The sequence below is a fragment of the Cupriavidus sp. FW216-B1 genome (genome assembly GCF_058789195.1).
This window is the reverse complement of record NZ_JBYTEL010000001.1, coordinates 802,871-858,793: the sequence shown is the minus strand read 5'-3', so window position 1 is coordinate 858,793 and position 55,923 is coordinate 802,871. Positions and strand designations below refer to the sequence as shown.

General features: G+C 69.2%; 50 protein-coding genes and 1 pseudogene (1 of these 51 running past the window's edge). 32 read left to right on the top strand and 19 right to left on the bottom strand.

The features are described from left to right. Positions 1–44: 44 nt before the first annotated feature. The 7 genes from AC3WXD_RS03675 (at position 45) to AC3WXD_RS03645 (ending at position 9,383) form a co-directional block, all read left to right on the top strand. The gene (locus AC3WXD_RS03675) at positions 45–857 is read left to right on the top strand and encodes a TIGR03084 family metal-binding protein (protein WP_492323054.1); all 813 of its coding nucleotides are present in this window, start codon (positions 45–47) and stop codon (positions 855–857) included. Further along, the gene (locus tag AC3WXD_RS03670) at positions 854–1,756 is read left to right on the top strand and encodes a phosphatidylglycerol lysyltransferase domain-containing protein (protein WP_492323053.1); all 903 of its coding nucleotides are present in this window, start codon (positions 854–856) and stop codon (positions 1,754–1,756) included. The genes AC3WXD_RS03675 and AC3WXD_RS03670 overlap by 4 nt, the downstream gene beginning before the upstream one ends. 154 nt (positions 1,757–1,910) lie before the next feature. Continuing rightward, on the top strand, positions 1,911–3,527 hold the full coding sequence (locus tag AC3WXD_RS03665; RefSeq protein WP_492323052.1) for an acyl-CoA carboxylase subunit beta: 1,617 nt from the start codon (positions 1,911–1,913) through the stop codon (positions 3,525–3,527). A gap of 109 nt (positions 3,528–3,636) precedes the next feature. Next, positions 3,637–4,791 carry an acyl-CoA dehydrogenase family protein gene (locus AC3WXD_RS03660; RefSeq protein WP_059411648.1) on the top strand — a complete coding sequence of 385 codons (1,155 nt, stop codon included), beginning with the start codon at positions 3,637–3,639 and terminating at the stop codon, positions 4,789–4,791. Between the two features lie 76 nt (positions 4,792–4,867). Continuing rightward, positions 4,868–6,844 (top strand): acetyl-CoA carboxylase biotin carboxylase subunit, encoded by a 1,977-nt coding sequence (locus AC3WXD_RS03655; RefSeq protein WP_492323051.1) that lies wholly within the window; start codon positions 4,868–4,870, stop codon positions 6,842–6,844. Between the two features lie 25 nt (positions 6,845–6,869). Continuing rightward, positions 6,870–7,655 (top strand): enoyl-CoA hydratase/isomerase family protein, encoded by a 786-nt coding sequence (locus AC3WXD_RS03650; RefSeq protein WP_059411650.1) that lies wholly within the window; start codon positions 6,870–6,872, stop codon positions 7,653–7,655. Positions 7,656–7,769: 114 nt separating this feature from the next. After that, the gene (locus AC3WXD_RS03645; RefSeq protein ID WP_492323050.1) at positions 7,770–9,383 is read left to right on the top strand and encodes an acyl-CoA synthetase; all 1,614 of its coding nucleotides are present in this window, start codon (positions 7,770–7,772) and stop codon (positions 9,381–9,383) included. 39 nt (positions 9,384–9,422) lie between these two features. Here the strand turns inward: AC3WXD_RS03645 and AC3WXD_RS03640 are convergent, their stop codons facing one another. Beyond that, positions 9,423–9,587, bottom strand: a complete 165-nt coding sequence (locus tag AC3WXD_RS03640; protein ID WP_492323049.1) for a hypothetical protein — start codon at positions 9,585–9,587, stop codon at positions 9,423–9,425. Positions 9,588–9,684: 97 nt separating this feature from the next. Between AC3WXD_RS03640 and AC3WXD_RS03635 the strand changes: the two genes are divergently transcribed. Both AC3WXD_RS03635 and AC3WXD_RS03630 read left to right on the top strand, forming a co-directional pair. Beyond that, positions 9,685–11,010, top strand: coding sequence for an MFS transporter (locus AC3WXD_RS03635; protein ID WP_454733290.1), 1,326 nt, complete (start codon positions 9,685–9,687; stop codon positions 11,008–11,010). Positions 11,011–11,121: 111 nt separating this feature from the next. After that, positions 11,122–12,039, top strand: a complete 918-nt coding sequence (locus AC3WXD_RS03630) for a LysR substrate-binding domain-containing protein (RefSeq protein ID WP_059411653.1) — start codon at positions 11,122–11,124, stop codon at positions 12,037–12,039. Positions 12,040–12,052: 13 nt separating this feature from the next. Here AC3WXD_RS03630 and AC3WXD_RS03625 read toward each other — a convergent pair whose 3' ends face one another. After that, positions 12,053–12,868, bottom strand: coding sequence for a class II aldolase/adducin family protein (locus AC3WXD_RS03625; protein ID WP_492323048.1), 816 nt, complete (start codon positions 12,866–12,868; stop codon positions 12,053–12,055). A 207-nt stretch (positions 12,869–13,075) separates the two neighbouring features. Here AC3WXD_RS03625 and panE point away from each other — a divergent pair, with 207 nt between their 5' ends. Continuing rightward, positions 13,076–13,999: a 2-dehydropantoate 2-reductase gene (gene panE / locus AC3WXD_RS03620; protein WP_492323047.1), complete on the top strand. Its 924-nt coding sequence runs from the start codon at positions 13,076–13,078 to the stop codon at positions 13,997–13,999. Between the two features lie 24 nt (positions 14,000–14,023). On the opposite strand, the gene AC3WXD_RS03615 is transcribed toward panE, so the two are convergent. After that, on the bottom strand, positions 14,024–14,956 hold the full coding sequence (locus AC3WXD_RS03615) for a LysR family transcriptional regulator (RefSeq protein WP_492323046.1): 933 nt from the start codon (positions 14,954–14,956) through the stop codon (positions 14,024–14,026). 163 nt (positions 14,957–15,119) lie between these two features. Between AC3WXD_RS03615 and AC3WXD_RS03610 the strand changes: the two genes are divergently transcribed. The 3 genes from AC3WXD_RS03610 (at position 15,120) to AC3WXD_RS03600 (ending at position 18,115) form a co-directional block, all read left to right on the top strand. Next, positions 15,120–16,052, top strand: coding sequence for a dihydrodipicolinate synthase family protein (locus AC3WXD_RS03610; RefSeq protein ID WP_020205478.1), 933 nt, complete (start codon positions 15,120–15,122; stop codon positions 16,050–16,052). Between the two features lie 121 nt (positions 16,053–16,173). After that, positions 16,174–16,815, top strand: coding sequence for a DsbA family oxidoreductase (locus tag AC3WXD_RS03605; protein WP_492323045.1), 642 nt, complete (start codon positions 16,174–16,176; stop codon positions 16,813–16,815). 178 nt (positions 16,816–16,993) lie between these two features. After that, positions 16,994–18,115, top strand: a complete 1,122-nt coding sequence (locus tag AC3WXD_RS03600) for a mechanosensitive ion channel family protein (RefSeq protein ID WP_492323044.1) — start codon at positions 16,994–16,996, stop codon at positions 18,113–18,115. 326 nt (positions 18,116–18,441) lie between these two features. On the opposite strand, the gene AC3WXD_RS03595 is transcribed toward AC3WXD_RS03600, so the two are convergent. From AC3WXD_RS03595 to AC3WXD_RS03580, 4 genes and pseudogenes are all read right to left on the bottom strand, one after another. After that, positions 18,442–19,506 (bottom strand): carbon-nitrogen hydrolase family protein, encoded by a 1,065-nt coding sequence (locus tag AC3WXD_RS03595; protein WP_020205475.1) that lies wholly within the window; start codon positions 19,504–19,506, stop codon positions 18,442–18,444. Between the two features lie 97 nt (positions 19,507–19,603). Next, positions 19,604–20,617 (bottom strand): Bug family tripartite tricarboxylate transporter substrate binding protein, encoded by a 1,014-nt coding sequence (locus tag AC3WXD_RS03590; protein WP_492323043.1) that lies wholly within the window; start codon positions 20,615–20,617, stop codon positions 19,604–19,606. A gap of 69 nt (positions 20,618–20,686) precedes the next feature. Further along, positions 20,687–20,851, bottom strand: a pseudogene (locus AC3WXD_RS03585) (SDR family oxidoreductase); the annotation flags it as partial. Positions 20,852–21,336: 485 nt separating this feature from the next. Then, complete coding sequence (locus AC3WXD_RS03580) at positions 21,337–22,707, bottom strand: MmgE/PrpD family protein (protein WP_492323042.1); 1,371 nt, start codon at positions 22,705–22,707, stop codon at positions 21,337–21,339. Between the two features lie 367 nt (positions 22,708–23,074). On the opposite strand from AC3WXD_RS03580, the gene AC3WXD_RS03575 reads away from it, so the two are divergent. After that, the gene (locus AC3WXD_RS03575; RefSeq protein WP_492323041.1) at positions 23,075–23,983 is read left to right on the top strand and encodes a LysR family transcriptional regulator; all 909 of its coding nucleotides are present in this window, start codon (positions 23,075–23,077) and stop codon (positions 23,981–23,983) included. 13 nt (positions 23,984–23,996) lie between these two features. Here the strand turns inward: AC3WXD_RS03575 and AC3WXD_RS03570 are convergent, their stop codons facing one another. The 4 genes from AC3WXD_RS03570 to AC3WXD_RS03555 are packed head-to-tail and all read right to left on the bottom strand — an operon-like array spanning position 23,997 to position 28,104. Continuing rightward, complete coding sequence (locus AC3WXD_RS03570) at positions 23,997–25,094, bottom strand: VWA domain-containing protein (RefSeq protein WP_492323040.1); 1,098 nt, start codon at positions 25,092–25,094, stop codon at positions 23,997–23,999. Next, complete coding sequence (locus AC3WXD_RS03565; protein WP_492323039.1) at positions 25,091–26,119, bottom strand: DUF58 domain-containing protein; 1,029 nt, start codon at positions 26,117–26,119, stop codon at positions 25,091–25,093. Before AC3WXD_RS03565 ends, AC3WXD_RS03570 begins: the two co-directional genes overlap by 4 nt. Further along, positions 26,097–27,110 (bottom strand): AAA family ATPase, encoded by a 1,014-nt coding sequence (locus tag AC3WXD_RS03560; RefSeq protein WP_454733265.1) that lies wholly within the window; start codon positions 27,108–27,110, stop codon positions 26,097–26,099. Before AC3WXD_RS03560 ends, AC3WXD_RS03565 begins: the two co-directional genes overlap by 23 nt. A 16-nt stretch (positions 27,111–27,126) precedes the next feature. Then, positions 27,127–28,104 carry a S1C family serine protease gene (locus AC3WXD_RS03555; protein WP_492323038.1) on the bottom strand — a complete coding sequence of 326 codons (978 nt, stop codon included), beginning with the start codon at positions 28,102–28,104 and terminating at the stop codon, positions 27,127–27,129. Positions 28,105–28,173: 69 nt separating this feature from the next. On the opposite strand from AC3WXD_RS03555, the gene AC3WXD_RS03550 reads away from it, so the two are divergent. Beyond that, positions 28,174–29,235 (top strand): VWA domain-containing protein, encoded by a 1,062-nt coding sequence (locus AC3WXD_RS03550; protein ID WP_020205467.1) that lies wholly within the window; start codon positions 28,174–28,176, stop codon positions 29,233–29,235. A gap of 55 nt (positions 29,236–29,290) precedes the next feature. Here the strand turns inward: AC3WXD_RS03550 and AC3WXD_RS03545 are convergent, their stop codons facing one another. The 3 genes from AC3WXD_RS03545 to AC3WXD_RS03535 all read right to left on the bottom strand — a co-directional run bounded on the left by AC3WXD_RS03545 (position 29,291) and on the right by AC3WXD_RS03535 (position 31,696). Then, positions 29,291–29,770, bottom strand: a complete 480-nt coding sequence (locus tag AC3WXD_RS03545) for a VOC family protein (RefSeq protein ID WP_020205466.1) — start codon at positions 29,768–29,770, stop codon at positions 29,291–29,293. 82 nt (positions 29,771–29,852) lie between these two features. Continuing rightward, positions 29,853–30,626, bottom strand: coding sequence for a glucose 1-dehydrogenase (locus AC3WXD_RS03540; protein ID WP_492323037.1), 774 nt, complete (start codon positions 30,624–30,626; stop codon positions 29,853–29,855). A 176-nt stretch (positions 30,627–30,802) separates the two neighbouring features. Continuing rightward, the gene (locus AC3WXD_RS03535) at positions 30,803–31,696 is read right to left on the bottom strand and encodes an alpha/beta fold hydrolase (RefSeq protein WP_492323036.1); all 894 of its coding nucleotides are present in this window, start codon (positions 31,694–31,696) and stop codon (positions 30,803–30,805) included. 273 nt (positions 31,697–31,969) lie between these two features. Between AC3WXD_RS03535 and gcvA the strand changes: the two genes are divergently transcribed. Beyond that, on the top strand, positions 31,970–32,905 hold the full coding sequence (gcvA, locus tag AC3WXD_RS03530) for a transcriptional regulator GcvA (RefSeq protein WP_492323035.1): 936 nt from the start codon (positions 31,970–31,972) through the stop codon (positions 32,903–32,905). Between the two features lie 41 nt (positions 32,906–32,946). Here gcvA and AC3WXD_RS03525 read toward each other — a convergent pair whose 3' ends face one another. Together AC3WXD_RS03525 and AC3WXD_RS03520 are read right to left on the bottom strand one after the other, a co-directional pair. Next, positions 32,947–33,357 carry an NINE protein gene (locus tag AC3WXD_RS03525; RefSeq protein WP_492323034.1) on the bottom strand — a complete coding sequence of 137 codons (411 nt, stop codon included), beginning with the start codon at positions 33,355–33,357 and terminating at the stop codon, positions 32,947–32,949. Positions 33,358–33,469: 112 nt separating this feature from the next. Continuing rightward, a complete protein-coding gene (locus AC3WXD_RS03520; RefSeq protein WP_082079497.1) occupies positions 33,470–34,516 on the bottom strand; it encodes a GGDEF domain-containing protein in 1,047 nt (348 codons plus the stop codon). Positions 34,517–34,849: 333 nt separating this feature from the next. Between AC3WXD_RS03520 and AC3WXD_RS03515 the strand changes: the two genes are divergently transcribed. From AC3WXD_RS03515 to AC3WXD_RS03480, 8 genes are all read left to right on the top strand, one after another. Then, a complete protein-coding gene (locus tag AC3WXD_RS03515) occupies positions 34,850–35,722 on the top strand; it encodes a branched-chain amino acid ABC transporter permease (protein ID WP_454733259.1) in 873 nt (290 codons plus the stop codon). 7 nt (positions 35,723–35,729) lie between these two features. Next, positions 35,730–36,806: a branched-chain amino acid ABC transporter permease gene (locus AC3WXD_RS03510; RefSeq protein ID WP_492323033.1), complete on the top strand. Its 1,077-nt coding sequence runs from the start codon at positions 35,730–35,732 to the stop codon at positions 36,804–36,806. An 11-nt stretch (positions 36,807–36,817) separates the two neighbouring features. Next, a complete protein-coding gene (locus tag AC3WXD_RS03505; protein WP_492323032.1) occupies positions 36,818–37,627 on the top strand; it encodes an ABC transporter ATP-binding protein in 810 nt (269 codons plus the stop codon). Next, the gene (locus AC3WXD_RS03500; protein ID WP_020205457.1) at positions 37,624–38,442 is read left to right on the top strand and encodes an ABC transporter ATP-binding protein; all 819 of its coding nucleotides are present in this window, start codon (positions 37,624–37,626) and stop codon (positions 38,440–38,442) included. Before AC3WXD_RS03505 ends, AC3WXD_RS03500 begins: the two co-directional genes overlap by 4 nt. Before the next feature lie 49 nt (positions 38,443–38,491). Further along, positions 38,492–40,345: an AMP-dependent synthetase/ligase gene (locus tag AC3WXD_RS03495; protein WP_492323031.1), complete on the top strand. Its 1,854-nt coding sequence runs from the start codon at positions 38,492–38,494 to the stop codon at positions 40,343–40,345. 33 nt (positions 40,346–40,378) lie between these two features. Beyond that, positions 40,379–41,923 (top strand): 3-hydroxyacyl-CoA dehydrogenase, encoded by a 1,545-nt coding sequence (locus AC3WXD_RS03490; RefSeq protein WP_492323030.1) that lies wholly within the window; start codon positions 40,379–40,381, stop codon positions 41,921–41,923. Positions 41,924–41,978: 55 nt separating this feature from the next. Continuing rightward, on the top strand, positions 41,979–43,148 hold the full coding sequence (locus tag AC3WXD_RS03485; RefSeq protein WP_492323029.1) for an ABC transporter substrate-binding protein: 1,170 nt from the start codon (positions 41,979–41,981) through the stop codon (positions 43,146–43,148). 304 nt (positions 43,149–43,452) lie between these two features. After that, the gene (locus tag AC3WXD_RS03480) at positions 43,453–44,298 is read left to right on the top strand and encodes an AraC family transcriptional regulator (RefSeq protein WP_231586425.1); all 846 of its coding nucleotides are present in this window, start codon (positions 43,453–43,455) and stop codon (positions 44,296–44,298) included. Between the two features lie 42 nt (positions 44,299–44,340). Here the strand turns inward: AC3WXD_RS03480 and AC3WXD_RS03475 are convergent, their stop codons facing one another. Further along, positions 44,341–45,930: a class I adenylate-forming enzyme family protein gene (locus tag AC3WXD_RS03475; RefSeq protein WP_492323028.1), complete on the bottom strand. Its 1,590-nt coding sequence runs from the start codon at positions 45,928–45,930 to the stop codon at positions 44,341–44,343. 236 nt (positions 45,931–46,166) lie between these two features. Between AC3WXD_RS03475 and AC3WXD_RS03470 the strand changes: the two genes are divergently transcribed. From AC3WXD_RS03470 to AC3WXD_RS03445, 6 genes are all read left to right on the top strand, one after another. Next, positions 46,167–46,418, top strand: coding sequence for a helix-turn-helix domain-containing protein (locus tag AC3WXD_RS03470; protein WP_492323027.1), 252 nt, complete (start codon positions 46,167–46,169; stop codon positions 46,416–46,418). A 2-nt stretch (positions 46,419–46,420) separates the two neighbouring features. Then, on the top strand, positions 46,421–47,758 hold the full coding sequence (locus AC3WXD_RS03465) for a type II toxin-antitoxin system HipA family toxin (RefSeq protein ID WP_492323026.1): 1,338 nt from the start codon (positions 46,421–46,423) through the stop codon (positions 47,756–47,758). 100 nt (positions 47,759–47,858) lie between these two features. Then, positions 47,859–49,034 (top strand): acyl-CoA dehydrogenase family protein, encoded by a 1,176-nt coding sequence (locus tag AC3WXD_RS03460; RefSeq protein WP_492323025.1) that lies wholly within the window; start codon positions 47,859–47,861, stop codon positions 49,032–49,034. A 170-nt stretch (positions 49,035–49,204) separates the two neighbouring features. Beyond that, positions 49,205–49,477 (top strand): helix-turn-helix domain-containing protein, encoded by a 273-nt coding sequence (locus AC3WXD_RS03455; RefSeq protein ID WP_020202539.1) that lies wholly within the window; start codon positions 49,205–49,207, stop codon positions 49,475–49,477. Continuing rightward, complete coding sequence (locus tag AC3WXD_RS03450) at positions 49,474–50,778, top strand: HipA domain-containing protein (RefSeq protein WP_492323024.1); 1,305 nt, start codon at positions 49,474–49,476, stop codon at positions 50,776–50,778. The genes AC3WXD_RS03455 and AC3WXD_RS03450 overlap by 4 nt, the downstream gene beginning before the upstream one ends. Positions 50,779–50,853: 75 nt before the next feature. Continuing rightward, the gene (locus AC3WXD_RS03445; protein ID WP_059411678.1) at positions 50,854–52,491 is read left to right on the top strand and encodes a histidine kinase N-terminal 7TM domain-containing protein; all 1,638 of its coding nucleotides are present in this window, start codon (positions 50,854–50,856) and stop codon (positions 52,489–52,491) included. A 15-nt stretch (positions 52,492–52,506) separates the two neighbouring features. Here the strand turns inward: AC3WXD_RS03445 and AC3WXD_RS03440 are convergent, their stop codons facing one another. After that, complete coding sequence (locus AC3WXD_RS03440) at positions 52,507–53,808, bottom strand: UDP-N-acetylglucosamine 1-carboxyvinyltransferase (RefSeq protein ID WP_020202536.1); 1,302 nt, start codon at positions 53,806–53,808, stop codon at positions 52,507–52,509. A 255-nt stretch (positions 53,809–54,063) separates the two neighbouring features. Continuing rightward, positions 54,064–54,477 (bottom strand): hypothetical protein, encoded by a 414-nt coding sequence (locus AC3WXD_RS03435; RefSeq protein ID WP_492323023.1) that lies wholly within the window; start codon positions 54,475–54,477, stop codon positions 54,064–54,066. A 171-nt stretch (positions 54,478–54,648) separates the two neighbouring features. Between AC3WXD_RS03435 and AC3WXD_RS03430 the strand changes: the two genes are divergently transcribed. Both AC3WXD_RS03430 and AC3WXD_RS03425 read left to right on the top strand, forming a co-directional pair. Further along, complete coding sequence (locus tag AC3WXD_RS03430) at positions 54,649–55,449, top strand: IclR family transcriptional regulator (protein ID WP_492323022.1); 801 nt, start codon at positions 54,649–54,651, stop codon at positions 55,447–55,449. Positions 55,450–55,653: 204 nt separating this feature from the next. Further along, positions 55,654–55,923, top strand: the 5' end (the start) of a protein-coding gene (locus AC3WXD_RS03425) for an iron-containing alcohol dehydrogenase (RefSeq protein WP_059411679.1). Its footprint extends 873 nt past the window's final position; 270 of the gene's 1,143 nt are visible here — the first part of the coding sequence; its start codon is at positions 55,654–55,656; the stop codon falls past the right edge of the window.

Sequence of the window (55,923 nt, the reverse complement as noted above, 5' to 3'; positions counted from 1 at the left end):
CGGCCCGCCCGGCCGCCCGCCAAGACCGTCCACCAAGACCGCCCATGAAAGACACCTGCCAGGACCTGCTGGCCGAATACCGCGAGCTCGACGCGCTTGCCGCGTCCCTGAACGCCGCCCAGTGGCGCCAGCCCGGCGCCTTCTACGGCTGGAGCGCGTGGGACGAGATCGCCCACCTGTGCTACTTCGACCAGACCGCGCTGCAGTCCGCCACCGAGCCCGAAGCTTTCCTGCGCGGCGCGCAGGCGCTGGGCGCGCTGATGGCGGCCGGCGGCCATATCAGCGCGGTGGCGCGCGAACAATACGGCCACCTCGACGGCCCCGCGCTGCTGGCGTACTGGCGGCCTGTCCACGAACGGCTGGCGGGTACGCTGGCGGCGCTGGACCCCAAGGCCCGGCTGCCCTGGTACGGTCCGCCGATGAGCGCGCGCAGCTTTGCCACGGCGCGCCTGATGGAAACCTGGGCGCACGGACAGGATGTATGGGATACCGTCGGCCGCATACGCCAGCCCACGGCGCGGCTGCGCCATATCGCCCATATCGGCGCCACCACCTATGGCTGGACCTTCGTCAACCGCGGCGAGGCGGTGCCGGGGCCGGCGCCCCATGTCGCGCTGACCGCGCCGGACGGCCAGACGTGGACCTGGAATGACCCGCAGCCGGACAACTTCGTGCGCGGCAGCGCCGAGGATTTCTGCCTGCTGGTGACGCAGCGCCGCCACCTCGACGACACCGCGCTCGCATACAGCGCGGGCCCCGCGCAGATGTGGCTGGCGCAGGCGCAGTGCTTCGCCGGCCCGCCCGCCACCGGCCCGGCGGCCGGCACGCGCGTGGTGCGCGCGGCGCGGGCCGGGTGAACGGCCCCGCCCTGGCGCTGGCCGCGCAGGCGGGGGCGCCGCTGGCCATCGCGCAGGCAGCCGGCATCGACGCCGCCCTGCGCGCGTGCAGCGCGGACCCCGGCGAGACCTGCCTGTCCGAGCACGCCTTCGCCAACCTCTATCTGTTCCGGCAGGCGCACGACTACCGTTTCGTCGCCGGCAGCCATCCGCGCGTCACCGGCCTGACCTACGACGGCGCGCGCCACGTGCTGCCGCTGTTCGCGCTCGACACCGCGCCGCGCGCGCTCCTGCAGGCGCTGCTGCGCGGGCACGACTGCTTCTACCCGCTCTCCGCCGCGCAGGTGGCGCGGCTCGATCCCGCCGTGTTCAACTGGAGCGCGGTGCGCGCCGATGCCGACTATCTCTATCCAGCCGCCAACTTCGCGGCCTACCGCGGCACTACGCTGTCCAGGAAGCGCAACCTGATGAAGCAGCTGCTGGCCGCGCATGCCGTCACCGCGCGGCCTTATCACGCCGGGCTGGCGCGGCAGGCCATGACTGTCCATGCGCAGTGGATGGCGGCCAAGCGCAAGGCGCAAGGGGAGGCCGACGACGCGCCGTGCGCCGAGGCATTGCGCGAGGCGGAGCGGCTCGGCCTGGAAGGCTTTCTCTACGAAGCAGGCGGCCAGCCGGTCGGTTTCGTGCTCGCGCAGGAGATCCGCCCGGCCGTGTTCGCCATGCGCTTCGCCAAGGGACTGGATGCGTACAAGGGCATCTACCAGTACATGTTCCACCACTTCTGCACCGCCTTTGCGCGGCCGGTGGCGTGGCTGAACTTCGAGCAGGACCTCGGGCTGGACAACTTCCGCCAGACCAAGCAGTCGTATGCGCCCAGCGCGCTGCTGTCCAAGTACCGGGTCACGCTGCGCACGGACTGACTCGCGCGCACGCTCCAGCCGCTGCCGCCACAGCCACAGCCGCAGCCGCAGCCCGCGCAGCAACAGCCAGTTCTCGCAAGACCCGCGCCAGGGCCGCCCCTACCATGCTTTCAAGCCGGCGCGCACCCGCGGCGGATCGTCAAGCACATTGCTCATGGCCCATATCGAATCCAGAATTTCACCGACCAGCGAAGCCGCCCAGGCCAACCGCGCCGGCATGCTGGCGCTGCTCGACCGCATCCGCGCGTTCGAGCAGCGCGCCGCCGACACCTCCGCCGCGTCGCGCGAGCGCTTCGAGAAGCGCGGCCAGCTGCTGCCGCGCGAGCGGCTGGCGCTGCTGCTGGACCCGGGCGCGCCGTTCATCGAGCTGTGCTCGCTGGCCGGCCTCGGGCTGGACAACCCGGACCTCGACAAGAGCGTGCCCGGCGGCGGGCTGATCGCGGGCATCGGCGTGGTGTCGGGCATCCGCTGCATGATCAGCGCGTCGGACTCGGGCATCAACGCCGGCGCGTTGCAGCCCAAGGGGCTGGACAAGCAGTTGCGCGTGCAGGAGATCGCGCTGGAGAACAAGCTGCCCTACGTGCAACTGGTGGAAAGCGCCGGCGCCAACCTGATGACCTACAAGGTGGAGGACTTCATCCGCGGCGGCAACCTGTTCCGCAATCTCGCGCGGCTGTCCGCCGCGGGGCTGCCGGTGGTCACGGTGACGCACGGCTCGTCCACGGCCGGCGGCGCGTACCAGACCGGTTTGTCCGACTACATCATCATGGTGCGCGGCCGCTCCCGCGCGTTCCTGGCCGGCCCGCCGCTGCTGATGGCCGCCACCGGCGAGGTGGCCACCGAGGAAGAACTCGGCGGCGCGGTGATGCACACCAGCGTCTCCGGCCTGGGCGACTACCTCGCCGAGGACGACCGCGACGCGCTGCGCATCGCCCGCGAGATCCTCGGCAAGATCGACTGGCCGCGCGAGCAACCGGCGCCGCGCGCGTTCAAGCCGCCGCGCTACGACGCCGAGGAACTGCTCGCCATCATGCCGATGGACCACAAGCGGCCGGTGGACATGAAGGAGGTCATCGCCCGCATCGCCGACGATTCGGACTTCCTGGAATTCGGCGAGAACTATGGCGGCGCCACCGTCTGCGGCCATGTGCGCATCGAAGGCTGGCCGCTCGGCATCATCACCAACAACGGCCCGATCGATCCGGCCGGCGCCACCAAGGCCACGCACTTCATCCAGGCCTGCTGCCAGTCGCGCACGCCCATCCTGTACCTGAACAACACCACCGGCTTCATGGTGGGCCGCAGCTACGAGGAAGGCGGCATCATCAAGCACGGCTCCAAGATGATCCAGGCCGTGAGCAACGCCACCGTGCCGCAGATCACCATCTACTGCGGCGCGTCGTTCGGCGCCGGCAACTACGGCATGTGCGGGCGCGGCTTCCATCCGCGCTTCTGCTTCTCGTGGCCCAACGCCAAGACCGCCGTGATGGGCGGCGAGCAGGCCGCGCGCACGATGGCCATCGTCTCCGAGGCGGCCATGAAGCGCAAGGGCGGGGAGGTGGATGCGGCGCAGCTCGAAGCGTTGCAGAAAGGCATCGTCGAACGCTTCGACCGCCAGATGAGCGTGTTCGTCACCAGTGCCCACGTGCTGGACGACGGCGTGATCGACCCGCGCCACACGCGCGCCGTGCTGGCCGGCGTGCTGGCCGTCTGCCGCGAGGGCGACGCGCGCGCGCCGCAGGCCATGCAGTTCGGCGTGGCCCGGCCCTGAACCGCGCAGCCGTCGCACCGTCACCGCACATCCACCGCGCACATCCACCGCGCACATCCACCGCACGCCATCCATCCGATACCAGATACCGCATACCAGGAACCGGAACATGCAACTCACCCCCGAACACGAGGCGCTGCGCGCCACCATCAAGCGCTTCATCGCCGAGCAGGTCAACCCGCACGTGGATGCCTGGGAAGAGGCCGAGATCTTCCCCGCGCACGAGGTCTTCCGCAAGATGGGCGCGCTCGGGCTGCTGGGCCTGTCCAAGCCGGAAGCCGACGGCGGCGCCGGGCTCGACTATTCCTACAGCGCCGTGCTGGCCGAGACGCTGGCCGACGTCAACTGCGGCGGCGTGCCGATGGCCATCGGCGTGCAGACCGACATGGCCACGCCCGCGCTGGCCCACCACGGCAGCGACGAAGTCCGGCGCGAGTTCCTGGCGCCGGCCATCAGCGGCGAGTACGTGGCCTGCCTGGGCGTGTCCGAGGTCGGCAGCGGCTCGGACGTGGCCTCGATCAAGACCACCGCCCGCCGCGACGGCGGCGACTACGTCATCAACGGCGGCAAGATGTGGACCACCAACGGCACCCAGGCCGATTTCTGCTGCGTGCTGGCCAACACCTCCGAAGGCGCGCCCCATCGCAACAAGACCCTGATCGTGGTGCCGATGAACACGCGCGGCGTGTCGGTTGCCAAGAAGATCCGCAAGATCGGCATGGACTCGTCGGACACCGCGCAGCTGTATTTCGACGACGTGCGCGTGCCGCAGCGCTGGCGCATCGGCGAGGAAGGCATGGGCTTCACCTACCAGATGGAGCAGTTCCAGGTGGAGCGGCTGTGGGGCGCGCTGAACACCTGCGGCGTGTGCCAGAAGGCCATCAACCTGACCATCGACTACACGCGCGAGCGCAAGGCGTTCGGCCACTCGATCCTGGACAACCAGTGGGTCCACTACACGCTGGCCGAGCTGCAGACCGAGGTGGAAGCGCTGCACGCGCTGTGCTGGCGCGCCGTGGAGACGATGGTGCGCGGCGAGGATGCCACGCGCCTGGCCACGATGGCCAAGCTCAAGGCCGGGCGGCTGGTGCGCGAGGTATCTGACCGCAGCCTGCAGTTCTGGGGCGGCATGGGCTACGTGATGGAAAGCCCGGTCTCGCGGATCTTCCGCGACGGGCGGCTGACTTCCATCGGCGGCGGCGCGGACGAGGTGATGCTGCAGATCCTGTGCAAGTTCATGGGCACGTTCCCGCAGGGCAGGTAAGCGCGGCGCGCACGCCGGCCACGCGCCCGCCGGGCGCGGCGCCGGATCGAGAGAACACCATCCACACCGGGGCACCATGAAGTCCACGCCATTCCACAAGATCCTGATCGCCAACCGCGGCGAGATCGCGCTGCGCGTGATGCGCAGCGCCGCCGCGCTCGGCTACCGCACGGTGGCGGTCTATTCCAGCGCCGACGCCGGCGCCCGCCACGTGGCCGAAGCCGGGCAGGCGGTGCACATCGGCGAGGCCGCGCCGGCGCAGTCCTACCTGCGCATCGACGCCATCCTCGACGCCGCGCGCCGCACCGGCGCCGACGCCATCCACCCCGGCTACGGCTTCCTGGCCGAGAACGCCGCGTTCGCGCGCGCGTGCCGCGAGGCCGGGCTGGTGTTCATCGGCCCGTCGCCCGAATCCATCCTGGCGATGGGCAACAAGGCCGGCGCCAAGCGCCTGATGATGGCGGCGGACGTGCCGTGCATTCCCGGCTACCAGGGCGAGGACCAGAGCGACGCGCGGCTGGCGGCGGAGGCCGCGCGCATCGGCTTCCCGGTCATGATCAAGGCCACCGCCGGCGGCGGCGGACGCGGCATGCGGCTGGTGCCGGACGCGCGCGCGTTCGCCGAACTGCTGCGCAGCGCGCGCTCCGAGGCGCTGGGCGCCTTCGGCGACCCCGAGGTGATCCTCGAACGCGCCGTGGTGGAGCCGCGCCACATCGAGATCCAGGTCCTGGCCGACCGCCACGGCAACGCCATCCACCTGGGCGAGCGCGACTGCTCGGTGCAGCGCCGCCACCAGAAGCTGATCGAGGAAGCGCCGTCGCCGGCGGTGAGCGCCGAGCTGCGCGCGCGCATGGGCGCCACCGCCGTGGCCGCAGTCAAGGCCATCGGTTACGAAGGCGCGGGCACGCTGGAATTCCTGCTCGACCGCGACGGCAACTATTACTTCATGGAGATGAACACGCGGCTGCAGGTGGAGCATCCCGTGACCGAGGCCATCACCGGGCTGGACCTGGTGGCGCTGCAACTGCGCATCGCCGCCGGCGAGCCGCTGCCGCTGGCGCAGGAAGACGTGCGTCTTGCCGGCCACGCCATCGAGGTGCGCCTGTGCGCGGAGGACGCGCAGCAGGGCTTCATGCCGCAGAGCGGCACCTTGGCGCTGTGGCAGGCGCCGTCCGCGCTGCGCACGGAGCACGCGCTGTGCAGCGGCGCGGCCATCCCGCCGTACTACGACTCGATGATCGCCAAGGTGGTCAGCCACGGCGCCGACCGCGACGAAGCGCGCCGCCGGCTGGCGCGCGGGCTGGAAGACCTGGTGGCGCTCGGCGTGACCACCAACCAGGCCTTCCTGGGCCGCTGCCTCGCGCATCCCGCGTTCGTGGCGGGCGAGGCCACCACCGCCTTCATCGGCCAGCACCAGGACGCGCTGCTGCGCGAAGACCCGGCGCGCCGCGCGCGCACCGCGGCGCTGGCGGCGCTGCTGCTGTACGAGACCGCGCCGGGCCGCGTGGCGGGTGCCCCGGCCGCCAGCCTGGCGCCGGCGCTGCCGATCGGCCTGCGCTACCGCGTCGGCGGGGCGGAGCATCAGGCGCGGCTGGCGTTCATGGGCGCCAGCCGCTTCGAGGTCACGCTGGGCGAGGCCCGCCACGCCTTCGAAACCATCGCGCTGGGCGAGCATTCGGTGCGCTTCGCCTGCGACGGCGTGACCGAGACCGCCATCTTCCACCGCGACGGCGACACGCTGCTGCTGCAATACGGCGGCGAGCCGGTGCGGGTGCGGGACCACACCCGCGCCGCCGCCGAGCGCGCCGATGCCGGCGCCGGCGACGGCAAGCTGCGCGCCTCCATGAACGGCCGCGTGGTCAACGTGATGGTGGCCGCCGGCGACCGCGTGGAAGCCGGCCAGCCGATGGTCACGCTGGAGGCCATGAAGATGGAGCACATCCACGTGGCTCCGGCCGCCGGCCGCGTGGGCGCGGTGCACGTGCAGGTCGGCGACCAGGCCGCCGCCATGCGCGTGATCGCCGAGATCGAATTCGAAGCGCGCGCCGCCTGAGCGCCGCCATCCCGGGAGACCACCCATGAGCGAAGCCGACACCCCGGCCGTCCTCCACGACAGGCGCGGCGCCGCGTTCTGGATCACCATCAATCGGCCCGACAAGCGCAACGCGCTCAACCAGGACGTGATCGCCGGCATCCGCGCCGGCTACCGCGCCGCGCACGCAGACCCGTCCGTGCGCGCCATCGTGCTGACCGGCGCCGGCGACAAGGCCTTCTGCGCCGGCGCCGACCTCCAGCCCGGCAAGGGCTTCGCGTTCGACCTGTCCCGGCCCAACCTGGACTACGCCGACATGCTGCGCGAGTCGCAGCAGGCCACGCTGCCGACCATCGCCCGCGTCAACGGCACCTGCATGGCCGGCGGCATGGGCCTGCTGTGCATGACCGACATGGCCGTGGCCGCGGACACCGCGCTGTTCGGCCTGCCCGAGGTCAAGGTCGGCGTGTTCCCCATGCAGGTGCTGAGCCTGCTGCAGGCGCTGGCGCCGCCGCGGCTGGTGCGCGAATGGTGCATCGGCGGCGAGCCGTTCACCGCTGCCGAGGCCCGGGCCGCCGGCCTGCTCAACTACCTCGCCGCACCCGGCGAGCTCGATGCGCGCACCGACTGGCTCGTGGCCCGCGTGGCCGACAAATCGCCCACCGCCATCCGGCGCGGCAAATATGCCATGCAGGCGATGGCCTCGATGAGCTTCGGCGAGGGCATTGCCTACACGGAAAGCCAGATCGCGCTGCTGGCCATGACCGAGGACGCGCGCGAAGGGCTGGCCGCCTTCAACGAGAAGCGCAAGCCGGTGTGGACCGGCAAGTGACGGCATGGCGGCATAGCGATCTGGCGACATGGCGGTATGGCAGCGTGACGACATGACCATGCCGGCGGCGACCGGCAGCTTGCGAGACAGGGGACATCGCGTATGGGAGACACCATGACCGCCTCATCATCCTCACCAGACGGCGACAGCGCCGGCATGCTGGCCCTCGGCATGGCCGACTGGCTGTGCCGCCGCGCCGCGCGCGGCCCGCAGCGCCCGGCGCTGACCAGCGGCGGGCAGACCTGGAGCTACGGCGAGCTTGTCGCCCGCGCCGGCCGCATGGCCGCCGTGCTCGCCGCCGGCGGCGTGCGGCCCGGCCAGCGCGTGGGCTATCTCGGCCTGAACGACCCGCTGTTCCTGGTCACGCAGTTCGCGTGCGGCTGGCTCGGCGCCATCTTCGTGCCGCTCAATTTCCGCCTGACCGGGCCCGAGCTGGCCTTCATCCTCAACGACGCCGGCGTGCATACCCTGTTCGCCGACGACGGCTACACCGCCGTGATCGACGAAGTGCGCGGCCGGCTGGAGTGCCGGCGCTACCTGGCCCGCGCCGCCGCGCCCGGCTGGGAAGGGCTGGACGCGCTGCTGGCCGATGCCGGCGGCGGCAACGCACACGGCATCGCACACGGCAATGCGCACCACAACGCCGCGCCGCCGCTGGCCGCCACCCGCCCCGACGACGTGGCCGCCATCATGTACACCTCCGGCACCACCGGCAACCCCAAGGGCGCCATGCTCACGCACGGCAACTTCTGGATCAACAACCTCAACGTCACCATGATGAGCGACATCGCCAGCACCGATGTCGGGCTCAACTTCGCGCCGCTGTTCCACGTCGGCGGCATGTGCTGCATCACGCTGCCGATCCTGATGGCCGGCGGCCACCTCGTCCTGCAGCGCAGCTTCGACCCTGCCGCCGTGATGCGCGACATCGCCACCTACCGCGTGACGCTCAGCTTCGCCGTGCCCGCCATGCTGCTGTTCATCAGCCAGCATCCGGACTTCGCGCGCGCCGACCTCTCCAGCGTGCGCGGCATCTCCGTGGGCGGCGCGCCCATGCCCGAGCCGCTGCTGCGCCTGTTCTCCGCGCGCGGCATCCCCGTCAACCAGGGCTACGGCCTGACCGAGACCGCCGCCGCCACCACCTTCCTCGCGCCCGAGCGCGGCGCGGACAAGCTCGGCTCGTGCGGCACGCCGGCCATGCTCACCGAAGTCTGCATCCGCGCGTTCAACGGCGCTCCCGTTGCCACCGCGCGGGAGCGCGGCGAGATCTGCGTGCGCGGCGGCAACGTCATGAAAGGCTACTGGAACCGCCCCGACGCCACCGCCGGCGCGTTCTACCCCGGCGGCTGGTTCCGCACCGGCGACGTCGGCTACACCGACGAGGAGGGCTTCTACTTCATCTGCGACCGCCTCAAGGACATGGTCATCACCGGCGGCGAGAATGTTTACCCGGCCGAGGTGGAAAGCGTGCTGTACGACCACCCGGCCATCGCCGAAGTCGCCGTGATCGGCGCGCCCGATGCGCAATGGGGCGAGCACGTGGTGGCCGTGGTGGCGCTCAAGCCCGGCGCCAGCCTGACGCTGGAAGCATTGCAGGCGTTCGCCGAGCCGCGGCTGGCGCGCTACAAGCTGCCGCGCGAACTGCGGATGGTGGCGGCGCTGCCGCGCAATCCGACGGGCAAGGTGCTGAAGATCCGGCTGCGGGAGCAGGGCGGGCAGGCCGGCTAGCCGCCGTGAGGCTCGCGGCTCGTTGATTTGCCGCGCCGGTCAGACGATATCCGGGTAAATACCGAAGCGCGTTTCCCCGGCCAGAACCGCCCCATTTCCGGGATTTTCCGCGGCAGATGGCGTCTTTATCGCTTCGTGTGCACCAATGCAGATCCGGTTGCCGGCTTTTCCTAACCAAGCTGGCGCATTGTGAAAGTCCGTCATAAGCCGTTCATCTTTTGTCCGTAGCGGGTCCCGGCCGCACCACGTAGATTCTGGTGCAACTCGTGGTCCGAGATACAGAAAAAAAGGATGGATTGACATGACTGCCCCCATTGCGATGCCGCCCGAGATTGCAAGAAAGATCGCCTGGCGGCTGGCGCCGCTGATGATCCTGATGTACATGGCGAACCAGCTCGACCGTGCCAACATCGGCTACGCCGCGCTGACCATGAACCATGAGCTTGGCATGACGGCGGCCCAGTTCGGCCTCGCGGCAAGCCTGTTCTTTCTCGGTTATGTCCTGTTCGAGGTGCCCAGCAACCTGTGCATGTACCGCTTCGGCGCGCGCCTGTGGATGACGCGGATCATGCTGACCTGGGGCGTGGCGTCGTCGCTGACCAGCCTCGTGCCCAATGCCCAGTGGCTTTACGTGGCGCGCTTCTGCCTGGGCGTGTTCGAGGCCGGGCTGTTCCCCGGCATGGTCTATTACCTGACGCTCTGGCTGCCCACGCGCGACCGCGTCTGGATGATGTCCCTGTTCGTGACCGCGATCCCGCTGACCGGCGTGCTGGGCGCCCCGGTTTCCACCTGGCTGATGGAGAACGTGACGGTGTTCGGGCTGTCGGGCTGGCGCGCCATGATCTTCCTCGAAGGCCTGCCGTCCGTGGTCCTCGGCATCGTGGTGTATTTCTACCTGCCGGACAGCCCGGCCAAGGCACGCTGGTTCTCCGCGTCCGAGCAATCGACCATCGCCGCGGTGCTGGCGCAGGAACAGGCCTCGGCAAGCACGCGGGCCGGCCACGGCCTGGCCGCCGTCATCGCCAACGGGCGGGTCTGGGCGCTGGGCGTGGTGTACTTCGGCATCAACGCCGGCATCGTGTCCCTGCTGTACTTCCTGCCGCAGGTGGTCGCCTCGTTCGAGAAGACGCTCGGCGTCAAGTACACGATTCCCCAGATCGGCATGATCACCGCCATCCCCTTCGCGTTCGCGGTGGCCAGCATGCTGGTGTGGGGCCGCATCGTGAAACGGCACCGCATCACCAGCCTGCACATCGCCGGGCCGCTGCTGGTGTGCGCCGCCGCGCTGACGGTCGCCATGTGGATGCGCTCGCCCTACGGCACCATCGCCGCCTTCGCGGTGGGAACGGCGGCTTGCTTCTGTACAATGACGACCTTCTGGCAACTGCCCAGCCGCTTCCTGGCCGAGCGCGCCGCCGCGGCGGGTATCGCGCTCATCACCAGCCTGGGAGTCTGCGCCGGTTTCGTGCTGCCCTATTTCATCGGCTGGTCCAAGGACGTCTCGGGCCACTTCGCCATCGCGTTCTATGGCGTCTCCGCCCTGATGCTGGTGTCGGCCTGCGTGGTCGTGGCGCTGGAGAGCAGCCGGGCGCCGGGGGCGGCGGCAAGGCCACAAGCGGTAAGCTGACCACAAGCGGTAAGCTGACCTTGTCGGCAGCCTAAGGGTGCGGTCCGGCGGACCGCGCCCTTTTTGCCTTTGATCTGCCCGTACCGGACAAGCTGAAGGAAGGAGTAAACAATGCGTCGTGGCGTACCAAGCCTGGGATCGTTGCAGGCGTTCGAGGCGTCCGCCAGGCACGAGAGCTTTTCGAAGGCCGCTGCGGAACTGGCCCAGACCCACGGGGCCGTCTGCAAGAAGGTCAACGAGCTGGAAGAAGACCTGGGCGTGGCCCTGTTTCACCGCGTGCGCCAGCGCCTCGTGCTGACGCCGGCCGGCGCCGAATACGCGCGCCGCATCCGCGTGCACCTGGACCAGATCCGCCGCGACACGATCGAGCTGATCCGCTCGGAGAGCGAGCTGCATCTGGACGTGGCCGTCGGCGTCTCGTTCGCCGCGCAGTGGCTGGTGCCGCGCCTGCAGAGCTTCTATGACCTGAACCCGGACATCCGCCTGCACATCATCGGGCGGGACCAGCCGAACTTCTTCGACGACTCCAATTTCGACGCGACCATCTATTTCGGCCAGCATCTGTGGGCGGGCATGACCGGCGCCGCGCTGGTCAGCGACGACCGCCTGGTGCTGGTGTGCGCGCCGGTCTGGTGCGACGGGCAGCGCGAACTGCCGCTCGAGCGCATCGCCGCGGCGCCGTGGATCTACACGCGCGACATCCCGGCGGCCTGGACCGACTGGGGCGAATCGCTGGTCGGGCGGCCGCTGGAGCACGACGCGCCGACGCCGCACTACGACATGTTCGTCATGTCCATCAACGCCACGGTGGCGGGGCAGGGCCTGGCGCTGCTGCCGCGCAGCCTGGTCGACCGCGAGCTGGCCAGCGGGCAGCTGGTCATCGCGCACCCGCACTTCGTGCCGAGCCCGAGCAACATCTATTTCGCGTTTCCCGAGCAGCGGCGCCACTGGGAGCCCGTGCGCCGGTTCGAGGCATGGCTGATCGACGCGGCGGCCAGCTACGTCCGGCGCGTGCAGGGCGCCGGTTGAAGCGGATCCGCGGCTACCGGATGGCCGCCTGGTAGGCGCGCAGGTCCGGGCTCTCGCGCAGCAACTGTTCGAACAGGCCCTGGAAACCCAGCCACGCCACATAGTCGGAGCCGATCTGGCGGCGCACGGAACGCGCCTCCTCATCGGACAGCACGCTGAACTCGCCGGCCGCCTCGGCCAGCAACTGGATCTGGCAGCAGCGCTCCATCGCCACGAAGCGGAAGGCCGCCGCGTCGACCGAGGTGCCGACCGTCAGCAGGCCGTGATTGACCAGCACCGCCGCCCGCCGGTCGCCCATCGACTGCGCGATGCGCCGCCCTTCGTCCGCCGCCAGCACCAGCACGTCGCCCTGGAACGCCACCTGGTCCTCGAAGAACAGGCAGGCCTCCTGGTTGATCGGCAGCAGCGTCCGGTGCCGCGCCGAGAACGCGCGGCCATAGACGGAATGCGTGTGCGCGGCGGCAACCACGTCGGGGTTGCTGCCATGAATGCCGCAATGGATCGCCGCCGCCGCCGCGTTCACCGGGCCGGTGCCCGCGTGGACCTTGCCGTGCTCGTCGATGCAGATCAGGTCGTCGGGGTGGATGGCGGAGAAATGCTGCGCATAGGCATTGACCCAGAAGCGGTCCGCATGCTCCGGGTCGCGCACCGTGATGTGGCCGGCGATGCCTTCGGCCAGCCCGAAGCGGGCGAAGATGCGGAACGCGGCGGCCAGCCGCAGCTTGCGGTCCCGGCGCGTGGCGTCGTGGGAATCGAATGCCTTCGGTGCGGGCAGGGCGCCGCCGATGGGCGTCGGGATCTGCAGGGCGCTATTCGCGATGTCGTTCACAAAGGTTCCAGATGGCTTGAGCAGATCCCATTCTGGGCGAGACCGGCAGGCGCCGCTATCGATGAATACTCACAGGCTGTTGATGGATTGGCAGCAGCGCGCCGCGGGCCCCGCCGCGCGGCCGCTGGCGTGCCGGCAGCCTCGCCCGCCAGCCACTACAATGGCGCATCGCCCGGCCTCCCGCCGGGCCGGATTCTGGAGTCGAAGATGCGTATTCTGGTTGTCGGAGCGGGCGCCACTGGCGGCTATTTCGGCGCGCGGCTGTTGCAGGCCGGGCGCGACGTGACGTTCCTGGTGCGCCCGCGGCGCGCCGCCCAACTGGCCGAGCATGGCCTGAAGGTCAAGAGCCAGCACGGCGACCTGCATTTCCCCAACCCGCCGCTGGTGCAGGTCGGGCAGATCGCGCAACCGTATGACGTGGTGCTGCTCAGTTGCAAGGCCTACGACCTCGACAGCGCGATGGACGGTTTCGCGCCCGCCGTGGGCCCGGGCACGGTCATCATCCCGCTGCTCAACGGCATGCAGCATCTGGACAAGCTCGATGCCCGCTTCGGCGCCGAACGGGTCATGGGCGGCCGCTGCCTGATCTCCAGCACGCTGGACGAGCAGGGCACCATCCTCCATCTCTCGGCCTTCCACGTGCTGTCCTTCGGCGAGCGTCCGTCCGGCAGCAGCGACCGCGCGCAGGCCCTGGCCGCCGTGTTCGGGGGCGCCGGCTTCGACGTGCAGCGCAGCGAGGCCATGCTGCAGGACATGTGGGAGAAATGGCTGTTCCTGGCCACGCTGGCGTCGTCCACCTGCCTGATGCGGGCCGCCGTGGGCGACATCCTGGCCGCCCCGCACGGGCGCGACGTGATCGCGGCCCTGCTCGACGAATGCACCGCCATTGCCGCGGCCAACGGCTATCCCGCGCGCGCGCCGGCGCTGGAACAGGCCGCGGCCTCGCTGTTCAAGGAAGGCTCGCCGATGACGGCGTCGATGCTGCGCGACCTCGAGCGCGGCGGCGCCATCGAATCCGACCAGATCGTGGGCGACCTGCTGGCGCGCCGCGGCCCGGTGCCGGCGCCGACGCTGCAGATGGCGCTGGCCAGCCTGAAGGCCTACGAGGCGCGCCGCGCGCGCGGCGGCTGACCGGCCATCCCGCCGGGCGGCACCTCAATCCGGCTTGCCGGCCCGCAGCGCCGCGATCAGCCGCCGGGCCGCCGCCGAGAGCGTGCCGCCGCGCCGCGTGACGATGCCGAAGGTGTCGTTGCGCGACTGCATCTTCACCGGCAGGATGCGCAGCATCTTCTGGCGCGCGTAGGGCTCGGCCACGCTGGTCGGCAGCAGCGACACGAGGTTGGCACCGCCTTGCAGCAAGGCCACCGTGACCAGCGTGGAGGCCGTGGTGATGGCGTTGGCCGGCATGCTCATGCCGGCCAGGTCCAGTTCGCGCAGCAGCAGCGCGTGCATCGGCATCTGGGCGGGATAGATGACCCAGCGGTATCTCGCCAGGTCGGCAAAGGCGAGCTCGCGCGCGCGCGGCGCCGCGTGGGCGTGGCCGACCACCACCGAGATCGGCTCGTTGCCCAGCGCCTCGTAGCGGTAGCGGGCGGGCTGGTCGCTCACCAGCGTGCGGCCGATGACGAGGTCCAGCCGGCCGTCGTCGAGCAGGCCCAGCATGCGCAGGCTGGTGTCTTCCACGATCTCGATCGACAGGTTGGGCTGCTCCGCCTGGAGGCTGGCCAGCGCGGGCGCCAGCACGCCGGTGACGGCGCCCATGATGACCCCCACGGCAAGCCGCCCGGCCGTGCCCGAGCGGATTTCGGCCATGTCCTGGCACAGCGCGGTAAGGTCCGTGGCCAGCAGCCGCGCATAGCGGATCACGCAATGGCCGAACGGGTTGGGCCGCATGCCGGTCCGGGTCCGCTCGAACAGCGGCGCGTCCAGCATGCTCTCCAGTTCCTGCAGGGCCTTGCTGGCGGCCGATTGCGTCATGGCCATGACGGATGCCGCCTGGTGCAGCGATTTGTGGTCGTCCAGCGCGATCAGCAACTGCAGTTGCTTCATGCGCAGGCGCGACATCAGTACGTCGAGGGTGGCTCTCATGGGCGTGCGGCGTCCAGGGTCAGGTCTTGTCCGGCGAGCCAGTGAGTCGTAAAAGCGATCGCCAGATGGAAAGGTTTCAATATACATCGGACGCCGGACGCTCTTATATTGCGCAAGCACCCGAGACAAGAACACGGCCCCTGCGCACGACAAGGAGACAGACATGACCCAGCCAGCCCGCCAAACCGCCTACCGGGGCGTATTCCCGGTCGCGCCGACCATCTTCGACGAGCAGGGCGGCCTCGACCTCGATGGCCAGCGCCGCTGCATCGACTTCATGATCGACGCCGGCTCCAACGGCATCTGCATCCTGGCCAACTTCTCGGAGCAGTTCGTGCTGACCGACGCCGAGCGCAGCACGCTGATGGCCACGGTGCTCGACCACGTGGCGGGGCGCGTGCCGGTGATCGTCACCACCACGCACTTCAGCTCGCGCATCTGCGCCGAGCGCAGCCGCGCCGCGCAGGACGCCGGCGCCGCGATGGTGATGGTGATGCCGCCGTACCACGGCGCCACCATCCGCGTGCCCGAGCACGCCATCCATGCGTTCTACGCCACGGTGTCCGACGCCATCGACATCCCCATCATGATCCAGGACGCGCCGGTCAGCGGCACCACGCTGTCCGCGCCGTTCCTCGCGCGCATGGCGAAGGAAATCGCCAACGTGTCGTATTTCAAGATCGAGGTGCCGCAATCGGCGGCCAAGCTGCGCGAGTTGATCGCGCTCGGCGGCGACGCCATCGTCGGCCCGTGGGATGGCGAGGAAGCCATCACGCTGATGGCCGACCTCGACGCCGGCGCCACCGGCGCCATGACCGGCGCGGGCTTCCCGGACGGCATCCGCCGCATCGTCGATGCCTACCAGGCCGGCGACGCCGAGGGCGCCGCCGACCACTACCAACAATGGCTGCCGCTCATCAACTACGAGAACCGCCAGGGCTGGCTGGCCACCAGCAAGGTGCTGATGAAGGAGGGCGGCGTGATCGCCTCCGACGCGGTGCGCCATCCGCTCCAGCCGATGCACCCGGCCACGCGCGCGGGGCTGCTCCAGATCGCGCGCCGGCTGGACCCGCTGGTGCTGCGCTGGGGGCGTTGAGCGGGCGGCGGACATGCCCGAATCGCCATCCTGCAAGGATCGGCGATTCGGGCTACCCTGTCGGGCCATCCTGACCTTCTATCGGGCCGGCCGCACCGCGGGCCGCGCCACCAGATCCGCCATGACACAGCCGCTCAGAATCGATTTTGTCTCCGACATCGCCTGCCCGTGGTGCGCCGTCGGCCTGTCCTCGCTCCAGCTTGCGCTGTCGCGGCTTGGCGACGCCGTGGACGCCGAGATCGTGCTCCATCCGTTCGAGCTGAACCCGCAGATGGGACCGGACGGCGAAGCCATCGTCGACTATCTCGGCAAGAAATACGGGCGCACGCCCGCGCAGATCGCCGAGACCCAGGCCATGATCCGCGAGCGCGGCGCCGCCGTCGGCTTTGCCTTCGGCCCGCGCGAACAGGTCTACAACACCTTTGACGCGCACCGCCTGCTGCACTGGGCCGGCCTGCACGGCAAGCAACTGCCGCTCAAGCTCGCGCTGCTGCGTGCCTACCATAGCGACGGCAAGGACCCCAGCAACCACGACGTGCTGGTCGAGGCCGCGCAGGCGGCGGGGCTCGACCCCGCGCAGGCGCGCCAGGTGCTGCAACACGGCGACTACGCCGACGAAGTGCGCGCCGAAGAGCAGGAATACCAGGGCATGGGCATCCAGTCCGTGCCGTCGATCATCTTCAACAAGCGCTATCTGCTGACCGGCGCGCAGCCGGTGGAAGCCTTCGAGCAGGCCATCCGCCAGATCCTGGCCGAAGGCTGAACGCGGCGCGGCGCGCGGCTGCCACGGCGCCCGCGCCGGCCTGCCCCGGTATTGCCGCGCGCACGGACCCACGTGACTGCGGCGGCCCGCCCCGAGGGGGCGGGCGAAACTTCCGTGCCATCCCCGTGTCCTTCCCTGCATAATCGCCGCAGTCGCGACGACACAGGACGACCGACCGATGAACATGGCAATCCTCCTCGCCCATCCCTGGTTCGGCACATGGACCGCGGCCGTGGTCGCCGTGGCCATCGCGCTGCTGGCGCACCGCCTCGGCGGCCTGCTGCTGTTGCGCATCACCCGCCACGCGCCGCTGCTGCATGCCGTCGTCAGGAAAGCGCGCGCGCCGTCGACGGTGGTCCTGCCCCTGCTGGCGCTGCAAACGGTCTGGCAGGCCGCGCCGGACGAACTGCGCTGGATCGACAGCGTGCGCCATCTCAACGGCCTGCTGATGATCGCCGCCACCACCTGGCTGGTGGCGCGCATCATCGCCGGCTGCGCGCAAGGCATCATGGACCGCCACCCCGTGGACGTGGCCGACAACATGAACGCGCGCCGCATCCACACGCAGACCCGCGTGCTCGCGCGCACCGCCATGACGCTGGTGGTGGTCATGGGCGCCGCCATGCTGCTCATGACCTTCCCCGGCGCCCGCCAGGTCGGCGCCAGCCTGCTGGCCTCCGCCGGCGTGCTCGGCCTGATCGCCGGCTTCGCCGCCAAGCCCGTGTTCAGCAACCTCATCGCCGGCCTGCAACTCGCGCTGACCCAGCCGATCCGGCTCGACGACGTGCTCATCATCGAAGGCGAGTGGGGCCGCGTGGAAGAAATCACCGGCACCTACGTCGTGCTGCGCATCTGGGACGAGCGCCGCCTCATCATCCCGCTGCAGTACTTCATCGAAAAGCCGTTCCAGAACTGGACCCGCAACAACGCCCAGATCATGGGGTCCGTGTTCTTCTATGTCGACTACGGCATGCCGCTGGCGCCGCTGCGCGCGGAACTGGAGCGCATCGTGCGCGCCGCGCCGCAATGGGACCAGCGCTTTTTCAACCTCGTGGTGGCCGATGCCACGGAGCGGACGATGCAGTTGCGGGTGCTGTGCACCGCGGCTTCTTCGGGGCTGGCGTGGGATTTGCGCTGCGTGGTGCGGGAAGGGCTGATTGATTTCATGCAGCGGGAGTATCCGCAGTTTTTGCCGAGGCTGCGGGTCGAGGGGGAGGAGAGCAGGCCCGAACGGTTTGAAAGTGCGTCAAGCCACGAAATCGGAGAGCCAGGACGTCTTCAAGAAGGTGCGGCCAAATGACTTTCCAGCGCGCCACTCGACTGAACAAAATCCCGCAACCAAGCGTGCGGGCGTCGCCAGCGGTACGGTTGCATCACCCACAAGAGATATTGCTCGAAGCGGTTGGCCGCGAAGTGACACTCAGGCCGCATGCCTCTGGTCAGGCTACGCCCTTCATTGTCGGGCTTGGAGCAAGCCCATCCCGCATCGCGCATCCTTCGCCCCTGGCAACGCGCCTACGGGACTCATAACAAGCTTGACTGAGATAACGTCTTCAACCCGATTCCGGCTTGCGAGGGTTCGCGCCTTGGACCAGCTCCAGCCACGAACCCCCTGTTTCTCAAGGCTTACAGCGCCTCTGTCGGCACCAGATGGATGGGCAGTTCCGGCTCGGCGGCTGCAAGCGTGCCGGCGCCCGGTTCCCGAAGCTGGGTGCCATTCCGCCAGGAGATCGGAAGATTGCGAGACGTGTTGACCTGGAGATCGAAGATGTCGAAGCGGTTGTAATAGCCGACCACGTCGTGGATCCGCTTCACGGGAAGCGCACGGCTGAGGTCAATCTCGGCGATGCAGAGACCTTCGTCCGTCGACAGGACATCCGAGACCGGCTTCCCGGTCGGATCGAGAATCATCGAGACAGTCTGAGAGCCGTTCTCGAGCAAGGCGAGCACGTCCTTGCCCAGCGGCTCCAGGAAGCGCCTGGCGGTTTCGTCGAATGGCGTGGACGCCACGATGTTGAACACCTTCGCTTCGAACGAGTGGCTGGCGGCCCGGATGCGAATGCCGTCCTGGATGTCATAGCCACCGCTGCCATCCGGCTTGCGTGCCGGGGCCACGGACGGGTAGCTCGATATGTGCACTTGCTCGCCTTGCGCCATCAGCGTGTACCGGGCCAGGGGATTGGCGTTCTCTCCGCAGATGAGCATGCCGATCCGGCCGATGTCGGTCTCCGACACGCGCAGGCCGGAGCCATCGCCGTTGGCCCAGATCAGCTTCTCCACGTAGGTCGGAACGAGCTTCCGATGGTGATTCAGAATCGTGCCGTCGCTGCCGATCAGCACATTGGAGTTCCAGAGGCAACCTACGCTGGCATTGGTGCCTTCGTTGAATCCGATCGACACGACCATCTCGTGCCGGGCTGCGGCAGCGCGCAGCCGGGCGATCTCGGGGCCATCGATGCGAATGGCGCGCGCGGCCATTGCGGCGAAGAGTTCGTCGGTCTCGATGGGGGCGACAATGCGTCCCCAGTGCGGATAGCCGGGGATGAAGCTTTCCGGGAACGCCAGCAGGCGTACATCGCTGCGTGCCGCTTCGGCGATAAGATCGCAGGCCTTGTCCACCGTGCGATCGATGTCGAAATAGACAGGGGAAACGTGCGCTGCTGCGGCTTTGTAGCGCGGATACTGAATCATTTTGAGATCCTTGTTCGTTGGTCTTGCTGGATGAGGCGGCGCCTTCGCGCCGCGATCTTATGAAGGCCATGAGCGTCGGCCACGCCCTGGCCCGGGGCTATTCGCTGCCCTTCGTGATGCCTGCTTGCTTGACCAGTTCTCCGAATCGACGGACATCGCGCTGGACCCTTTCCGCGAATTCCGCGCTTCCCTGGTTTTCGGGCGGGACGAGGGCGTCGCCATCGCGCATGGCCTTGTTGAACTGGGCGTCGGCGCGGGCCTTTCGCGCGGCGTCGCTGAGCGTCTTGAGGACGTCACCCGGCAATCCTGCGGGCGCCAGCAGTCCGTACCAGATGAGAAGTTCGGTATTCGGGTAGCCGCTTTCCGCGAGCGTGGGAACATCCGGCAGACTCGGAAGACGGGAAGGGGACGTTGTGGCAAGCGCTCGGACACGCCCTCCCTTGATCTGCGGGACGGCCTGCACGGTGGTGTCGAACAGCGAGTCGATCTGACCTCCCATGAGGTCGACAAAGGCGGGGGCGGTTCCTTTGTATGAAACCGGAGTGATTTTCGCCTTGACGCTAGCCAGGAACGTCAGCGCCGCGAGATTCGAGACGGAACCCGGGCCGGCATTGCCCATCGTCACGGACCCGGGATTCTTCGTGATGAAGGACACGAACTGCTGGATCGTCTTGTGAGGAGAGCCGGTGGGCACCGACAGGACAGACGGGATGCTCGCAACCTCTGCAATTGGCTGGAAGTCTTCCGGTGAGCGATATGGCACCTTCGCATAGACATTGGGATTCAACGCCTGCGTCCCCGCGGTGCCGAGAAGCAGCGTGTAGCCATCAGGCTGTGAGCGTGCGACCTTCGCCGCGCCTATCATCCCGGAAGCGCCCCCGACGTTCTCCACAACGACGGGCTTGCCAAGTTGCACGCCCAGCGGTTGGGCAATCGCCCGCGCAACGATGTCGACGGGGCCTCCTGCCGCAAAGGGGACCACCAGGGTAATCGGCTTGGTCGGGTAAGGCGCGGCCCGGACAGGCGCGACGGCGCAACAGGCGCCGATCACCAGCAGCGCTGCTAGTGCACTGCGCCGGCTGTTGCCGGTCGAGTAGGACTTGTGGTTCATTCCCTTCTCCAGTTCGTAGGTAGTGGTGTGGCTAAAGCCTTGTCGAACAACGTCGTCCGTGGCGCCGTCATCGACGGTCAGGCACGTTGCGTTGATGTGGGACGCTCGCGAGGAACAAAGAAAAAAGACCGCATCGGCAATTTCATCCGGCGCCGCGAGGCGCCCGCATGGATGGGAAGCAGAAGGGCCGGGCCATGCGTCGGCATCGTCAGACCGGCTACAGCCCCGCGCCAGCGTGTACTGCTAATTTGGCGCGGATGAGGTTAAGACGGTAGCGAGAACTTGGAAAGCCATCCTTTCCCGCAGTTCAAGAGGCACCAAATCGCGGCTTGTAGTGCGCCCCGATGCGCCACTCATGCGAAAAATGCCCTTGGCTTGGGCAAGCTGATTCATCGCGCCGGGGCGCTGATGGCAACATGCATGGCCGCTGTTTTCGATGCACCAGGACGGTGGTCGCCTGCACCAGGATGAACGTGGTGCCAGGGAAGATGGGGCGACAGATTTACGTATCGCGCTGGATGGACAACGCTGTCTGCTGTCGCTGACACGATGGAACGGGCAAGTCGACGCGCCTGAGCGAAGTGCTCAATGCGGTCGCCAGCATTGGGTGAGAGGGGGACAGCCTGATCGCATCATGGCTGATGGCGTGCGTCACCTCGACCGAGGCGACGCACCTTGATGACGCGCACCTCACGGTGCGGGCGGCTCGAACTCCTGGCTCAAGGGCGAGCGAGGGCCGTGATGGCGGAGACGTCGGCAGTTTCAGCCAAGGCCCAACATGCCTGGATGAGTTCCCCCGTCTTTGCAGCGCCCAACACGGGGTCCGCCAGATCGTGGAATTTCTGGTCGAGGTCGGCGTCCGTCATGGGGCGCTGCAGTGAGCCGATCGCGTGTTCAACACACAATGTCGTCTCGCTGCCGTTCTTGAGAACCACCTTCAATCGGACTGCCGCTTCGTCGATTTCGCTATCGGCGTGGGCAACCACCTTCCTGCGAAGCGCGACCACGTCATCGCGCAGAACGATTTCATCCGAGAACTCTTCTTCCCCTGCGCGCCCGAAAATCAGGCCGGCGGCGCAGCCGTGATAGACGCTGAACTTTGCCTGAAGACCGTCCGCGGGTTCCTTTTTCCCGGTGAGTTCCAGCACCAGCGGATGGACATGGAGATCGATCCGCTCGATATCGCCGGAATGGATGCCCTGCTGGCGCAGTTGGACGCACGCGTCGATGCTCGGATGGATGACGATGCCGCACGCGAACGGCTTGTAGGTGTTGAAGCCGATCTCGAAACGGCTGCCGAGATCGTCGGTGATTTCGCGCCAATCTTGCTTCGAGGAAATGACCTGCAGGAAACCGCGAGGCGCTTCCAGCGCCCGCGCACTGGCCGTAAAACCGTGGCTCGCCATCAGGGCCGACATCAGGCCCGCCCGCGCGGCACCGCCGGGATGGAACGGCTTGGTCATCGTCCCGAACTGTTCGCGCAGTCCCACAGGTTGTGACGCGGCAATACCCAGCGCCATGATCGTGCGGGATTCGTCGAGGCCCAGAAGCCGTGCGCACGCTGCCGCCGCCCCCAGCGTGCCGGTCGAGCCGGTGATGTGCCATCCGCGGTCATAGTGGTCCGGGTACATTGCATTGCCTACGCGGCAGGAGACGTCGATGCCGAGAACCAGGGCATCGATGACTTTTCGGCCGCTGGCGCGAGTGAACTCCGCGAGCGCCAGCACTGCCGACGCAACGGGACCTGCCGGGTGGATGATCGTTTTCAGGTGGGTATCGTCGAAGTCGAAGGTGTGCGAGGTGATGCCGTTGAGCAATGCCGCGCTTGCCATGTCGACTTTCTCGCTGCGGCCAAGAACCGTCGCCTGGGCCGCAGGTTCCAGCATTGCCACGGCGGCCAGCGCGGCGTCGGCTGTCTCGTGCCGTGCGGCACCGACAGCGCAGCCCAGCCAGTTCATGAACGTCCGATGCGCCTCGTGTTCAATCGAACGATCCCATCCCGCCGAGGGGTGGTTCGCGACATAGCGGCCAAGAATGCTGGTGACTGCCGGCGCATTCTGGTCTGCGACGATGTGAGTATTGCGGGCCATCTGTTCGTCCTGTTTCGTGAGGTCGGCGTGAGCCAACCGGATTGCCAACGCATCCTCGTCTTCTCTCGTGCCGTACGCTACTTCATCGAGGGAGCCGAAGTGCCATCAAGCTGCCAGCAATGATGAGGCCGTGAAGACCACGGGGCCGGCACAATGTGCGGTGAGCCCCGCCATGCGCGCCGGCAGCGGTACCCTCGAATTTGGCGCGGTCGAGGTGGATTGGAAAGCGAGAAGTTGGAAAGCGGGCGTTTCCCGATCAGCAAGGTCCGCTCCCCAATCTAGTGCATCTTTTCCCCGGCTTGTAGGCGATAGTGGAGCGGCGTATGCTCAAGCACTTTCGACCAGCTCCTGGCTCCACTTCGCAGCAATGTCTCGCATCAACCTCCACAGCATGCAGATACTGGCTTCCGTCGCTGCCACGAAGAGCCTCACGCGCTCGGCTGCGGAGTTGAACATGACTACCTCGGCCGTCAGCAAGCGGGTCGCGGAACTGGAGGCCCGCTTCGGCACGCCATTGCTGGTCAGGCATGCAACCGGTGTACGACTGACCGCAGCCGGCGAGGTCGTTGCGCGCTGTGCCGACGATCTGATGGGCCGGGTAGCGGAGATGACCCAGGAGATTGCGGACCTTCTGGCCAGGCAATCGGGCGAAGTGCGAATCATGTCCAACGTGGCCGCCATCTTGCTGGGGCTTCTGGACGATATCAGGCAGTTCCGCGAATCTCACCCCGGCATCCGCGTCCTGGTTTCCGAGGGCAGCAGTCCCGAGACAGCGGAGGCCGTCAAGAAGAATCAGGTGGACATCGGGGTCTGCGTGCGGACCGATTTCGTGAAGGGGTTGGCATGCCGCCCTTACCGGCAGACCGAACTCGTTGTCGTCATGCCGGCCAACCATCCGTTGGCGGCGCGCGCGATCATGTCGCCCGTTGAACTCGAGGGCTATCCCCTGGTGTGGAAGCCGCCGGTTGACCTTGGGACGCAAGGCGGACGAAAGACCGCCGGGTTCAACCACGACGACCCGGAAGTCGGCTTGACAATCCGCAGCTTCGAGGTCGTCTGGCACTCGGTCAGGGAGGGGGCCGGCATCGCAGTCGTGCCCAACGTGGCCGTTCCCCGGAATCGCCCCGAAGGCCTCGCCATCGCGCAGTTATCGGCGGATGCGAGCCAATTCGAGATCACTGTCTGCCATGATCCGTCGATGCACAAGGATCCTGCCGCACAGCAAATGCTGGCATGGCTTTGCTCAAGGGCCGACAGAACCGACGAGGTCGCGTGATTCCGACCTCCGCCTAAACCACCCGCCCAAACCACCAAAGCGACAGCATCCCCGCGCAAGCCGCCAGCAACGCCCCCAGCGCAGCAAAGAACGCAGTGATCTCGACCTGATCCCGCTTGTCGAAGGCCAGCCGGGCATTGAGCGCGCGGTACACCTGCTTGAGCCTGTTGGCATCTTCCAGGCGGAAGTACTCGCCCCCGGTCGCGTCGGCGACTTGCTTGAGCACCTGCTCGTCCAGCTTGACGCGGGCGGACCAGCCGTCGACCGTGAGCACCACACCGTCGGTGGTGCCCACGCCCACGGTGTACACGCGCACGCCATTCGCGGCGGCCAGTTGCGCGGCCTGCATGGCGGCGGGGCCGGCGTTGCTTTCGCCGTCGGAGAACAGGACGATCGCGCCGGCGGCGTAGGAGCCGGGCTTGGCGGCGTCGGCGCCGCCGGTGCTGCCGGGCGAGGCTTGCTGTCCCTTGGCTGCCTTGCGCGATGCGGCGGCTTTGGCGGGCGAGTCGTCGTCGTCCAGCAACTGCGCGGCGTCGCTGCCCAGTTGCGGCAGCAGCGTGGTGAGGGCGATGAGCAGGCCGTTGCCGATGGCGGTGCCGCCCTGGGGCTTCAGGTTGTCGATGACCGTGGCCACGTCTTCCTTGCGGCGGATGGGGGCTTGCGCCAGGGCGGCGGTGCCGGCCATCGCGACCACGCCCACGCTGACGCCGGCGGGCTGGGCGTCGAGCAGGGTCTTGGCGGCGCGCTGGGCGGCGCGGATGCGGCTGGGCTGCACGTCCTGCGCGCGCATGCTGCCGGACAGGTCGATGACCAGGACCACGGTTTCGATGCGGGAGGGCAGCATCATCACGGCCTGGGGCCGGGCGATGGCGACGATGAGCGCGGTCAGGGCCAGCAGCATGAGCGCGGGCGCCACGTGGCGGCGCCAGCGCGCGCCGCCCCGGATGGCGAGGCCGACGGTCTTGAGCGTGGGGTAGGGCACTGATGCGCGGCGGCGGCGGGCATCGAGCCAGACGTAGGCGCCGGTCAGCAGCAAAACCAGCGCGAGCAGCCACAGCATGCTGGGCCACTGGAAGCTGAAGGCGGGCAGGCCGGTCAGGGCGTCGGTCATGCGGCCCCCTTGGCGTTGCTCTGGACACCTTGGGCGCTTTGCAGGTGATGGCGCTGGCGGGCGAAGTGGAGCAGGGCGAGGTCGAGGCGGGCGTAGGTGGACAGCGTCAGGCATTCCACGCCGGCGTGCTCGAAGCCGAGGCGCAGCTCGGTCTCGCGCGCTTCGGCGGCGGCGGCGAAGCGTTTGCGGAAGGCGGGGTCGTGGGTGTCGACGAACATCTGCTCTCCGGTTTCGGCGTCCTGCAGCACGACCAGGCCAAGGTCGGGCAGGGCCATTTCCAGGGGATCGACCAGCCGCACGGCGATGACTTCGTGGCGCCGCGCCAGCAGGCTGAGCGAGGCTTGCCAGCCGGGGGCGCTGATGAAGTCGGAGACCACGAACAGCACCGAGCGCCGCTTGGCGACGGCGCGCGCGCGCTCGAGCAGGTCGCGCAGGCGGGTGTCGCCGGGGGAGGCGGCGGGCGTGGCGCGGATGCGGTCGAGCAGATGCAGCAGGTGGCGGCGCCCGGAGCGCGCGGGCACCACGGCGGCGGCGGTGTCCGCCGCCCCGCCGTAGAGCACGGCGCCGACGCGGTTGCCGTAGCGCGTGAGCAGGCTGGCCATGACGGCGGTGAAGTCGCTGAGCAGGTCGCGCTTGCGCACCTCGCCGGAGCCGAAGTCGATCGAGCCGCTCAGGTCGAGCAGGAACCACGCGCAGACCTCGCGGTCTTCCTGGAATTCGCGCACGTGGGGCGTTTGCAGGCGCGCGGTGACGTTCCAGTCGATGTGCCGCACGTCGTCGCCCGGGTGGTATTCGCGCAGGTCGGCGAGATCGAGCCCGAAGCCGCGGAACAGGGTGCGGTAGTCGCCTTGCAGCAGGCCGTCGAGGCGGCGCACCACGGTCCATTCGAGGCGGCGCAGCAGGGCCTCGGTCTGGCTGGCGCCGACGCGGACGGGCGGCCCGTCGACAGGCGCGTTGCCGACGGGGGATTCTGCGGGCGCGGCGTCCGGGCCGCCCCGGCGCCTAGCGCGCAGCCGCCCGAACATGGGATTCCAGCGGCCGCTCGGGCACGGGCAGCGCTTGCAGGATGCGCGTGATGAGCTGGTCGGCCGTCATGCCGTCGGACATGGCTTCGTAGGAGAGCGTCACGCGGTGGCGCAGCACGTCGGGCACGAGGTCGATCACGTCGTCGGGCAGCGCGTAGTGGCGCCCGCGCAGGAAGGCCAGCGCGCGCGCGCCTTCGATCAGGCCGATGGTGGCGCGCGGGCTGGCGCCGAAGGAGACGTAGCGGTCCAGCTCGGCCAGGCCGTAGCCGCCCGGCTTGCGGGTGGCCGCCACCACGCGCACCGCGTACTGGATCAGGCCGGGGTCGACGTAGACCTTGCGGCATTGTTCCTGCAGGCCGGTCAGGTGCTCGGGCGTGGCGACGGGGCTGACGCTGATGCGCGGGCCGGTGACGCGGTTGACGATGACGACTTCTTCTTCCTCGGTGGGATAGCCCACCAGCACTTTCATCATGAAGCGGTCGACCTGCGCCTCGGGCAGCGGGTAGGTGCCTTCGGTCTCGATCGGGTTCTGCGTGGCCATGACGAGGAAAGGCGTGGGCACGCGATGGGTTTCGCCGGCGATGGTGACTTGCCGCTCCTGCATGACTTCCAGCAGCGCGCTCTGCACCTTGGCCGGCGCGCGGTTGATTTCGTCGGCCAGCAGCAGGTTGGCGAAGACCGGGCCGCGCACGGTGGAGAACTCGCCGGTGCCCTGGTTGTACATGCGGGTGCCGACCAGGTCCGCCGGCAGCAGGTCGGGCGTGAACTGGATGCGCTTGAAGGAGCCGCTCATGGTCTTGGCCAGCGTGTTGACGGTGAGCGTCTTGGCCAGCCCCGGCACGCCCTCCACCAGCAGGTGGCCGCCGGCGAGGATGGCCACCAGCACCCGTTCGAGAAAGTGATCCTGCCCCACCACCACGCGCTTCACCTCGTACAGCAGGCGTTCCATCAGGTTGGCGCTGTCCACAGCGTCCCGGGCTTGGTCGTTCATAGGCCTCCGCGTCTGTCTAGAAAGGAGAAGATCCGATGGAACTGCCGGCGCTTTCGATCGTGATGGCAAAGCCGATGCCGACGAAGGTGCCGCTCTCGTGGGGACTGAAAATGGCGGTGACGATGCCCACCACCTCCCCGTTCATGTTCACCAGCGGCCCGCCCGAGTTGCCCGGGTTGGCCGCGGCGTCGAACTGGATGAGCTTGTCCAGGTTCTGCTTGTTGTCCGGCGAGATGAATTCGCGGTCGAGGCCGGAGACCACGCCGGCGGACACCGAGGGCCCGATGCCGAACGGAAAGCCGACCGCGACCACCTCGCTGCCGGGCGCGAGATCCCGGCTGGAGCCGAGCGTGGCTGCCGGCAGGTCGTCGGGGATGGTCTTGGCCTTGATGATGGCGAGGTCTTTCTCGGGGATGGACTGCACCACCGAGGCCTCGGACGTGGAGCCGTCGAAGAACGTGACTTCCAGCCGCCTGGCGCCGGCGATGACGTGGTAGTTGGTGAGGATCATGCCGCTTTCGGTCACGACCACGCCCGAGCCGATCTGGCGGCCCTCGGGCCTGGCCGGGGGCGTGGCCCTGGCTTCGGGCGGGTTCTTGCCGGCGGCTGGGTCCTTGCCGCGCGGCGGTCCGCCCGTGGCGAGCTCGTCACGCGGGGAAGCCGGGGAAGACGGTGCGGAGGGCGCGGGCGGAGCGGACTTGGGACGCTTGGCGGGCAGGTCCCGCCTGGGCGGGCGAGGGGGGGCGGCTTCCGCGGTTTTTTCCGGGGGCACGAAGCCGCGGATTTCCACCACCGATTCGCGCACCGCCTCGGCCGCGCGGGCCGGGCGCGACGGCAAATTCTTGGTCTGCAGCGTATGCAGCACGGCGGCATCGATGTCCGCCTGGGTGAGCGCGCGCCACTTGGGCTGCAGGAGCCAGGCGGCGCCCACGCCCGCGGCGAAGACCAGCGCGGCCGCGGCCGAGACCCACCAGTAGATCGACACCCGTCTCATCGCAGCCCCCGAGGTCCCGCACTGCAAAATACAGTACCATCCTCTTACCCACGCGCCAAGGAGCAGGGCATGCAGTTTCTCTGGCCGCAGATGCTCTGGCTGTTGCTGACGGTCCCACTGCTGGCAGCCGCCTATCTATATTTGATCTCGCGGCGCAAGAAAGCCGCCCTGCTTTATGCCAGCCTGGCATTGCCGCGCGCCGCGCTGGGGCCCGGCCAACGGCTGCGGCGTCACATTCCCCCCTTGCTGTTCCTGCTCGCGCTGACCGCGGCGCTGCTGGCGTGCGCGCGTCCCAGCGCCACCGTCACGCTGCCGTCCGACGCCGTCACACTGGTCCTGGCGATGGACACTTCGCGCAGCATGGAAGCGACCGATGTCGCGCCCACGCGCATCAGCGCCGCGCAGCAGGCCGCGCGCGATCTCATCGTCGGGCTGCCGGCCAACGTGCGGCTGGGCATCGTGTCCTTCGCTTCCACCGCCACCGTGGTGCTGCCGCCGACCGACAACCGCCATGACATGCTGGAGGCGCTCGACCGCTTCCAGCTCCAGCGCGGCACGGCGACCGGCAGCGGCCTGTACCAGGCGCTGGCGGTGCTGTTTCCCGACGACGGCATCGACCTGGAGGCGATCCTGTTCAACGGCGCGTCCGGCCGCGCCGAGCGCCAGGCGCCGTCGCTGGACGAAGCCGCGGCGGCCGAGGCCGCGCGCAAGCGCGCGCAGGAGCGGCCGGCGGCGCAGCCCGGCTCGTACCAGCACGGCGCGGTGATCCTGCTCAGCGACGGCCGCCGCACCACCGGCCCGGACCCCGCGGACGCCGCGCGCATGGCCGCCCAGCGCGGCGTGCGCGTCTATACCGTGGGTTTTGGCTCGCCGCAGGGCGGGGCGGACGAATCGAACCTGTCCTTCTACATGCAGCTCGACGAAACCGCGCTGCGCGCGGTGGCGGCGCTGACCGGCGGCGAGTATTTCCAGGCCGGCTCCGCCGCCGACCTGAGCCGGGTGTATCGCCAGCTGAGCGCGCGCTTCGCGCTGGAGCGCAAGGAAACTGAAGTGGGCGCGCTGCTGGCCGGCATCTCCGTGCTGCTGCTGGTGGCGGCTTGCGTGCTGTCGATGCTGTGGTTCCGGCGCTGACAGCGGTGACAGCGGTGATGGCGGTGCCGGGAGTCTCGCCGGCACCACGCGGGCGCTAGCCGCGCCGTGCCGCCTCTATCGCGGCGATGTCGATCTTTTTCATGGTCATCATGGCCTCGAAAGCGCGCTTGGCCGCCGCGCGGTCGGGGTCGCACACCGCCGCGGTGAGCGCGCGCGGGGTGATCTGCCATGACAATCCCCAGCGGTCCTTGCACCAGCCGCATGCGCTTTCCTGGCCGCCGTTGCCGACGATGGCGCTCCACAGGCGGTCGGTCTCGGCCTGGTCGTCCGTGGCGATCTGAAACGAGAACGCCTCGCTGTGCCTGAAATGCGGGCCGCCGTTCAGCCCGAGGCAGGGAATGCCGGCGACGGTGAATTCGACCGTCAGGATGTCGCCCTGCTTGCCGTCGGGATAGTCGCCCGGTGCGCGATGCACGGCCGTGACGGCGCTGTCGGGGAAGGTCTCGGCATAGAAGTTCGCGGCGTCGAGGGCGCCGCCGTCGTACCACAGGCAGATCGTGTTCTTGCTGGTCATGTCGTGTCTCCTGGGAAATCGGGCACCGGCACAGGTTCGGCGGCCTGGCGGAGACGACGCGGTCCATGCCGCGCCCGCTTGCTCACTTGCCGCCGGTGACGTCGAGGAACGTGCCGGTGATGAAGGAAGCCTCGGCGCTGGCCAGCCACAGGATCGCCCGCGCCACCTCTTCGGGCTGGCCGCCGCGTCCCATCGGGATCGAGTCCTTGACGCGATCGACCCGTCCCGGTTCTCCGCCGCTGGCATGCATCTCAGTGTAGATGTGCCCGGGGCGAATGCAGTTGACGCGAATCCCGTCGCGCGCGACTTCCTTGGCGAAGCCGGTGGTGAAGGTCTCGACGGCGCCTTTCGACGCGGCGTAGTCGACATATTCGTTCGGACTGCCGAGCCGGGCCGCGGCCGACGAGATGTTGATCACGACGCCGCCGCGCCCGTTGTAGCGATGGGACATCCGCCTCACCGCCTGCTGCGCGCAGAGGATGGGGCCGATCGCGTTGACCGCGAAGACGCGCTGTATGCGCTCGAATTCGAGATCCTCGAGCCGGGACTGCCGCGCGAGGATCGCGGCGTTGTTCACCAGCACGTCGATGCGGCCGAACTCCCGGTCGATCGCGGCGAACAGCCGGGCGACCTGCTCCGGGTCCGCGCTGTCCGCGCGCACGGGCAGGGCCCGGCGCCCGGCAGCTTCCACGTCGGCCGCCACCGCGAGGGCGGCGGATTCGTTGGAGACGAAGCTGATCGCCACGTCGTAGCCTTGCTCGGCGGCAAGCCGCGCAGTCGCCGCGCCCACGCCGCGGCTGCCGCCCGTTATCAGCATCAGCGGCGCCTGGGGGGCGTGGTCGGGAGTCTTTGGCATATCGGTATTCCTCACGGAGATTCAGAACGGGCGAAGAGGGCACTCGCGGGCTCACGGACTGCGCGCGGCCAGGGCGTGCCTTCAGGAAGGGGATGTTTCGTGCGTCGAGGGGCAGTGTTTTCGCCGCGCGCAGCGGCCGGGGCCGGCCTCGGGCCAATCGCCTTGCGCGAGGCGCATCAATCGGCCCAGGCGTCGATGTCCAGAACCGCGGCGGCGAACGCTTCCGGCGCCTCCTGCGGAAGATTGTGGCCGGCGTTGGGCACCACGCGGTTTTCATGGCGTCCGGTGAAATGCTTCCGGTCCGCTTGTCTGCCGCCCGGCGGCGTGACGCCGTCCGCGTCCCCTTCGAGGGTGATCGTGGGCACGGTGATCGGCGGCATGGCGGACAGGCGGCGCTCCATGTCGTCGAACCGGGGATCGCCATCGACCAGCCCGAAACGGTGCCGATACGAATGGACCACGACGTCGACGAAATCCGGATTGTCGAACGCGGCTGCCGAGCGCGCGTAGGTGTCGTCGCCGAAGCGCCAACTCGGCGACCACAATGACCACAGGAGCCGGCAGAACGCGCGCCGGTTTTCCGTCAGTCCGGCCCGGCCGCGTTCGCCGTGAAGATAATACTGGTACCACATGCGATGCTCTTTTTCGGGGCTGGCCGGCCGCATGGCGGTGGCGATGTCCTGGATGTTGTAGCCGTTGACCGAAACCAGTCCACGCGCCCTCGACGGGTACAGCGCGGCCACGATGCATGCGGCCCGGCCGCCCCAGTCATAGCCGCCCAGCACGGCCCGTTCGATCCGAAGCGCATCGAGCAGCGCCAGCAGGTCTGCCGCCAGCGCCGCCTGCTGGCCCGAGCGCGGTGTTGCCGCTGACAGGAAGCGCGTCGGCCCGTATCCCCGGAGAAAGGGCGTGATGACGCGGGCTCCCCGGGATGCCAGGCGTGGCGCGATGTCTTCGTACGCATGGATGTCGTAGGGGAAGCCGTGCAGCAGAACGACCGGCCAGCCGTCGGCATCGCCCTGTTCGTCATAGGCAATATCAAGCAGGTCGGTCGCAATTCTCTTGAGCATGAATCCATCCTTTCAGGCAATGCCAAGGCCCCAGGCAGACCGTCTCACCCGCGACGGCCGCGCACGCCAGCCAGCGTTTCCACTACGCGGTATGGATGATCGCCTGTCCGCGGGCCAAGCGCACGCCGATGCCGTCGATTTCGGCATGGAGCGCGCGCGGCCGGCCTGTGGCCGCCGAAAGCAGGACCGGCCGTGCAGCGGGAAGAATATCTATCTTGTGGCTGCCCGGCAAACCAGATAAATTGGGGATTCGCGTTAGATAAACTCTTGTGAATGAAACGGATATTGCCGCCGCTCAATGCCTTGCGCGCCTTCGAGGCCGCCGGCCGGCTCGGCAGCTTCAAGGAAGCCGCCGCCGAGCTGCATGTGACCCACGGCGCGGTGAGCCAGCAGGTGCGCTTGCTGGAGGAATGGCTGGGCGCCGCATTGTTCGCGCGCCACAACCGGCGCGTGGCGCTGACGCCGGCGGCGCGGGCCTATCTGGCACGAATCGGTCCGCTGTTCGAGCAGATCGCGCAGGCCACCGCCGGTTATGGCCTGCCCGAGACGGCCTCGCGGACGCTGTCCGTCAATGCGCCGGCGACGTTCACCTTGCGCTGGCTGGTGCCGAGGCTGGCGAAATTCCGCGCCGGGCATGCCGACGTGGACGTCAGGGTGGAGACGTCGAACGAGCCGGTGGAGAGCCTGACGGACAGCCATGACCTCATCATCCGGGGCGGCCCGGATACCTTCTATGGCTACGCGATGCGGCCATTCCTGTGCGAGGAGAGAGTGCCGGTCTGCAGTCCCGCGCTGTTGCGGCGCGTGCCGCTGCGCAAGCCGGAGGACATGCGGCAGCACACGCTGCTGCACACGTCGAGCCTGCCGCGGCTCTGGCCGGACTGGCTGGCGCAGGCGGGGATTGCCGCGCTCCGGCCCGCCGCGGCGCTGACGTTTGACCACTTCTATCTGACGCTGCAGGCCGCCATCGACGGCATCGGCATCGCGATGGGGCCGACCGCGCTGGTGGCGGACGATCTGGCCGCCGGCCGGCTCGTGGCGCCGCTCGCCGGACCGCGCCTGCCGTCGCGCAGCTATTGCACCTACGTCCCGGACGGGAAGTCCGGGGATGCGCTCGTCATGCTGTTCCGCGCGTGGCTCGAGCACGAAGGGATGCGTCCGCAAGACGGACCGGGCTCGCGCGATGCGGGCTCGCTGAACGCCGTCTGAACGCCGCCTGAGCGGCGTTTGTCATGCCGCCGCCGCGCCCTTCACGGCATCCGGTTCCGCTCCGAGACCTGCTCGTTCAGCGTCCAGAAGTCATACAGCACGCCGACCAGGAACAGCCCGCCGGTCAGCAGGTAGATCAGGCCGGTGATCCATTTGCCGATATACATGCGGTGCACGCCGAAGATGCCGAGGAAGGTCAGCAGCAGCCACGCCACGTTGTAGTCGGTGCGGCCGGCCGTGAACCGGTAGTCCGCCCGGCGGTCCATGCCGGGGATCAGGAACACGTCGATCAGCCAGCCGATGCCGAGCAGGCCCAGCGTGAAGAACCAGATCGTGCCGGTGATCGGCTTGCCGTAGTAGAAGCGGTGGGAGCCGGTAAAGCCGAAGATCCACAGCAGGTAGCCGATGACCTTGCTGTGCGTGTCTCCCTGGGGATTGCTCGGTGGATACATCGTTGGCCTCGCGCGGTGGTTTGGCGCGATGATGCCATAGCTTGTGGCGCCGAAGCTACCCGGCGGGCGCCGCGTCCGTGGTCACATCCGCGGCCACGCGGCGCCCGCCCGGTCAGCGCGATTGCAGCTTGAACGATTCTCCCTGCATGCCGGCGCGGTCGACCGCGGCGATGCGGTTGCGGCCGTTGTCCTTGGCGTGATAGAGCTGCGCGTCGATCAGGTTGATGAACGCGGTCTGGTCCATCCGCTCGGTCGGCACGATGGTGCCCACGCCAAAGCTCGCCGTCACGCACTGGTTGTACGGCGAGCGCACGTGCGCGATGGCTTCCTCGGCGATCAGCGCGCGGCAGCGTTCGGCGGTCTTCATGGCGGCTTCCGCGTCGGTGTCGGCCAGCACCAGCATGAACTCCTCGCCGCCGAAGCGGCAGAGGAAGTTGTCCGCGCCGGCCACCCGGTCCAGGATGGCGGCGACCCGCTTCAGGCAGGTGTCGCCCTGCAGGTGGCCGTAGTAGTCGTTGTACGACTTGAAGAAGTCGATGTCGATCATGAGCAGCGACAGCGGCTTGCCGGTTGCCTTCGCCGCCGTCCATTCGCGCGCCATCACGTCGTCGAACATGCGACGGTTGCCGGCGCCGGTCAGGCCGTCGCGGAACGACAGGTGCTCGAGCTCCTTCTGCAATCGCGCGAGCTTTTCCTCGGTGCGCTTGCGCTCGCTGATGTCGAACATGAAGCCGACCAGCGAATCGACCTCGCCCTGCGCGTTGCGCACCACGTGCACCACGTCGCGCAGCCAGACGTAGCCGCCGTCGCGCGTGAGCGCGCGGTAGTCGGCCTCGTGGTCGGTGCCGGCCTTCGACTGCGCGACGCAGAATTCCAGCACCGCGGCGCGGTCGTCCGGGTGCATGCGCTCGGCCCAGTCGTTGACGGTCTTCCAGCTCGACGGCGCCCAGCCCAGCAGCGCCTCGATCTGCGGGCCGATGTAGGTGAACGCCATGCTCGCCCAGTCGATCTTCCACGGAATCGCCTTGGTGGACTCCAGCAGCGTCCGGTACACGGCGCTGTCGTCGTCGCCGAACACGCGGCCGGGCGGGGCGAGGGTTTCCTGGTGCGGCAGGAAGGCGGCTTGCAGCGGGCTGTCGGGCTGGTCGGGGCTGGGCATGCTGGCCGTGAGGTCGGGGGCTGAAGGGGCACTCATTGTATCAACGGCGGGTTGCGGGATGCCTGCGGGGCGGCCGTCCTTGTCCGGCCATCCGCCGGGAGGAGCGATGTCCGGTGCCATCCACGCCGGAGAACGTTCAACCCGCGCCACCCGCGCCGGCCTCGCGCCGCGCCCTCCCGTGGGTAATCCCCAACCCCTCCGTAGCCAGTCCGCACAAGAGCCACCCCGATAGTTTTGCTACGGTGGCACGACTGGCGAACGGGCCGGCGCCGGCCGGGCACATCGCATCGCGCGTCGCCAATCCCATCCGCGGCACCAGCACAGGAGACAAGCTTGGAGATCCTGCAACTCACCATCTCGGGCATCGCGCTGGGCTGCATCTATGCGCTGATCGCGCTGGGTTTCGTGCTGATCTACAAGGCCACCGAGACGGTGAACTTCGCCCAGGGCGAGTTCATGATGCTGGGTGCGTTCGCCGGGGTGGTGCTGACCCTGATGGGGCTGCCGCTGTGGCTGGCGGTGCCGCTGACGGTGGCGGGCATGGCGGGGTTCGGCATGCTGGTGGAGCGGCTGGCGATCCGGCCGATCCTCGGGCAGCCGCAGTTCACGGTGGTGATGCTGACCATCGGCATGGGCTACGTGATGCGCGGGGCGATCACGATGGTGCCGGGCATCGGCGCGGGCACGCATACACTGCCGGTGCCGTACCAGGGCATGGTGTGGCGCGCGGGCGGGCTGGTGCTGAGCGTGGAGCAGGTGGCGGTGATCGTGGCCACGGCGGGGCTGTGCGTGCTGCTGTACGGGGTGTTCCGCTACAGCCGGATCGGGGTGGCGATGCAGGCGAGCTCGCAGAACCAGCTTGCGGCCTGTTACATGGGCATTCCGGTGCGGCGCCTCAACGGACTGGTGTGGGGCCTGTCGGCGGCGGTGGCGGCGCTGGCCGGGCTGCTGCTGGCGCCGATCACGTTCGTGCACGCGAGCATGGGCCTGCTGGGACTGAAGGCGTTTCCGGCGGCGGTGGTGGGCGGCTTCGGCAGCCTGCCGGGCGCCATCGTGGGCGGGCTGGTGATCGGGGTGGTGGAGTCGCTGGCGGGCTTCTACCTGCCGGAGGGCTTCAAGGACGTGGCGGCCTACGTGGTGGTGCTGGTGATGCTGGCGGTCAGGCCCAACGGCCTGTTTGGCGAGAACCTGCGGAAAAAGGTGTAGCGGCGCGATGCGATTCCTCTTCAAGACCGATTACCGCCAGGACCTGCGCCTGGCCCGCCAGCCCGGCCAGCGGCTGTGGTACGCGCTGTTGCTGGCCTGCCTGCTGGTGGCGCCGGGCTGGGCCGGCGGCTACTGGATCGCGCAGCTCGGCTTCGTGCTGGTGTACGCCATCGCGGGGCTGGGGCTGATGGTGTTGTCCGGCTACACCGGACTGCTGTCGATCGGGCACGCGGCATTCCTCGGCGTGGGAGCGTATGCGCAGGCGTGGCTGACCAGCCGCGGCGTGCCGTTCGTGCCGGCGCTGCTGCTGTCGGCGGCGTTGTCGGCGCTGGCCGGGGTGGTGGTCGGGCTGCCGGCGCTGCGGGTCAAGGGCATCTACCTGGCGATCGCCACGCTGGCCTTCGGTTTCATCGTGGAGGAGGTGCTGGCGCGCTGGGAGAGCGTGACCGGCGGCAACGCCGGGCTGGCGGTGGGCGCGCCGCAGGTGGCGGGCTACACGCTGGACAGCCCGGCGGCGTTCTATTACCTGTCGCTGGCGGTGTGCGTGCTGGCCACGCTGGGGGTGCTGAACCTGCTGCGCGGCGCGACCGGGCGGGCCTTCATCGCGATCCGGGATTCGGAGATCTCGGCGCAGAGCATGGGCATCCACCTCGCGCGCTACAAGACGCTGTCGTTCGCGCTGTCCGCCGCGCTGGTGGGGCTGGCCGGGGCGCTGTACGCGCACAAGCTGCGCTACATCTCGCCGGAGCAGTTCGGCATCGGGCAGTCGGTGGACCTGTTGCTGCTGGTGGTGGTGGGCGGGCTGGGCTCGGTGCACGGCGCGTTCCTGGGCGCGGCCTTCCTGATCGTGATGCCGCAGCTGATCGTGCTGGCCAAGGACTGGCTGCCGCCCGCGGTGGCGCAGGCCAGCGGCCTGCAGGCGCTGGTCTACGGGCTGGTGCTGATGGCGTTCGTGCTGTTCGAGCCGATGGGCCTGTACGGGCGCTGGTGCAAGGTGCGCACCTACCTGGAGCTGTTTCCGTTCTACCGGCAGGGCATGTTCCGGCGCCAGAAGGCGTTCCAGCGCTCCGAGCGCCTGAAATAGGGGAGGGCGCGATGTCCCACAGCCAATCCGATACCTTGCTGAGCGTGCGCGAGCTGACCGTGCGCTTCGGCGGCGTGCTGGCGCTCGACGGCGTGAGCTTCGACGTGCGCCGCGGCGAGGTCTTCACGCTGATCGGCCCCAACGGGGCCGGCAAGACCACGGTCTTCAACCTCATCAGCCGCATCTACCCGCCCACCGGCGGCGAGATCCTGTGGCTGGGCGAGCCGCTCACGCGCATGCCGCCGCACGCGATCGCCGCGCAGGGCATTGCGCGCACGTTCCAGAACATCGAGCTGTTCGAGCAGGCCACGGTGCTGCAGAACCTGCTGATCGGCCACCACACGCACCGCGCCGCCGGCTTCTGGGCGGACCTGCTGTTCACGCCGGCCGCGCGCCGCTCGGCGCTGGCCGCGCGGCGCAAGGCGGAGGAAATGATCGAGCTGCTGGACCTGCAGGCGCACCGCGACGCGCTGGTGGCCGGGCTGCCCTACGGCGTGCGCAAGGTGGTGGAACTGGCGCGCGCGCTGTGCAGCGGGCCGCGCCTGCTGTTGCTGGACGAGCCGTCGTCCGGGCTGAACGCGGAGGAGACCGAGGACATGGCATGGTGGATCCGCGACATCCGCAGCGAGCTGGGCATCACCGTGCTGATGGTGGAGCACGACATGAGCCTGGTCTCGCGCGTGTCCGACCGGGTGCTGGCGATGAACCAGGGCCAGGTGCTGGCGCAGGGCACGCCGGCCGAGGTGCAGGCGCACGCGGGCGTGATCGAGGCCTACCTGGGCACGGTGGACGACGTGGCCTCGCTGCGGAGGGCGGCATGAACCCGGCCGCCATCGACGCCGCCGCCGCGCAGCGCGGCATGGCACCGGCGCCCGTGCTGGCGCTGGCCAACGTGGAGAGCGCCTACGGGCCGGTCAAGGCGATCCGCGGCGTGAGCCTGGCGGTGGCGCCGGGCAGCATTGCCACCGTGCTGGGCGCCAACGGCGCGGGCAAGACCACCATCCTGAAGACCATCTCCGGCGTGCTGGATCCCACGCGCGGCAGCATCGCCTTCCAGGGCGAGCCGATCACCGGGCTGGACCCGGCGCGGATCGTGCGGCGCGGGCTGAGCCACGTGCCCGAGGGGCGCGAGGTGTTCCCGCTGCTGTCCGTGCGAGACAACCTGATGATGGGCGCGTACACCCGGCGCGACCGCGATGGCGTGGCGCGCGACATGGAGGCGGTGTTCGGCTATTTCCCGGTGCTGCGCGAGCGCGCGGCGCAGGACGCGGGCCTGCTCTCCGGCGGGCAGCAGCAGATGCTGGCGATCTCGCGCGCGCTGATGGCCGCGCCCGAGCTGATCCTGCTCGACGAGCCCAGCCTGGGACTGTCGCCCAAGCTGACCAAGGACATCTTCGAGATCGTGGTGCGCATCAACCGCGAGCGCGGCACCACCATCCTGCTGGTGGAGCAGAACGCCAACATGGCGCTCAACGCGGCGGACTACGGCTACGTGCTGGAGAACGGCCGCATCGTGGCCGAGGACACCTGCGCGGCGCTGCGCGAGAAGGACGACATCAAGGAGTTCTACCTCGGCATGAAGGACAGCGGCGTGCGCGGCGAGCGGCGCTGGAAGAAGCGCAAGACCTGGCGCTAGCCGCCCGCCCCGACCACCCGACCACCAGATTCAGCCCGGAGACCCGCCAATGGCCAGACCCGCCGCGCACGCCATGCAGCCCTTGTCCGAAGCCGCGTTCCAGACCGTGCCGCAGATGTTCTGGCACGCCGTGGACGTGCGCGGCGACGCCGTGATGATGCGGCAGAAGGACCTCGGCATTTGGCGCAGCTATACCTGGCGCGAAGTGGGCGAGATCGTGGCCGACGTGGCGGTGGGGCTGGCCGAGCTCGGATTGCGGCCGGGCGAGGTGGTCTCCGTGCTGTCCAACACCAACCGCGAATGGGTGTGGGCCGACCTGGGCGCGCTCACGGCGGGCGCGGTGGTCAGCGGCATCTACCCGACCGATTCGCCGTCGCAGGTGGAATACCTGTGCCAGGACTCGGGCACCGTGGTGCTGTTCGTGGAGAACGAGGAGCAGCTCGACAAATACCTGGAAGTGCGCGAGCGCGTGCCGGACCTGCGCCGCGTGGTGGTGTTCGACATGGAAGGGCTGTCGGGCTTCGACGATGCCGCGGTGATGAGCTTCGACGCGCTGCTGGCGCTGGGCCGGCAGGCGCGCGCGCGGCAGCCGGGCTGGCTGCCGGCCATGCGCGCCGAGGGCAGCGCCGACGCGCTGGCGGTGCTGGTCTACACGTCCGGCACCACGGGGCGGCCCAAGGGCGCGATGCTGTCGCACCGCAACGTGCTGCGCAGTTGCCTGACGCAGCGCGAATTCCTGCCGGCCACCACCATCGGCGAGCGCATGGCCTTCCTGCCGCTGTGCCATGTGTCCGAGCGCCTCTTCGGGGAGTATTACGCGATCCTGTGCGGCGCGGTGGCCAACTTCGTGGAGAACCCCGACACCATTTTCGACAATATCCGCGAGATCCAGCCCGATGCCTTCCTGGCGGTGCCGCGCGTGTGGGAAAAGCTGTATTCCAGCATCACCATCGCCGTGCGCGAGGCCACGCCGCTGCAGCGCCGGGCCTACGCCTGGGCGCTGCGCGCCGGGCAGGCGCGCGTGCCGGAGCCGGGGCAGGCGCGGCGGCTATCGCCTGGCGCGCGGATCAGGCTGTGGCTGGCCGATGCGCTGGTGCTGGGCAACGTGCGCCGCATGATGGGCCTGAACCGCGTGCAGCTGGCGGTGACGGGCGCGGCGCCGATCTCGCCGGACCTGATCCGCTGGTACATGGCGCTGGGCATCGAGCTGCACGAGCTGTGGGGCATGACCGAGATCACCGGCGCGGCCACCTGCAACCCGCCGGGCCGCACGCGCCCGGGCAGCATCGGCGTGGCGCTGCCGCATACCGAGGTGAGGGTTTCCCACGAGGGCGAATTGCTGGTGCGCGGGCCGCAGGTCTTCATGGGCTACCTGAACCAGCCGGCCAGGACGGCCGAGACCATGACCGACGGCTGGCTGCGCACCGGCGACATTGGCCGCGTGGACGAGGACGGCTATTTCTACATCACCGACCGCATGAAGGACCTGATCATCACGGCCGGCGGCAAGAACGTCACGCCGTCCGAATGGGAGAACCAGCTCAAGTTCAGCCCCTACGTGACCGACGCGGTGGTGATCGGCGACCGCCGGCCGTTCCTGAGCTGCCTGGTGATGATCGACCAGGACAACGTGGAGCGGTGGGCGCAGGAGCACGACGTGCATTTCTCCGACTACGGCTCGCTGTGCCGCAGCAAGGAGGTGGTGGCGCTGATCGGGCAGGAGATCGACCGCGTCAACAAGCAGTTCGCGCGCGTGGAGCAGATCAAGGCGTTCCGCCTGCTGGAGACGCGCCTGGGCGCCGAGGACGAGGAACTGACGCCGACCATGAAGCTCAAGCGCAAGCTGGTCAACGACAAGTACAGCGCGCTGATCGAGTCGATGTATCCGGCCAAGGTGGCCTGACGCCCGCCGGCGGCGGCCTGCACAGGAGGCGCGATGGGCCATTCCGGCAAGACGGGCGGCAGCGGCCCCGCCAGCCATACCGGCAATGCCGGCGGCGTGGGCGGCATGGGTGGCATTACCGGCGCCGGCGGCGCGCGCGGCAAGGACAGCGCGGTGTCGCCGGTCTCGCGGGCGCTGCGCCACCTGTTCCTGGCCGGGCGGCAGGCCGCGCGCGTGCCGGGCCTGCCGCCGGGCACGGCGCCGCGCGCGCTGCACGCGGTGGGCGTGGTCGGCGCCGGCACGATGGGCAGCCGCATTGCCATGAGCCTGGCCGGCGCGGGCCTGCCGGTGACGCTGGTGGCCACTGGCGAGGCCGCGCTGGCGCGCGGGCTGGCCTCGGTGCGCGCGCAGTATGACGCGGACCTCCGCGCCGGCCGGCTGCGCCCGGCGCAGGTGGCGCGGCGCCTGGGCCTGATCGCCGGCACGCCGGACCACGGCGCGCTGGCCGGCTGCGGGCTGGTGATCGAGGCGGTGGTGGAGGACATGGCGCTCAAGCAGCAGGTCCATGCCCGGCTGGGCCGCATCTGCCGGCCGGGCGCCATCCTCGCCACCAATACCTCCACGCTGGACGTGGAAGTGCTGGCCGAGGCCAGCGGGCGGGCCGCGGATTTCGTGGGGCTGCATTTCCGCAACCCGTCCAACGGCGGGCGGCTGATCGAGGTGGTGCGCGCCGGCGCCACCGCGCCCGACGTGCTGGCCACCGCCATGCAACTGGCGCGGCGGCTGGGCAAGGCGGCGGTGGTGTCCGGCGTGTGCTTCGGCTTCATCGGCAACCGCATGGCCGAGGCCTATCTGCGCGAGAGCGAGTTCCTGATGATGGAAGGCGTGAGCCCGGCCCGGCTCGACGCCGTGATGGAAGCCTATGGCATGGCGATGGGGCCGTGCCGGATGCTGGACCTGGCCGGCATCGACGTGGCCGCGCGCATCGTGCTGGAGTACGGCAAGGCGGGCGGCCTGCCGCCGGACCCGGCCTACCGCGCGGTGGTGCGCACCTTGTTCATGCTCGGCCGGCTCGGCTGCAAGAGCGGCGCGGGTTTCTACCGCTATCCCGCCGGCGCGCCGGTGGCGGACCCGGAAGTGGCGCGCCTGTGCGGCGCGCTGGGCCGTGCGCACGGCATGGCGCGGCGCGGCGACATCGGCGACGAGGAAATCGCCGAGCGGCTGCTCTACCCGCTCATCAACGAGGCAGCCAAGCTGCTGGAGGAGGGCGTGGCCTGCCGGCCCGGCGACATCGACCTGGTGTGGACGGCGGGCTACGGCTTTCCGGACTACCTGGGCGGGCCGGTGTGGCTGGCCGACAGCATCGGGCTGGCGCGCGTGGTGGCGGGGCTGGAGCGCTATGCCCGGCAGCGCGGCAATCCCTATGACTACTGGGACGTATCGCCGCTGCTGGCGGCGCTGGCGCGCGGCGGGCAGCGGCTGTCGGCGTGGTTGCCGCGGCCCCGTCCGCGCGATACGCCGCATGCGCCAGATACACCCGACCAGCCCGCGCCGGCCGCGATCCATTCGGGACTCGAGCCGCCGCAGAGCGTGCATTGAAGCAGCACGGCCAACAACGACGAACGACGACGAACAACGATACAAGGAGACAACCATGATCCGGAAAACCATCCTCGCCGCCGTGGCGCTGGCGCTCGGCGCCGGCGCGCACGCCGACACGCGCGGCGTCACCGACAAGGAAATCGTGCTCGGCCTGATCACCGACATGTCGGGGCCGATCGTCAACTACGGCAAGGAGTCGCGCAACGGCATGACGCTGGCCGTGGAGGAAATCAACGCGCGCGGCGGCGTGCAGGGCCGCAAGATCCGCGTGGTGGTGGAAGACAACGGCTACGAGCCCAGGCGCGCCGTGCTGGCCGCGCAGAAGCTGGTCACGCAGGACGGCGTGTTCGCCATCGTGGGCCACCTGGGCACCGCGCCCAACATGGCCACGCTGCCGTTCCTGCTGCAGAGCAAGGTCTTCAATTTCATGCCGCAGAGCGCGGCGCGCGACATGTACGAGCCGGCCAGCCCGTACAAGATCGCGCTGGGGCCGTCGAACTACCTGATGTCGACGACCATCATGGATTACTTCATGAAGCAGAAGCCCTACCAGCGCGTGGGCGCGCTGTACCAGGACGACGACTACGGGCGCGAATCCGTGGAGGGCGTGGTGGCCTACCTCAAGTCCCGCGGCATGACGCTGGTGGAAAAGGTCTCGTACAAGCGCGGGGCGACGGATTTCTCGTCGCAGATGGCGCGGCTCAAGGCGGCCAACTGCGACCTCGTGTTCAACGCCTCCACCATGCGCGAGTACGTGGCCTCGGCGCAGGAGGCGCGCAAGATCGGCTTCGACCCGGTCTTCGCCGGCACTACGGCCAACTATTCGCGCCAGGTGCCGCAGCTGGGCGGCAAGGCGGCGCAGGGGCTGCACGCGGCGGCCTTCATCATGCTGCCCTACGCGGATGACGCAAACCCGGCGGTGCGGCAATGGGCGGCGGCGTACAAGAAGCGCTTCAGCGAGGAGCCGGACGTGTACGCGATGTTCAGCTACTACGCCTACACCACCTTCGCCATCGTCGCCGACAAGGCGGGGCGCAACCTGACGCCGGAGACCTTCAACGCGGCGATGGAAGCCACCAAGCTGCCGCAGGACGCGCTCGGCAATCCGGGCTTCAACGTCTCGGCCGCCAACCGGCTGAGCAACGACCGCATCCGCATCATGCAGGTGGCCGGCGACAAGTGGATTCCCGCCAGCGACCTGCTGCCGCCGCCGAAGCTGTAGCCCGGGATGCCGGCCTCCGAACGTAAACGACCGCGGGATCGGGAAATTCGGGTTGCGCCAGCGCCGCCAGGGGCACTACGATGAGGCGGCTGGCACGGCTACCCGATCGCTATCCGATAGCGGTCAGGTAGCGGTCAGGTAGCGGTCAGGTAGCGGTCAGGTAGCCACCTGACGCAAGACGCGGGCGGCCCTGCCGGCTATGCTGCCCCTGGCGCGCCGCTCCGTGCGGCGCCGCCACCACACACAAGCCGGCCCGGCGACGCACCCACGGGCGCGCGGATGGCGCCGGCAGGAGACAAAGGACATGCAGATGCAGGCAAGCAGCATTGCGTGCCCGCCAGCCACGACCCCGGCGCCCGGTGCCGCGGACGGAGGCGGCCGGGTGATGTGGGTCACGCCGGAGCGGCTGTTCTATGCGGGCCTGCTCGGTTCGCCGTCGGTGCGGACGATGGGCGGACTGCTGATCTACGTGGCGCTGCGCGCGCCGATCCGCATCAGCCTGGACGGCGCGCGCTGGGACAGCACCGAGCTTGCGGTGGTGCCGGCCTACATGCCGCATTCGGTGGCCTGCGACGACCGCATGATCTGCGACCTCGGGCTGGAGGCCGAGAGCATCGACCTGGAGCGGCTGCCCGCCGTGATCCGCGGGCAGGCCGGCCCGGTGGAGGATGCCGCCTTCGCGCGCCACGTGCGCCAGGCCCATGCCTGGCTGAGCCGGCACGGCAGGGAACTCGACCTGCAGGCCGGCAGCTTCGACCAGATCTTCTTCGGACAGGCGCTGGCGCGGCGCCGGCTGGACCCGCGCATCGAGGCGGTGGTGGAGCGCATCCGCGGCGCGCCGTCGGCCACCGCCACGGCGGAGTCCTGCGCGGCGTCGGCGCATCTGTCGTTCTCGCGCTTCCTGCACCTGTTCAAGGAGGAGGTCGGCACGCCGTTCCGCAGCTTCCGCACCTGGAAGCGCGCGCGCAGCCTGCTGCACTATGTCACGCAGGATTCCAACCTCGCGCACGTGGCGCTCGATACCGGCTACCCGGACTCCACGCATTTCAGCCATTCGATCCGGCAGGTCTACGGGCTCAAGCCCAGCGACATCTTCGCCGGCTCGCGCAAGCTGGCGCTGATCGGCGAGCGGCGGGTCGTGGTCGGTTAGCCGGCTGGCCAGTGAACGTCAATGAAGGCCAACGAAGGCCAGCTAGCCCGCCGCGCTTTCCTCGCGCAAGGCCGCCTTGTGGATCTTGCCGGCCGGCGTCATCGGCAGCGTGCCGCGCACCACCACCTGGCGCGGCACCTTGTAGTCGGCCAGGCGGCTCGCGCAATAGGCGCGGATCTCCTGTTCCGTGATCTCGCTGCCCGGCCTGGGCACGATGTAGTAGCGCCCGATCTCGCCCAGCACCGGGTCCGGCACGCCGATGCCGGCCACCATCATCACCGCGGGATGGTGCGCGATCACGCCTTCGATCTCGGCCGGGTAGACGTTGAAGCCGCCCTGGATGTACATGTCCTTCTTGCGGCCCTTGAGCTGGATGTAGCCGCGCGCGTCCACGCAGCCCAGGTCGCCCGAGCGCAGCCAGCCATCAGTGCCGAAGGCGTCGGCATTGCCGGCGCCGCCGGCGCCACCGATGTAGCCGCCGCACACGCCGGCGCCGCGAAAGCACAACTCGCCGACTTCCCCGGGCGCGGCGATCTCGCCGGCCGGCGTGACCACGCGCACCTCGGCGGTGTCGAAGACGCGGCCGATCGACGCCATCAGGTCTTCGTGCGCGGCGTCCCACGGCGTCATGACGATGGCGCCAGAGGCTTCGGACAGGCCATACAGGTTCATCACGGCGGCCTGCGGCATGCGCGCCTGGAGCTTCTCGAGCAGGGCGGCGTCCACGGTGGCGCCGCCCACGATCACCAGCCGCACCGAGGAAAAGTCCATGCCGGCGGCGTCCGGATGCATCAGCAGCAGCGTGGCCATCGTCGGCACGCCGGAGAAGATGGTCGGCGGGTGCCGGCGCATCATGGCCAGCACGGTGTCGGCCTTGAACACCGGCACCAGTTCGCAGGTGCCGCCGCCGAGCAGGTAGCTCAGCACGCCGCAGGTGATACCGCCCACGTGGTTGAAGGGCAGGGCGATCTGCACATGGTCGTGCTCGCCGGCGCGCGTGTGGCGCGCCTGCGCCCAGGCCGAGGCCAGCAGGCTGCGGTGTGACAGGCCGGCGCCCTTGGGGCGGCCGGTGGTGCCGGAGGTGTAGATCACCATCGCGAGGTCGTCCGGCGCGACGCGCGCCTCGGCCGCCCGCAGCGCGGCGCGGTCCGGCGGCGTGTCCAGCAGTTGCGCGAAGACGGGCACGCCGGGCAGCGGCTCCGGCATGGCGTCGATGGGAATGACGTGGCGCAGCCCGGGCATGCGCGGCAGCAGGCGCCCCAGCATGCCGAGGAAGTCGAAGCCTTCGGCCCGCGGCACCGTGAAGACGGCCTTGGCGCCGCTGTCGTTGACCATGTGCTCGATCTCGTGGTCGCGGTAGCGCACGCTCAGGCCCACCACCGCCACGCCGATGCGGGTGGCGGCGAAGAACAGCTGCAGCCATTCGATCTGGTTCAGGCCGATCAGCCCGATGCGGTCGCCGTGCCGCAGCCCCAGCCCGAGCAGGCCGCAGGCCAGTTGCGCCGAGGCGGCCTCGACCTCGCCGAAGCTGTGCGCCTGCTCGCCGCACAGGTAGGCGGTGCGCTTGTCCCAGCGCTCGCTGGCTTGCTGCAGGGCGGCGCCGATGGTGGCGGGCGGCTGGGTCGGGACCATGCGGATTCTCCGTTGGGGGAAGGGAAATGCGCTTGTGCGGCAGCTTGAGCACAGGAGCGTAGCCAACGCGGCGGCGCAAGGCTTGCGGAAAGTGGCTGGCCGGGCCTCCGGCGGCGTGCGGGGCTGCGTCGCTATTTACCAATGACATGCGTAAATGACAAATACCCACTTCATTGGTATTTGCAAAATACCCATATTGTTTGTAAAGTGACATTACCCATGTCGTAGGCAAGACCATGAAACAACAGCTTTCCACCGCCACGCAGCTAGGCCAGGTGCTGCTATCCGCACGGCGGGCCGCCGGGCTGTCGCAGTCCGACCTCGCCGCGCGCCTCGCCGTCAGCCAGAGCCGCATCTCCCACATGGAACTGAACCCCGGCACCATCAGCTCCGGCCAGCTGCTGGCGCTGGTGAGCGTGCTGGGGCTGGAACTGGTGGTGCAGGACCGCGGCGCGGCGGACGCCGCGGCGCCCGCGGTGGAGTGGTAGCGATGGGCCGCAGGTCGCACGCGCGCGCGTTGTCGCTATGGGCCAACGGCGAGCGCGTGGGGACGTGGCGCATCCCCGCGCGCGGCGAGATGGAGCTGCTGTACGACCCGGCGTGGATGGCCTCGCCGGCCGGGCGGCCGCTGTCCCTGTCGCTGCCGTTCGGCGTGGACGCCGCGCCGCTGTGGGGCGAGCGGGTGCGCAACTATTTCGACAACCTGCTGCCCGATAGCGACACCATCCGCAAGCGGCTGGCCACGCGCTTCCAGACCGCCGGCACGGACGCCTTCGACCTGCTCGAAGCCATCGGCCGCGACTGCGTGGGCGCCGTGCAGCTGCTGGCGGAGCACGCGCAGCCGGCCGGCCACGACCGCATCGACGGCACGCCGCTGTCGGACGCCGATATCGCCGCCTTGCTGCGGCAGACCGTCGGCCCGGCCGCGCCCGGCGCGCGCGACGACGACGATTTCCGCATCTCGCTGGCCGGCGCGCAGGAGAAGACCGCGCTGCTGTGGCACGGCGGGCGCTGGCTGAAGCCGCACGGCGCCACGCCGACCACGCACATCCTCAAGCTGCCGCTCGGGCTGGTCGGCAACAAGCGCGCCGACCTCGGCACCTCGGTCGAGAACGAATGGCTGTGCCTGGCCATCCTGGCCGCCTACGGGCTGCCGGCCGCGCGCGGCGAGATCCACGCGTTCGACGGGCAGAAGGTGCTGGCCGTGCAGCGCTTCGACCGCCAGATGCATTCGTCGGGCAACTGGATCCTGCGGCTGCCGCAGGAGGATTTCTGCCAGGTGCTGGGCGTGCCGCCGCACCTCAAGTACGAGGCCGACGGCGGCCCCGGCATGCGCGACATCGCGCAGATCCTGCGCCAGTCCGTCGACGCGGACGCCGACCTGGAAACCTTCCTCGCCACGCAGGTCCTGTTCTGGATGCTGGCGGCGCCCGACGGACACGCCAAGAACTTCAGCATCCGCCTGCTGCCGGGCGGGCGCTTCCGCATGACGCCGCTGTACGACGTGATGTCGATCTGGCCGGTGGTGGGCAACGGCGCCAGCCAGTGGTCCTGGCACAAGGCCAAGCTGGCGATGGCGGTGGCCGGCAAGAACCGGCACTACCTGTTCAAGGACGTGCAGCGCCGGCATTTCAACGCGATGGCGGCGAAGTGCTTCCACGGGCCGGACGCCGAGGCCATCATCGGCCGGCTGGTCGCACAGACCCCGGCCGTGATCGCGCAGGTGAACGCGGCGCTGCCGGCGGGCTTTCCGCAGAAGGTGGCGGACAGCATCCTGGGCGGGCTGGCGGCGTCGGCGCGGCTGCTGGCGGACATGCCGGCGCGGTAGGGGAGGCGGGCGGCGGCGCCGACCACTTAGCGCAAGACGAACCGCGGCGGCGCGGCCTATGTTCGGGACTCCCAGCCACCCGCCACAGACCGGATTGCGCATGCCCCTCCCGACCCTGCCGCCACTGCCGCACTACTTCACCGCCGAGCACGAACAGTTCCGCGGCACGCTGCGCGCGTTCGTCGCGCGCGAGATCACGCCGTTCGCCGGCGCGTGGGACGAGGCCGGCACCTTCCCGCGCGCGCTCTACCGCCGCGCCGCCGAGATCGGCCTGCTGGGGCTGGGCTACCCGGAGGCGTTCGGCGGCACGCCGGGCGACCTCTTCTACCACATCGTCCAGGCCGAGGAATTCGCCCGCAGCGGCTCGGGCGGCGTCAACGCCTCGCTCAACTCGCACACCATCGGCGTGCCGCCCATCGTCGCGGCCGGCAGCCCGGCGCTGCAGCAGCGCGTGCTGCCGCCGGTGATCGCCGGCGAGAAGATCGCCGCGCTGGCCATCACCGAGCCCGGCGGCGGCTCCGACGTGGCCAGCCTGCGCACTACCGCCGTGCGCGACGGCGACCACTACGTCGTCAACGGCGAGAAGACCTTCATCACCTCCGGCATGCGCGCCGACTTCATCACCACCGCCGTGCGCACCGACCCCGCCAACAAGGGCGCGGGCGGCATCTCGCTGCTGCTGGTGGAGGGCAACCCGCCCGGCCTGGCACGCACCGAGCTGCGCAAGATGGGCTGGCTCGCCTCCGATACCGCCCACCTGCGCTTCGACAACTGCCGCATCCCCGCCGCCAACCTGATCGGCGAGGAAAACCGCGGCTTCCCGCTCATCATGCGCAACTTCAACGCGGAGCGGCTCGGCATGAGCGCCAGCGCCTACGCCTACGGCGAAGCCTGCCTGCGCGAAGCGCTCGACTGGGCGCGCCAGCGCCACACCTTCGGCCAGCCGCTGGTGGCGCGGCAGGTGATCCGCCACAAGCTGGTGGACATGGCGCTGCGCATCGAGGCCGCGCGCAACCTGGTCTATGACCTGGCCTACCGCGTCCAGCATGAAGCCGGCGACCCCGCGCAACTGGTCGCGCGCACCTGCATGGCCAAGATCCAGGCCACCCAGGCCATGCAGTTCTGCGCCGACCAGGCCGTGCAGATACTCGGCGGCATGGGCTTCATGCGCGGCACCCTGAGCGAGCGTGTCTACCGCGAGGTCAAGGTAATGATGATCGGCGGCGGGTCGGAGGAGATCATGAAGGACCTGGCGGCGCGGCAGCTCGGGTTTTGAGGCAGGAATTTTGAGGCAGGAACGGCGATAGCGTATTCGTTCGTGACTTTTATGAGGCGAAACAAGGTGGCCGCCCGGTAACGTATCCGATTGAAGACGGTATATGTCTTCCAAGGCTGGGAGGCACTATACTGTCTTCGTCCGCATACGTTATTTCCTTCCCGTCACCGATGCAGCATCCCATCTCGGCACCCGCGAATCTCGGGCAACTCGCCCGCGCCGCGCGCATGGCGCAAAAGCTCACGCGCGACGAGCTCGCGCGCGCCACCGGCCTGTCTCCCGCCTTCATCTCCGCGGTGGAGCGGGGCAAGGAAACCGCGCAGGTCGGCAAGGTGCTGCTGCTGCTGCAGGAGCTCGGCGTGCGGCTGTACGGCGAAGCACCGGACGTGCAGGCGTTGATGGCCGAACAGGGCGGGCTTGCCCGCCGGCGGGTGCGCAAATGAGCGAGGACCGCACGCTTGCCGCCTACGCGAACGGCATCAAGATCGGCGAAGTCACCGACAGCAACGGCGTCTGGCGCTTTGCCTACGACGCCGGCTGGCTGCGCGAGCCGGGACGTTTCGCGCTCTGCCCGAGCCTGCCGCTCGGCCCGCAGGCATTGATCGACAGCAGCACCGACCGGCCGGTGCAGTATTTCTTCGACAACCTCCTGCCCGAAGAAGGGCAGCGCGCCTTGCTGGCCGGCGCGGCCCGGCTCGACATCGAAGACGCGTGGGGCATGCTGGCGTTCTACGGCGCCGAGTCGGCGGGCGCGATCACGCTGCTCGCGCCGGGCCAGCAGGAACCCGCCGGCAGCCGGGTGCCGCTGTCCTTCGCGGACTTGCATCAGCGCATCCAGGACTTGCCGGGCCGGCCGCTCGACGCCAGGGCGCCCAAGCATATGTCGGTCGGCGGCGCGCAGCACAAGCTGGCGGCCATCCTGGTGGGCAAGCCAGGCGCCCGCCAGTTGCTGGAACCGGTCGGCGCCGAACCGTCCACCCACATTCTCAAGCCGGAAGCCAGGGGCACCGCGTGGCCGCATGCCGCCATCAACGAGTTGTTCTGCATGCGGCTGGCGGCGCGCGCGGGCCTGCCGGTGCCGGCCACCGAATTCCTGCGCGTGCCCGCGCCGGTCTTCGCCATCGCGCGTTTCGACCGCGACGCGAGCGGCGACGCGGTACGGCGGCGGCATGTGATCGACGGCATGCAGTTGCGCGGCAGGAGCCGGACGCTCAAGTACACGCACGCATCCACGCAGACCTTGCGCGCGCTGATCGATCTGACCCGGACCCGCGCGGCCGCGCGCCTCGGCATCTACCGCTGGGTGGTGTTCAACCTGCTGGTGGGCAACGGCGACGCGCACATGAAGAACCTGTCGTTCTTCGCCGACCCGGACGGCTACAGCCTGGCCCCGTTCTACGACATCGTCAGCACCGTGGTCTACGACACCAGGAACCACCGCGACAACGCGCCGTACTGGCCGGATTCGGAGTTGTCGATGCAGATCGGCGCGACCCGGCACTACCGCGACCTCCGGCGCGTGGACGTGATCCAGGCCGGCCAGGAACTGGGCCTGAGCCGGGCCGCCGCCGCCTTCGAACTCGATGCCGTGATCGCCGCCGTCACGGAGCACGCGAATCCCGTCCGGGCGGAGGTGGAGGCCGAGGCCATGCCGGATGGCGGGGAAAGCCGGATCCTGAATGCGATCCTGGCCATGCCGGTCAAGGAAATGTCCGAACGCCTGCGCATGCCGGGCGGAATATAGCGGCATGCCGCCTTATATAATCGGCGGCGTCCCCCGCCGGCGCTGCCGCCGGGCGGGTACTCTGGAACCGGCCGAATGCCTTCGTACCCCTTAGTTCTCTGTCTGACCTTCGCGGTCGTCGGCAGCCTGACGATGGCCCTGCTGGCCTGGACCCGGCGCGACGATCCCACCGTCAAGGCCTTCCTGGTGCTGGCCGGCGGCACGGCGCTGTGGAGCGGGGGCCGCCTGCTGGAGCTGAGTTCGTCCGAGCTGGAAGCGCGCGTGCTGTGGGCCCAGCTGCAGTACGTCGGCATCCTGGCGGTGCCGATCGGCTGGTTCTGCGCCATGTTGCAACTGAGCCGGCCGAAGCTCGCCGTCCCGCGCTGGCTGCTGTCGATGCACGCCGTGGTCAGCGTGGTGACGCTGGGCCTGGTCTTCACCAACGAGCAGCACCGGCTGATCTGGTCGGCGATCGCGCTGGTGCCGGGCGGGGCGCCGCCGGGCGCGGTCTTCACCCACGGGCCGGCCTATGCCGCGCTGGCGGCGTACACCTACCTGCTGCTGTTCGTCAGCCTCTATTTCCTGGCGACGGCGCCTGTGCCGGGCAGCAGCCTGACGCGCGGCGGCCGTGCCGTGCTGGCCGGCGGGCTGGTGCTGCCGCTGCTGGCCAACGTGGCCTACCTGACGCGGCACACGGGGCCGCTGGGCGGCGACCTGACGCCGGCCACGTTCTCGGTGATGACGGTGCTGGTGTGGTTCTGCGCGCTGCGCGGCCATCTGGAGGACGTGGGGCACTACGCCCGGCTGCGGGTGTTCGATTCGCTGCACGAAGGCTGCGTGATCGCCGACGCCAACGATGTCATCGTGGACTCCAACCCGGCGGCGCGGCGCCTGCTGGCCGACATGACGCGCGGCCAGCCGGTGCCGCGCGCGTGGCGGCATGCCGTCGAGGCCAGCCGCGCGGGCGCGCATGGCGGCGGGTCCCATCTGATTTCCGAGGAGCGGGTGGACTACGAGCTGACGGTGGAGTCCGTGCGCAACCTGAACGGGCGGGCGGTGGGCATCATCGTGTTCCTGCGCGACGTGACGCGCTTCCGCTCGCGCGAGCAGGCGCTGACGGTGGAGAACTCCAGCCTGGCGGAGCGGCTGGGCGAGACCGAGGAAAAGCTCTCGCGCATCGAGGCGGACCTGTACCGCGATGCGCTGACCGGCGCCTACAACCGGCGCTTCTTCGAGCGCGAGGCGGCCGCGGTGGTGGCCGCGGCGTGCGAGCGCGGCCTGCCGGTGGGCTTCCTGCTGATCGACGTGGATTACTTCAAGCAGTACAACGACCTGCACGGCCACGTGCATGGCGACGAATGCCTGCGCCGCGTGGCGGGCGCCATCGGCGGCGCGCTGCGCGATGGCCTCGGCAGTCCCGGTGGCGCCGGCGGCTTCTGCGCGCGCGTGGGTGGCGAGGAATTCGTGGTGGTGCTGCCATCGGCGGCGGCGCCGGACACGCGCGCCGCCGGCCTGCGCCTGCTGGAGGCGGTGCGCGCGCTGCGCCTGCCGCACGGCGGCTGGCCCGAGCACCCTTACGTGACCATCAGCGTGGGCGCGGTGTGCGAGATACCGGCCTCGCCGCGGCTGGAGGCGCTGCTGGAACAGGCCGACGCCGCCATGTACGAGGCCAAGCGCAACGGCCGCGACCGCTTCGTCATGCGCGACCAGGCAATGCTGGCCACCTGTCCCTGAGCCGGACGGACCCGGTTATTCCTCGCTGGTCCACTCCACCTGCACGCCCAGGCTGCGCAGGTTTTCCACGAAGCGCGGATGGGCGCGGCGGATCGGCGTGGCGTTGCGGATCTCGGAGCGGCCGTCGATGCTGGCCGCGACCATGAACAGGGCGATGGCCACGCGGATGATGTACGGGCTTTCCACCACCGCCGGCGTGAGCGGGTTGCCGCCGAAGGTGATGAGCCGGTGCGGGTCGGACGAGAACACGTGGGCGCCGAACTTGGAGAGCTCGCCGGTCCAGCCCAGCGCGCCGTCGTAGACCTTGTTCCAGAACATGGCGTTGCCCTTGGCGCGCACGCCCAGCGCGATGAAGATGGGCAGCAGGTCGACCGGGAAATACGGCCACGGCGCGGCTTCCACCTTGGTCAGCACGTTGCTGGTAAACGGCGTCTGCACTTCCAGCGGGCCGGGGCAGGTGGCGCGCGACCAGCCGTCCTCGTGCGTGATCTGCACGCCGAACTTGGCGAAGGTGCGGTCGATCAGCGGGAAATTGCCGGGCGCGCTGTTGCGCACCACCACGTCGCCGCCGGTGATGGCGCCCAGCGCCAGGAAGGTGGTGATCTCGTGGAAATCCTCGTCGAAGTGGAATTCGCCGCCGCGCAGCGCATGGCCGCCGTGCACCGTCACGCGCGAGGTGCCGATGCCTTCGATGCGCACGCCGAGCATCTCCATGAAGCGGCAGAATTCCTGCACGTGCGGCTCGGACGCCGCGTTGGTCAGCGTGGAAACCCCATCGGCGGCGGCCGCGCACAGCACGAAGTTCTCGGTGGTGGTGACGGAAGCGTAGTCGAGCCAGTGATCGTTGGGCGTCAGGCGGCCGGCGCTGCGCACCAGCAGCGAACCGTCGGCGCGCTCGATCTGGCCGCCGAAGCGGCGGAACACGTCCACGTGCGGATCGATCTCGCGCACGCCCAGCGTGCAGCCCTTGACGTTGTCCTCCAGCCGCGCCACGCCGAAGCGCGCCAGCAGCGGCGGCACCAGCATGATGGACGAGCGCATCTCCTCGGGCAGCCGGTGGCTGGCCGCGTCGAAGCGGGTGTCGCGGTGGTGCAGCTCCAGCGTGCCGGTGGCGTGGTCCATGCGCACGTCGCTGCCGAGCGTGCGGAAGATGTCGAGGATCTTGCGCACGTCGGTGATGTCCGGCACGCCGTGCAGGCGCAGCGGCTCCGCCGTGAGCAGCGTGGCGCACAGCACCGGCAGCACCGCGTTCTTGTTGGCGGAGGGGATGATGCGGCCACGCAGAGGCGTACCACCGTGCACGATGAGATTGGACATGGATCAGGAATAAGGGGACTGGCTGGGCTGACGGAGACTTGACGGAGACGGATCGAGGCTGGCCGGAGCGCGACAGCGCGGACCGGCCGCGGGCGCGTCCCGCATTGTACTTGCGCCGGCGCGCCGCGACGCAGCCCGGCACGTCACCTTGTTCTCCTTTTGCCCGCCCCTTGTCGCCCTTTGTCGCCCTTTCCCGGCGCGCATGCCCGCCACGGCACCCGCGCGGCGCTCAGGAATCGGACTCAGGGACCGGATTCAGGGGCCGAAGCTCGAGCGGGCCTGGATGCCCCAGCCGCCGGCCTCCAGGGTCATGACGTACATCGAGTCATAGACGCCGATCACGCTGTGGTCCTTGCGAAAGCGCGTGTAGCTCAGCAGCACGTGCGCCTTGCGGGCATTGCACTGCACGACCTCGCGCGATTCCCAGCGGCTGTATGACCAGCCGTCCGCTTCTTCGAGCCGCTTGAACAGGTCCATCGGGTTGCTGCCGGGCGCTTCGTAGATCGTGGTGGTGCCGTTGGCGAGCCGGGTGTGCGGGAAGTGCATGCAGCAGTCCATCGCCGCGGCGTCGTGGTCGTTGAGCGCCTGCATGAAGGCGTCGAGGACGGCGTTGCAGGCGCGCTGGATGTCTTCGCGGGCGGCGACGTTGCTGGTGGATGCGGTGGGCATGGAGGGAAGTGTCTCGAAGTTTATGGAACATGAGTTCCGTTTATTTTTGATTGCGCGGAACGAGAAAGTCAAATTTTCTTTGGTCTTTCGAGTTTACGCCTGCTGCGACACTTGTATTGGCATTTTCTCTGAATATAATGGATCTCATGTTCCATTTTATAGATCCGCAGCGTGAACACCAGGACCACGACCACCCCCGACCCCGATGACGCCGACAAGGATCAGGTTTCCGCCCTCGCGCGCGGCCTGATGCTGCTGGACTGTTTCCGCTCGCAGGAGCGCTTCCTCGGCATCCAGGAACTGGTCGAGCGCACGGGGCTGCCGAAGGCCACCGTGTCGCGGCTGGCCTACACGCTGCTGGCCAACGGCTATCTCGAATACGCGCAGGCGCAGGCCAAGTTCTACCTGGGCGCGCGGGTGGTCTCGCTGGGCTTCTCCGTGCTGGGCGCCATGCGCGTGCGGCAACTGGCGCGGCCGCTGATGCGCGAGCTGGCCGATGGCTGCTCGGCCTCGGTCGGCATCGGCATGCGCGACCGCCATACCATGCTCTATGTCGAGAACGCGGCCAGCGCGGCCAACCAGAACTTCCGCCTCAACATCGGCTCGCGCGTGCCGCTGGCGACCTCGGCGATGGGCCGCGCCTATTACTGCGGCCTGACCGGGGACGAGCGGGAAGGGCTGCTGGCCGAGCTGTCGCAGCGCGCGCCGTCCGAGTTCGGCCAGATCCGCGACTCGCTCGAAGCCGGCCTGACGTCCTTCCGCGAACTGGGCTTCTGCCTGTCCGTGGGCGAATGGCAGACCGACGTGAACGCCGTGGGCGTGCCTTACCGCTCGGCCGACGGCACCGCGGTGCTGGGCTTCAATTGCTGCGGGCCAGCCTACCAGCTGACGCCCGGCGATCTGGTGGAGAAGTGGGGCCCGCGCCTGCTCAACGTGGTGCGCAACGTCGAGGCGGCGGTATTGGCTGCCTGACCGGCCGCCCGACCGGCTACCTGATTGGCCACCGAACTGGCCACCTGAGCCGGCCCGCCGCGCGGGCCTTCCCTTCCTGATTTACCGAGGCCGGGCGCCAGCGCCCGGCCGGGGCGGCCTCGCGCCGTGTCATGCCACCGCCGGGTTGCCCGGCCAACATAACGAAGGATCACGATGAGACAAGGTTCATTCAGCATTCCGCCGATGGAACGGGTATTTTTCGGGCGGCCGTTCGTCGAGGTGGTCCTGGAGGAAGTGGAGCGGCTCGGCGCGCGCCGCGTGTTCCTGCTGGTCAGCAACACGCTCAACAACAAGACCGACGAGATCGGCAAGCTGCGCGACGCGCTGGGCCCGAGGTTCGCCGCCATCCACGACGACATCCCCGCGCACATCCCGCGCGACGCGGTGCTGCGTGCGGCGGCGGTCGCGCGCGCGGCGGACGCCGACCTGATCGTGACGGTCGGCGGCGGCTCG

What these genes read in the sequence shown, in the direction of transcription:
- AC3WXD_RS03675 (WP_492323054.1), top strand. Translation starts at nt 45, where the DNA reads ATGAAAGACACCTGCCAGGACCTGCTGGCCGAATACCGCGAGCTCGAC.
- AC3WXD_RS03665 (WP_492323052.1), top strand. Translation starts at nt 1,911, where the DNA reads ATGGCCCATATCGAATCCAGAATTTCACCGACCAGCGAAGCCGCCCAG.
- AC3WXD_RS03660 (WP_059411648.1), top strand. Translation starts at nt 3,637, where the DNA reads ATGCAACTCACCCCCGAACACGAGGCGCTGCGCGCCACCATCAAGCGC.
- AC3WXD_RS03655 (WP_492323051.1), top strand. Translation starts at nt 4,868, where the DNA reads ATGAAGTCCACGCCATTCCACAAGATCCTGATCGCCAACCGCGGCGAG.
- AC3WXD_RS03650 (WP_059411650.1), top strand. Translation starts at nt 6,870, where the DNA reads ATGAGCGAAGCCGACACCCCGGCCGTCCTCCACGACAGGCGCGGCGCC.
- AC3WXD_RS03645 (WP_492323050.1), top strand. Translation starts at nt 7,770, where the DNA reads ATGACCGCCTCATCATCCTCACCAGACGGCGACAGCGCCGGCATGCTG.
- AC3WXD_RS03640 (WP_492323049.1), bottom strand. Translation starts at nt 9,587, where the DNA reads ATGACGGACTTTCACAATGCGCCAGCTTGGTTAGGAAAAGCCGGCAAC.
- AC3WXD_RS03635 (WP_454733290.1), top strand. Translation starts at nt 9,685, where the DNA reads ATGACTGCCCCCATTGCGATGCCGCCCGAGATTGCAAGAAAGATCGCC.
- AC3WXD_RS03630 (WP_059411653.1), top strand. Translation starts at nt 11,122, where the DNA reads ATGCGTCGTGGCGTACCAAGCCTGGGATCGTTGCAGGCGTTCGAGGCG.
- panE (WP_492323047.1), top strand. Translation starts at nt 13,076, where the DNA reads ATGCGTATTCTGGTTGTCGGAGCGGGCGCCACTGGCGGCTATTTCGGC.
- AC3WXD_RS03615 (WP_492323046.1), bottom strand. Translation starts at nt 14,956, where the DNA reads ATGAGAGCCACCCTCGACGTACTGATGTCGCGCCTGCGCATGAAGCAA.
- AC3WXD_RS03610 (WP_020205478.1), top strand. Translation starts at nt 15,120, where the DNA reads ATGACCCAGCCAGCCCGCCAAACCGCCTACCGGGGCGTATTCCCGGTC.
- AC3WXD_RS03605 (WP_492323045.1), top strand. Translation starts at nt 16,174, where the DNA reads ATGACACAGCCGCTCAGAATCGATTTTGTCTCCGACATCGCCTGCCCG.
- AC3WXD_RS03600 (WP_492323044.1), top strand. Translation starts at nt 16,994, where the DNA reads ATGAACATGGCAATCCTCCTCGCCCATCCCTGGTTCGGCACATGGACC.
- AC3WXD_RS03595 (WP_020205475.1), bottom strand. Translation starts at nt 19,506, where the DNA reads ATGATTCAGTATCCGCGCTACAAAGCCGCAGCAGCGCACGTTTCCCCT.
- AC3WXD_RS03590 (WP_492323043.1), bottom strand. Translation starts at nt 20,617, where the DNA reads ATGAACCACAAGTCCTACTCGACCGGCAACAGCCGGCGCAGTGCACTA.
- AC3WXD_RS03580 (WP_492323042.1), bottom strand. Translation starts at nt 22,707, where the DNA reads ATGGCCCGCAATACTCACATCGTCGCAGACCAGAATGCGCCGGCAGTC.
- AC3WXD_RS03575 (WP_492323041.1), top strand. Translation starts at nt 23,075, where the DNA reads ATGTCTCGCATCAACCTCCACAGCATGCAGATACTGGCTTCCGTCGCT.
- AC3WXD_RS03570 (WP_492323040.1), bottom strand. Translation starts at nt 25,094, where the DNA reads ATGACCGACGCCCTGACCGGCCTGCCCGCCTTCAGCTTCCAGTGGCCC.
- AC3WXD_RS03565 (WP_492323039.1), bottom strand. Translation starts at nt 26,119, where the DNA reads ATGTTCGGGCGGCTGCGCGCTAGGCGCCGGGGCGGCCCGGACGCCGCG.
- AC3WXD_RS03560 (WP_454733265.1), bottom strand. Translation starts at nt 27,110, where the DNA reads ATGAACGACCAAGCCCGGGACGCTGTGGACAGCGCCAACCTGATGGAA.
- AC3WXD_RS03555 (WP_492323038.1), bottom strand. Translation starts at nt 28,104, where the DNA reads ATGAGACGGGTGTCGATCTACTGGTGGGTCTCGGCCGCGGCCGCGCTG.
- AC3WXD_RS03550 (WP_020205467.1), top strand. Translation starts at nt 28,174, where the DNA reads ATGCAGTTTCTCTGGCCGCAGATGCTCTGGCTGTTGCTGACGGTCCCA.
- AC3WXD_RS03545 (WP_020205466.1), bottom strand. Translation starts at nt 29,770, where the DNA reads ATGACCAGCAAGAACACGATCTGCCTGTGGTACGACGGCGGCGCCCTC.
- AC3WXD_RS03540 (WP_492323037.1), bottom strand. Translation starts at nt 30,626, where the DNA reads ATGCCAAAGACTCCCGACCACGCCCCCCAGGCGCCGCTGATGCTGATA.
- AC3WXD_RS03535 (WP_492323036.1), bottom strand. Translation starts at nt 31,696, where the DNA reads ATGCTCAAGAGAATTGCGACCGACCTGCTTGATATTGCCTATGACGAA.
- gcvA (WP_492323035.1), top strand. Translation starts at nt 31,970, where the DNA reads ATGAAACGGATATTGCCGCCGCTCAATGCCTTGCGCGCCTTCGAGGCC.
- AC3WXD_RS03525 (WP_492323034.1), bottom strand. Translation starts at nt 33,357, where the DNA reads ATGTATCCACCGAGCAATCCCCAGGGAGACACGCACAGCAAGGTCATC.
- AC3WXD_RS03520 (WP_082079497.1), bottom strand. Translation starts at nt 34,516, where the DNA reads ATGCCCAGCCCCGACCAGCCCGACAGCCCGCTGCAAGCCGCCTTCCTG.
- AC3WXD_RS03510 (WP_492323033.1), top strand. Translation starts at nt 35,730, where the DNA reads ATGCGATTCCTCTTCAAGACCGATTACCGCCAGGACCTGCGCCTGGCC.
- AC3WXD_RS03505 (WP_492323032.1), top strand. Translation starts at nt 36,818, where the DNA reads ATGTCCCACAGCCAATCCGATACCTTGCTGAGCGTGCGCGAGCTGACC.
- AC3WXD_RS03500 (WP_020205457.1), top strand. Translation starts at nt 37,624, where the DNA reads ATGAACCCGGCCGCCATCGACGCCGCCGCCGCGCAGCGCGGCATGGCA.
- AC3WXD_RS03495 (WP_492323031.1), top strand. Translation starts at nt 38,492, where the DNA reads ATGGCCAGACCCGCCGCGCACGCCATGCAGCCCTTGTCCGAAGCCGCG.
- AC3WXD_RS03490 (WP_492323030.1), top strand. Translation starts at nt 40,379, where the DNA reads ATGGGCCATTCCGGCAAGACGGGCGGCAGCGGCCCCGCCAGCCATACC.
- AC3WXD_RS03485 (WP_492323029.1), top strand. Translation starts at nt 41,979, where the DNA reads ATGATCCGGAAAACCATCCTCGCCGCCGTGGCGCTGGCGCTCGGCGCC.
- AC3WXD_RS03480 (WP_231586425.1), top strand. Translation starts at nt 43,453, where the DNA reads ATGCAGATGCAGGCAAGCAGCATTGCGTGCCCGCCAGCCACGACCCCG.
- AC3WXD_RS03475 (WP_492323028.1), bottom strand. Translation starts at nt 45,930, where the DNA reads ATGGTCCCGACCCAGCCGCCCGCCACCATCGGCGCCGCCCTGCAGCAA.
- AC3WXD_RS03470 (WP_492323027.1), top strand. Translation starts at nt 46,167, where the DNA reads ATGAAACAACAGCTTTCCACCGCCACGCAGCTAGGCCAGGTGCTGCTA.
- AC3WXD_RS03465 (WP_492323026.1), top strand. Translation starts at nt 46,421, where the DNA reads ATGGGCCGCAGGTCGCACGCGCGCGCGTTGTCGCTATGGGCCAACGGC.
- AC3WXD_RS03460 (WP_492323025.1), top strand. Translation starts at nt 47,859, where the DNA reads ATGCCCCTCCCGACCCTGCCGCCACTGCCGCACTACTTCACCGCCGAG.
- AC3WXD_RS03455 (WP_020202539.1), top strand. Translation starts at nt 49,205, where the DNA reads ATGCAGCATCCCATCTCGGCACCCGCGAATCTCGGGCAACTCGCCCGC.
- AC3WXD_RS03450 (WP_492323024.1), top strand. Translation starts at nt 49,474, where the DNA reads ATGAGCGAGGACCGCACGCTTGCCGCCTACGCGAACGGCATCAAGATC.
- AC3WXD_RS03445 (WP_059411678.1), top strand. Translation starts at nt 50,854, where the DNA reads ATGCCTTCGTACCCCTTAGTTCTCTGTCTGACCTTCGCGGTCGTCGGC.
- AC3WXD_RS03440 (WP_020202536.1), bottom strand. Translation starts at nt 53,808, where the DNA reads ATGTCCAATCTCATCGTGCACGGTGGTACGCCTCTGCGTGGCCGCATC.
- AC3WXD_RS03435 (WP_492323023.1), bottom strand. Translation starts at nt 54,477, where the DNA reads ATGCCCACCGCATCCACCAGCAACGTCGCCGCCCGCGAAGACATCCAG.